The following is a 55961-nucleotide window of genomic DNA, read 5'->3' as shown; positions in this document are numbered from 1 at the left end:
ACCGACCGACCCTGGACCGCATGGCCAATCTCAACGTCGAGCCCGGCACGCAGCGCCTGGAGCAACTGATCGGCGGCATCGAGCGGGGCATCTTGATGAGCAACAACCGCTCCTGGTCGATCGATGACGCGCGCAACAAATTCCAGTTCGGCTGCGAGTGGGGCCGCCTGATCGAAAACGGCGAGCTCAAGGGTGTGGTGAAGAACCCCAACTACCGCGGCATCTCCGCGCAGTTCTGGCGCAACCTCAAGGCGGTGGGCGACGCCAGTACCTTCGAGATGCTGGGCACGCCGTATTGCGGCAAGGGCGAGCCGAACCAGGTGATCCGCGTCGGGCACGCCACGCCGGCGTGCGTGTTCGCCGATGTCGACGTATTTGGAGGGGCAGCCTGATGAACGCACGTCAGCATTTCGAGGCGCTGCTCGCGCACCTGAACGCCGGGCTGCAGGCCGGCGAGGGCTTTACCCTGGAATACCAGGCCGAGGCCTCGGACTTTATCCGTTTCAACCACGCCCGCGTGCGCCAGGCCGGCCAGGTGCAGCAGGTGTACGCCACCCTGGCGCTGTACCAGGGCGAGCGGCATGGCGATTTCGAACTGGCCCTGAGCGGGGTGATCGATGACGACCTGCCGCGTCTTGACCAGGCGCTGCAGCGCCTGCGCGCGGTATTGCCGACGCTCGCCGACGACCCCTATCTGCGCCTGAACCGCGAAGCCTGGCGTAGCGAAACCGCGGCGGGCGAAGCGGCCCAGCACAGTGAGGCCGCCATCGCGCAGATCACTGAGGCGGCTGCCGGGCTGGACCTGGTCGGCTTCTACGCTGCCGGGCCGCAATACCAGGGTTTCGCCAGCTCCTGGGGTGCCTTCGGCTGGCATGCAGCGAGCAGCTTCAATTTCGAATTCAGCCTGTTCCACGAGAATGGCCAGGCGGTGAAAAGCAGCTACGCCGGCAAGCGATGGGACGCTCAGTCCTTTGCCCGCAAGCTGGCCTTCGCCCGCGAGCAACTGGAACACCTGGGCAAACCCGCCCATGCGTTGAAGCCGGGGGCTTATCGCGCCTACCTGACGCCTGCGGCGCTGGAAGAGTTGTTCGGGCTGTTTGCTTGGGGCTTTTCCGCCGAAGCGCTGGCCACCGGTGGCAGCCCGCTGCAACGGCTGTTCGCCGGCGGCGCCAGCCTGAGCGACAAGGTGACGCTGGATGAACGCATCGAAGGCGGCCTGGCGCCGGCCTTTACCCGCGAAGGGCCGCGCCAGCCGCTACGCCTGGTCAGCCAGGGCAAACCGGGCGAGCGCCTGGTCAGTTCGCGCAGCGCCGCCGAACACGGTCTGATCGCCAACGGCGCGGGCAGCGGTGAATACCCATTCTCCCTGCAACTGCACGGCGGTGAGCTGGAGGAGAGCGAGATCCTGCAGCGCCTCGGCACCGGGCTGTATATCGGCAACCTGTGGTACGCCAACTTCTCCGACCTGCCGGCCGGGCGCCTGACCGGCATGACCCGCTTCGCCACCTTCTGGGTCGAGGACGGTCGCATCCAGGCGCCGGTGGACACCATGCGCTTCGACGATTCGCTGTTCGACTTCCTCGGCCCCAATCTGGAAGCCCTGACCCGCGAGCCGGAGCTGCTGCTGCCCAGCGGCACCTACGGCGCCCGACAGACCGGTTCGATGGCGCTGCCGGGCGCGCTGCTTTCGAGGTTCACGCTGACGTTGTAGGGAACAGATTCCTGGGTATCGCTGCGCTCAACCGCAGGCTACGGGTGACACTGGTAGCCCGGTGTTGAGCGCAGCGATACCCGGGCAAAGGCTAGCCGCGTGTGCTGACCAACACCCGTCCATGATTTGCCGTTACCACAATCAGGCTCACTTGAGCATATGAGCGCGTAGCGCCCGTTCTTCTCGCATGACGTGAATGATGAAGACCGTGGTATCCGAAGCGCGGTAGAAAACCCGGCAGGGCGGGACGACGACTTCGCGATACACCGAGTTTGGTAGCTCCTCCGGGACGCGGCCTGACAGAGGGAACTCCGCCAAACGCCAGACCGCTTCAACCACCTTCCTGACCAGCGTGCGAGCCGCATCGGGTTTGTCGAGGGCGATGTATTGTGCCAGATCGTCGAGTTGTTCGAGAGCGGGATTGGTCCAGACTATTTCAGCCATTTGCCCAGCCGTTCCTTGGCCTGTTCATGGCTGACGGTATCGCCCTCGATCACGGCCCGCTCGCCGCGCGCCAGGGCATCTAGAAGCGCGAGGCGCTTCTGCATGAACTGGTAGTCATCGACATCCACCAGATAAGCCGAGGGCATGCCGTGCTCGGTGATCAGCACGGGCTCCTTGGATTCATGAAGATCGGCAAGGATCCTGGTGGCCTGTCGCTTCAGGTTGGTGACCAACTCGACTTTCATGATGGGGCTCTGTGCGTGAATGAAAGTATCACTTTAGTGATACTTCTCTCGCTGGGCAATTGGAAGCGCTCTGAAACCGAACTGTCATCCCCTCGTCGCGCGACTGCCATCTGCGCTCGCTAAGTTGCTCGCCAATGAGATCGATCTCAAGGCGAGCGAGCATGACGGATCTGAAAGAGGTTGCCCTCAGGGCAGGCGTTTCCCGGGCTACCGCCGCGCGGGCTTTTGCCTCGCCGGACATGGTGCGCCCGCATACCCGCGAGCAGGTGTTCGCCGCAGCGCGCCAGCTGGGCTTTCGCCCCAACCGCCTGGGCCGCCAGCTGCGTTTGCAAACCACCCAACTGATCGGCGTGGTGGTGCCCAACCTGCTCAACCCGGTGTTCGCCGAGCAGTTCCAGTCCATGGAGCAGGCGGCGCGTGCGCGGGGCTACAACCTGCTGCTGGCCACCACCGACTACCAGGCCGAGCGCGAAAGCGAGGTGGTCGAGGAGTTGCTGCGCCAGCGCGTCGATGGCCTGGTGCTGACGGTGACCGATGCGCGCAGCAACCGCGTGCTGCAGAGCCTGGCCCAGGAAGACACGCCTTTCGTGCTGGCCTACCACCAGCCTGAAAACCCGGAGTACAGCGCCGTGTCGGTGGATAACCGCGCCGGCATGGCCCTGGCCACCCGGTATCTGCTGCAGGCCGGCCACAGGCGCATCGGCATGGTCGCCGGCTCGGCCTTGCAGTCCGACCGTGCCCGGCTGCGTTACGCCGGCTATCGGGAGGCCATGCACGCCGCCGGGCTGGAGGCCTTGCCGCTGATCGAGATGCCGGCCCATACCCAGGCCGACTTCGCCACCCTCGCACCCTGGCTGCACGACCCGCAGGCGCCCAGCGCGCTGCTCTGTTCCAACGACCTGCTGGCCATCAGCCTGATCAACGAGCTGCGCCGCAATGGCTGGAGCGTGCCGCGCCAGCTGTCGGTGATGGGTTTCGATGGCATCGCTCTTGGCACGCAGATGCACCCGACGCTATGCAGCGTGGTGCAGCCCATCGCCGAGCTGGCGCACACCCTGATCGACCAATTGCTGGCGCAGATCGCCGGTGCCACCCCCGCTTCCCACTGCCTGCCGTGCCAGATCCGGCCAGGCGAAAGTATCCGCCCCCTCGAGGAGACGTCCGATGATCCGCTTGCGTAAAACCCTTGCGGCCCTGCTGCTGTGCAGCACCGCCAGCCTGAGCCACGCCGCCGAAACGGCGATCTGCTACAACTGCCCGCCGGAGTGGGCGGACTGGGGGGCGCAGCTCGCGGCGATTGCTGAGAGCACCGGTGTGAAAGTGCCGCTGGACAACAAGAACTCCGGCCAGGCCCTGGCGCAGCTGGTGGCCGAGCGCGCGGCGCCGATGGCCGACGTGGTGTACTACGGCGTGACCTTCGGCCTGCAGGCACAGAATGCCGGGGTGGTCGGCACCTACAAGCCCAAGGGCTGGGACGAGATTCCGGCAGGGCTGAAAGACCCCGAAGGGCACTGGTTCGCCATTCATTCCGGCACGCTGGGCATCATGGTCAACGTCGATGCCCTTGGCGGCCTGCCGGTACCGCAAAGCTGGGCCGACCTGCTCAAGCCCGAGTACAAGGGCATGGTCGGTTATCTGGACCCGTCCAGCGCCTTCGTCGGCTACGTGTCGGCGGTGGCGATCAACCGCGCCATGGGCGGTGACCTCGACGACTTCACCCCGGCCATCGACTACTTCAGGAAACTGGCCGGCAACTCGCCGATCGTGCCCAAGCAGACCGCCTATGCGCGAGTGCTGTCCGGTGAGCTGCCGATTCTCGTCGACTATGACTTCAACGCCTACCGGGCGCGTTACAAGGACCAGGCCAACGTCGCCTTCGTGATTCCCCGTGAGGGCAGCATCAGCGTGCCCTACGTGATGAGCGTGGTGGACAATGCCCCGCACCGCGCCAATGCCGAGAAGGTGCTGGACTTCGTGCTCTCCGACAAAGGCCAGGCGCTGTGGGCCAATGCCTACCTGCGGCCGGTACGCCCGGTGCAGATGCCTGCCGAGGTGGCGGCGCGCTTCCTGCCGGAAAGCGACTACGCCCGCGCCGGCGTGGTGGATTACCAGAAGATGGCCGCGGTGCAGGAAGCCTTCGCCGCGCGCTACCTGAAAGAGGTGCGCTGAGGTGAGCAGCGCGCTGAGCAACCACGCTGCCGCGAGGGCTGACCGGCCGCTGTGGCGCTGGCGACCCGGGGCGGCCGTGGCGCTGGTGCCGGCAGCCGCGGTGCTGCTGGCTTTCTGGCTGTTGCCGCTGGCCCACCTGGTGCTGCTCGGTGGTGAAAGCCGTGGCGAGGCGGGTAGCGGCTACTGGCAGGTGCTGAGCAGCGGCCAATATCTGAGCAGCCTGGCGCAGACCAGCGTGCTGGCGGCCACGGTGACCCTGGCGGCATTGTTGGTGGGCAGCATCAGCGGGGTATTTCTCGCCCGCCAGCGCTTCTTCGGGCGTTCGGCGCTGGTCGCCTTGCTGACCTTTCCTCTGGCCTTCCCCGGCGTGGTGGTGGGCTTTCTGGTGATTCTGCTGGCCGGGCGCCAGGGCGTGTTCGCGGCGCTGGGCATGGGGCTGGTGGGCGAGCGCTGGGTCTTCGCCTATTCCCTGGCCGGGTTGTTTCTCGGTTACCTGTATTTCTCCATACCGCGGGTGATCCTCACCGTGATGGCCGCCAGTGAAAGCCTCGATGCCAGCCTGGAGGAGGCCGCCCGCTCGCTGGGCGCCAGCCACTGGCGGGTGACCTGGGACGTGATCGTGCCGGGGCTGATGCCGGCGCTGGTGTCCTGCGGGGCGATCTGCTTCGCCACCTCGATGGGCGCGTTCGGCACTGCCTTCACCCTCGGCACCCAGCTCAACGTCACGCCGGTGGCGATCTACAACGTGTTCACCAACTACGCCAACTTCAGTGTGGCTGCGGCGCTGTCGGTGATCCTCGGCGCGCTGACCTGGGCGGTGCTGCTGGTGGTCAGGAAATGGGTGCGAAAAGCCGGAGGGCTGCTATGAAACGCTCGACGCTGTTTGCCGCGCAGCTGATTTTCACCTGCCTGGTCTGCGCCTTCATGCTGGTGCCGGTGCTGCTGTCGCTGCTCGCCGGGCTGACGCGCAATTATTTCCAGGGCCTTTCCAGCGGCCTGACCTTCGACTGGCTCGTGCAGGTCTGGCAGGCCTATTCGCCGACGGTGTGGCTGTCGCTGCAACTGGCCGTGGCCTGCGCCCTGTGCGTCTGCGTGATCGGCGTGCCGGCGGCCTATGCCCTGGTGCGCATGAACAACCGCTTCAGCCGCGCCTTCGAGGAGCTGATGGTGCTGCCGGTGGCGATGCCCGGCCTGGCCAGCGCCTTGGCGCTGCTGCTCACCTATGGCCACCTCGGCGGGTTTCGCGGCAGCTGGCTGTTCATCCTGGTCGGCCATGTGCTGTTCACCCTGCCGTTTCTGGTACGCCCGGTGATGGCGGTGATGCAGCGCCAGAACCTGCCGACCCTGGAAGACGCTGCCGCCAGCCTCGGCGCCGGCCCGCTGCGACGCTTCTTCACCGTGGTGGTGCCCAACTGCCGGGCCGGCATCCTCGCTGGCGTGCTGATGGTCGTCACCCTGTCGCTGGGCGAATTCAACCTGACCTGGATGCTCCACACGCCGATGACCAAGACCCTGCCGGTGGGCCTGGCCGACAGCTACGCCTCGGCGCGGCTGGAGGTCGCCAGCGCCTACACCCTGCTGTTCCTGCTGATGATCGTACCGCTGCTGATCGCCCTGCAGGCCATCAGCGCCCGCCTGTCCCGTGGAGATCAACGATGAGCGCTACCTCCATTCGCCTGCACAACTGCCGCAAGGCGTTCGCCGACGGCACCGTCGCCGTGGATGACCTCAGCCTGGAGATCCAGGCCGGCGAAACCCTGGCCATCCTTGGCCCCTCCGGCTGCGGCAAGACCACCACATTGCGCCTGATCGCCGGGCTCGAACGGCCGGATGCCGGCCAGGTGCTGTTCGCCGGGCGCGACGTCACGTCATTGCCCATCGAGCGCCGCGACGTGGGCATGGTGTTCCAGAACTACGCGCTGTTTCCCAACCTCAACGTGGCCGACAACATCGGCTACGGCTTGAAGGTGCGCAAGATGCCCCGCGCCGAACGGGAACGGCGTTGCGCCGAGTTGCTCGAGCTGGTCGGCCTGCAAGGCTATGGCCACCGCGCCGTCCATGAGCTGTCCGGTGGTCAGCGCCAGCGCGTTGCCCTGGCCCGCGCCGTGGCGCCACGCCCGCGGGTACTGCTGCTCGACGAGCCGCTGGCGGCCCTGGATGCCCAGTTGCGCGAACGCCTGCGCAGCGAGCTGGGCCAGTTGCTGCGCGAACTGGCCATCACCGCCGTGTTCGTCACCCATGACCAGGGCGAAGCCATGGCCTTGGGCGACCGCATTCTGGTCATGGAGCGTGGCCGCATCGCCCAGCTCGCCACGCCGCGGGCGCTCTATCAGCAGCCCGCCAATGCCTTCGTGGCGAATTTCATCGGCACCCTGAACGCCTTCGCGGTGCTTGGCCGTACCGCCAATGGCGTGCAGGTCAATGGCGGCGAGTTGCCGTGGAGCGCCAGCGAATTGCCGGGCACCCTGTATTGCCGCCCCGAGCACCTGCAGGTGACCAGTGCCCCCGGCCACGTGCGCGGGCGGTTGCTCGGGCAATTCTTTCAGGGCGCGCAGAGCCGCCTGCTGGTGGATGTGGGCGGCGCGCAGCCGCTGTCGGTGGACAGCAGCGACGACCGCCTGCATGCCCCCGGCGATTTGATCAACCTGGCCGTCGAGCCCCAGCGAGTGTTCAGCCTCAATGCCTGATGTCATCCCCAACGCTTCGACCTTCCTGATCGCGCAGATCAGCGACCTGCACCTCAAGGCCGGCGGCAAGCCGAGTTACGGGGTGGTCGATACCCTGGCGGCGCTGCGCCGCGCGGTCGAGCACCTGAACGCCAGCCAGCCGCGCCCGGATATCGTGCTAATCAGCGGTGACCTGGTGGACTTCGGCCACCCGGACGAATACGCCGTGCTGCGCCCGGAGCTGCAGCGCCTGGCCATGCCCTATTACCTGGTGCCCGGCAATCATGATGATCGCGGCCATCTGCTGGCCGCCTTTGCCGATCACGCCTACCTGTCGCCATCGCCCGAGGCGCCGTTGGACTGGGTGATCGACAGCCACCCGGTGCGCCTGATCGGCCTCGACACGACGATTCCCGGCAGCCACGGAGGGCAGTTGCAGGACAGCCAGTTGCGCTGGCTGGATGCCCAGCTGGCGCTGCGCCCGCAGGTGCCGACAGTATTGATCCTGCACCACCCGCCATTCATCAGTGGCATCGGCCATATGGACCGCGAGCCGTTTCGCAATGCCGCGGCCCTGGAATGGCTTATCGGCGGTCACCCGCAGGTGGAGCGGCTGCTTTGCGGGCACCTGCATCGCGCGATCCAGCGGCGTTTTGCCGGCAGCCTGAGTTGCGTGTGCCCTGGTGTCTCGCATCAGATCGTGCTGGACCTGCAGCCTGGCGCGCCTGCGCACTTCAACCTGGAGCCGCCTGGTTACCTGCTTCATCACTGGCATGCCGAGCATGGCCTGGTCACCCATACCGGGGTGCTCGGTGAATATCCCGGGCCTTATCCGTTCTATGACGGCAATGGTCTGATCGACTGAGGGAAGGATTGCTGGGTATCGCTGCGCTCAACCTCAGGCTACAAGTGACTCTGGTAGCCCGGCGTTGAGCGCAGCGATACCCGGGGCAGCAGGCGCCGCGATATCAATGTCTACTTGGTCGCCTTGAGCACCACGAACTTCGGCGTGGCCGCCACCTGCTCGACGCCGCGGAACAGCCGCGCCAGCTTGGCGTGGTAACCCAGATGGCGGTTGCCGACGATCCACAGCTCGCCACCGGTGACCAGTGCGCTGCGTGCCTGCTGGAACATGCGCCAGGCGAGGAAATCGCCGACCACCTGCTGCTGGTGGAAGGGCGGGTTGCACAGCACCAGATCCAGCGAGTCTTCGGTCTGTTCGGCCAGGCCGTCACCCGGGCGGATGGTCACCGGGCGCTCGCCCAGGGCGGCTTGCCAGTTTTCGCTAGCGGACTGCACGGCCATATAGGACTCATCCACTAAGGTCAGCTCGGCCTGGGGGCTGCCGAGGGCGTAGACGATGCCCAGCACGCCGTTGCCGCAGCCCAGGTCGGCCACTCGACGGTTATCCAGATGGCGCGGCAGGTGCGGCAGGAAGGCGCGGGTGCCGATGTCCAGGCCTTCGCGGCAGAACAGGTTGGCATGGTTGCTCAGCTCCAGCGCCGGCTTGTCGAGGCGGTAGCGGGTCGGGTAGGGCGACGGCGCCGCTGGTCGGGCTTCGGGCGTGGCGTGCAACAGGCGGGCCTTTTTCACCGCCAGCGAGGCCTGCACCGCGCCGATGTATCGCTCCAGCAGGTCGCCGGCCGCGCGGGGCAGGTGCTTGATCATCGCGCCGGCGATCACCTGAGCGCCTGGCGCCAGCTGACCGTGCAGGCGGATCAGCTGTTCTTCCAGCAGCGCCAGGGTTTTCGGCACACGGATCAGCACCATATCGAACGGGCCGCTTACCGGCTCGCTGGCCGGCACGAAGGTCACTGCATCCTCGGCCAGGCCGTTGCGTGCCAGGTTGAGGCGCAGCGCCAGGTGGCCCAGGTGCGAGTCGCCGCTGCTGGTCACCTGCGCACGGCCGGCCAGGGCACAAGCCAGGGCGCCGAAGCTGTCATTGAGCAGCAGCACACGCGCACAATCCGGCAGGTTCTGCACCTGCTCGAGCAGGTAGGCATCGGCGGCATCGAAGGCCTGCAGCGGCATGCCGGGTTGCTCGGGCTGGCGTTGCAGGTCGAGGGTGGCGAACGGGGTGACGAAGGACGACGACATGCTGATCTCGTGATGGGCGTGGCGGGGCGCATTCTGCCACGGCGCGGGCATTGAATCTTCAGGCTGTGCAGCAGTTGGCGTTATTACCGCTTGTTCTGCCGGGTGCGATCGACAAGAATCGCGCCCCTGCCAGAACGGTCGCGTTTGCCTGACCCCTCTCCGCAGCCCTCCAATAATAGTCGGACACCCGCGCGCTGCGCCGGGCCTAGCCGACAGCGACCTCACCGAGGTCATCCGCAACCCATTTTCTTCAGGTGCTGCCTCGCGCATGCGCCGCTGTCTGCTATTGCCGAGGTTTTGCATGTTCAAGTCCGTTGTCACCACCGCCCTGTCAGCCGTGCTGCTGATCTGCACGCCGGCGTTCGCCGCCGAGCCCATCGTCATCAAGTTCTCCCACGTGGTCGCTGAAGACACCCCGAAAGGCCGTGGCGCGCAGCTGTTCAAGGAACTGGTCGAACAGCGCCTGGGCGACAAGGTGAAGGTCGAGGTGTACCCGAACTCCACGCTGTTCGGTGACGAGGACGAGCTGCAGGCGCTGCGTGACGGCAAGGTGCAGATGTTGGCGCCGTCGCTGTCCAAGTTCGATGCCTACACCAAGCAACTTCAGGTGTTCGACCTGCCGTTCCTGTTCGATGACCTGGAGGCGGTAAAGCGCTTTCAGAAGCGTGAGAAAAGCCGCGAGCTGCTGCGCTCCATGGCGGGCCACGACATCTACGGCCTGGCCTACTGGAACAACGGCATGAAGCAGCTTTCCGCCACCCGCGCGCTGAAGGCGCCGGCCGATGCCAAGGGCCTGAACTTCCGTATTCAGCCATCTCCGGTACTGGAGGCGCAGTTCGCCCAGATCGGCGCCACCGCCAGCAAGATGGCCTTCAGCGAAACCCTGGCGGCGCTGCAGCAGGGTAGCGTGCAAGGCGCGGAAAACCCCTGGTCGAACCTGGCCAGCCAGAAGCTCGACAGCGTGCAGCCGTTCATCACCGAAACCAACCACGGTTCGCTCAACTACATGCTGATCAGCAACTCCAAGTTCTGGATCAGCATTCCCTATCAGGTGCGTACTCAGCTGGAAGCGATCATCGAGGAGGTCAGCTTCAAGGTGAATCAGGACGCCGAGGAGCTGAACCGCAAGAGCCGCGAGCAGCTGGTCGCCGCCGGCCGCGCGCAGATCATCACCCTGACCCACGAGCAGCGCGAAGCCTGGCGCGAAGCGATGCGCCCGGTGTGGCAGCGTTTCGAGGCCGAGATCGGCACTGATGTGCTGCGTGCGGCGCAGACGGTCAATCGGCGTTGATTGGTTAAGTCGGACTGCCGCCGAAGTCCTGTGGAAGCGGGCGGGGACGCCCAGTCCATGCCCGGGATTTTTTTCGCGGGCATGGCCTGCTTCCACATTTAGATCAGCGCAAGACCGTAGGATGGGTGAAACCCATCGGGAATTGATGGGTTTCACCTACGCGGCCCGCCCCATCCCACGAAGCGACGACTAGGAAGTCCGCAGCTCCTCCAGCAGCAAACGCGCCGGCGACGAAAGCGGCGAGCCGCGGCGGCTGATCACCCCATAGGGTTCGCTGCGCAGCACCTGGGCCAGTTCCAGGCATGCCAGTTGGCCCGACCGCGCCGCCGACTGGGCGGTTTCCCGTGGCATCAGCGCTACCAGGTGCGGGTCTTCCTGCAGCAGCATCAGGGTGGCGAAGGTCGAGGCGGTTTCCAGCGGGTAGCGCGGAAACTCCAGCTCGGCGTCGCTGAATGCCCGCTCCAGTACCAGGCGCATCGGCATGTTCGCCGGGAACACCACCCAGCTGTAGGCCGCCAGTTGCGCCAGGCTCAGACCCGGCGTGGTGGCCAGCGGGTGCGCGGGGTTGGCCACCACTTTCAGCTGTTCGTCATGCAGGCTCAGGCAGTCGTAATCATCCGGTCGGCGGCTCACGCTGGTGCGGCAGATCGCCAGGTCCAGGCGGCCCTGGTCGATCAGGCTGAGCAGCCGCGCACTGGTGTCTTCGACGATTTCCACCGACAGTTCCGGCTGGCGCGCGCGCAACCGCGACAGCGCGCGGGTCAGGTGCGGCACCGCACCCATGATCACCCCTACCACCAGGCGCCCGCCCTGGCCCTGCAGGATGCCGAGCATTTCTTCGCGCAGGTGCGCCAGGTCGCTGTGGATCAGCCGCGCGTAGCGAATAGCGCAACGCCCCAGGTCGTTGGCTTCCAGGCCCTGGCTGGTGCGGGCGAACAGCCGCGTGCCGAATGCCGATTCGATCTCGTTGAGCGCCTTGGTCGCCCCCGGCTGGCTGATCGCCACGGCCTCGGCGGCCTTGTGCAGCGAGCCCTGTTCGTCGAGGGCGATAAGCAGGCGCAGCTGTTTCAGGCGTAGTCGGGAAACCAGGGCGGGGAGGGATGCGAGCATGGTGATAACCATCGGTTATTGCTTGATCAGAGCCTGTCATTAGGCAGGCTGGCGTTGAGTTCGTAAAGTCTGCCCTGTACCCGTTCGGGCAAGCGACTGACAAGAGAGATAAGCCATGCGACTGATCCAGTTCGAATCCACCAGCGGCCAGCGTCAGGTTGGCGTTGTCGACGGCGATGCCGTGCGTACCGTGCGCGGCGTTGCCAGCACCCGCGAGTTGGCACTGGCAGCGATCCGCGCCGGGCGCAGCCTGCAGAGCGAAGTCGACGGCCGTGGCAGCGACGCCGGCCCGGCTTACGCCGAACTGCAGCAGGGCGGGCGCATCCTGCCACCGCTGGATCATCAAGACCCGGCTCATTGCCTGATCAGCGGCACCGGCCTTACCCATCTGGGCAGCGCCTCGACCCGCGACAAGATGCACCAGCAGAAGGGCCAGGACGAAGCTACCCTGACCGACACCATGCGCATCTTCCGTTGGGGCCTGGAGGGCGGCAAGCCAGGTGCCGGCAAGATCGGCGCGCAGCCGGAGTGGTTCTACAAGGGGGACGGCAGCATCGTCGTGCGCCCTGGCGCCGACCTGCCGCTACCGGCCTTCGCCGAAGATGGTGGCGAGGAGCCGGAGCTGGTCGGCCTGTACGTGATCGGCGACGATGGCAAGCCCTACCGCCTCGGTTATGCCCTGGGCAACGAGTTCTCCGACCATGTGCTGGAGCGCCGCAATTACCTGTACCTGGCGCACTCCAAGCTGCGTTTCTGCGCCTACGGGCCGGAACTGCGCGTTGGCGCGCTGCCCGCTCACCTGGCCGGTACCAGCCGTATTCATCGCAGCGGCGAGGTGATCTGGGAGAAGGAATTCCTCAGTGGCGAGCAGAACATGTGCCACAGCCTGGAGAACCTGGAGTTCCACCACTTCAAATACCAGCAGTTCCTGCGCCCGGGCGATGTGCACGTGCATTACTTCGGTACCGCTACGCTGTCCTATGCCGACGGCATTCAGGCGCAGCCTGGCGACACCTTCGAGATCGAAATGAGCGAATTCGGCGCGCCCCTGCGCAACGGCCTGGTGGCGGCTGATGAACCGCTGCAGCCGGGCAGCGTCACAGCACTTTAACCATCCACCGTTACCCATGTCGCGGCCAGTTTTGGCCCCGCAGGGTTCTGACCAGGAGGAAGTATTCATGTCCGTCAATGGCCACAACATCATCGGCGGCGCCTACAGCGCCCGCGGCAGCGTGAAGCTGCAGAGCGTCGATGCCACCACCGGCGAAACACTGCCGTACGAATTCGTCGAGGCCACCGAGCAGGAAGTCGATGCCGCCGCCAAGGCCGCCGCCGCTGCCTACCCGGCCTATCGCAGCCTGCCGGCGAGCCGACGCGCCGAGTTTCTCGACGCCATCGCTGATGAACTGGACGGCCTGGGCGAGGATTTCATCGCCATCGTCTGCCGCGAAACCGCGTTGCCGAGCGGCCGCATTCAGGGTGAGCGCGGGCGTACCAGCGGGCAGATGCGCCTGTTTGCCCAGGTGCTGCGCCGTGGCGATTTCCTCGGTGCGCGCATCGACCGTGCCCTGCCGGATCGCCAGCCGCTGCCGCGCCCGGACATTCGCCAGTACCGCATCGGCCTCGGCCCGGTCGCCGTATTCGGTGCCAGCAACTTTCCGCTGGCGTTCTCCACGGCCGGCGGCGACACCGCCTCGGCCCTGGCTGCCGGTTGCCCGGTGGTGTTCAAGGCCCACCCTGGCCATATGACCACCACTGCCCTGGTGGGCGCGGCGCTGTTGCGCGCGGCCGAGAAAACCGGCATGCCCAAGGGCGTGTTCAACATGATCTATGGTGGCATCGTCGGTGCCGCGCTGGTCAAGCACCCGGCCATCCAGGCGGTCGGCTTCACCGGCTCGCTACGCGGCGGCCGTGCCCTGTGCGACATGGCTGCGGCGCGCCCGCAACCGATCCCGGTGTTCGCCGAGATGAGCAGCATCAACCCGGTCATCCTCCTGCCCGAAGCCCTCAAGGCCCGTGGCGAGAAAGTCGCCGGTGAACTGGCCGCATCGGTGGTGCTGGGCGCTGGCCAGTTCTGCACCAACCCCGGCCTGGTGCTCGGTATTCGCTCGCCGGAATTCAGCGCCTTTCTGCACAGCCTGACCGCCAAGATGGCCGAGCAGCCGCCGCAGACCCTGCTCAATGCCGGCGGCCTGGAAGGCTATGGCAAAGGCATCGCTGCGCTCGCCGCACACCCGGGCATCACCCACCTGGCTGGCACCGCGCAGGAAGGCAAACAGGCGCGCCCACAGCTGTTCAAGGCCGATGTCAGCCTGTTGCTCGAGGGGGACGAGCGTCTGCAGGAAGAAGTCTTCGGGCCGACCACCATCGTCGTCGAGGTAGCCGACCAGGCCGAGCTGATCAAGGCCATCGAGGGATTGCACGGCCAGCTGACCGCCACGCTGATCACCGAGCCGGGTGATCTGGCCGGCAGCGAGGCGCTGTTCGCGCTGCTCGAGCAGAAGGTCGGTCGCGTGCTGTTCAATGGCTACCCGACCGGTGTCGAAGTCTGCGATGCCATGGTGCATGGCGGCCCGTACCCGGCGACCTCCGATGCTCGCGGTACATCCGTCGGCACCCTGGCCATCGACCGCTTCCTGCGCCCGGTTTGTTACCAGAACTGCCCGGACGCCCTGCTGCCCGACGCCCTGAAGAACGCCAACCCGCTGGGTATCGCCCGTCTGGTAGACGGCGCCAGCAGTCGCGACGCGCTGTAAGCACCAGCTGCGCTGCGACGAGATAGCCGACCTTCGGGTCGGCTTTTTTGTGGGCGGTGGATCCCTGGCTGTCGCTGCGCTCGACTCGGGCTAAGGTGCTCTTGTGGGAGCGGGCCATGCCCGCGATTCGCGCGCATGGCCCGCTCCCACAAAGGTGTGATGCCACTTGCTACCTGCACTATCCCTTCAACCCGATGCCTCTCTAATCCCCGCTCCAGCGTTCTCCCTGATCTTTACCGGTGTTTCCTGCGGCGGCTTTGCGCGACACTAGGCCCATGAGCCCTGATGGAGCCGCCGATGAGTAGCGAAGACAAATTCACCCGCCAGACCCTTCTCGACGTTCAGACCCTGACGCCCAGCCTATTCACCCTGCGGACCACCCGCGACGCCGGGTTTCGTTTCCGCGCCGGGCAGTTCGTACGCCTGGGCGTGGAGAAGGCCGATGGCTCGGTGGTCTGGCGCGCCTATTCACTGGTTTCGGCGCCCCATGACGAGCACCTGGAGTTCTTCTCCATCGTGGTGCCCGGCGGTGAATTCACCAGTGAACTGAGCCGGCTGCGTATCGGCGATACCTTGCTGGTGGAAAAAATGGCCACCGGCTACCTGACCCTGGATCGCTTCATCGACGGCCGTGACCTGTGGCTGCTGGGCAGCGGCACCGGCATCGCGCCATTCCTGTCGATGCTGCAGGATTTTGAAATATGGGAGCGCTTCGAGCGCATCGTGCTGGTGTACAGCGCGCGCACGTTGGCCGAGCTGGCCTATCAGGACATGATCCACGGCTTCTCCGAACTGGAGCACCTGGCCGAATTCACCCACAAGCTCACCTACCTGCCAGTGGTGACCCGCGAGCAGGCGCCGGGCTGCCTGAATGCGCGCATCACTCAGTTGATCGAAAACGGCGAGCTGGAGCGCGCCGCTGGTCTGGAACTGACCCCCGAACATTCGCGGGTGATGATCTGCGGCAACCCGCAGATGATCGACGACATTCGCCAATGCCTGAAGGCGCGCAACATGAACCTCAGCCTGACCCGTCGGCCCGGCCAGGTTGCCGTGGAGAACTACTGGTAAAGCTGCAACCCGACACGCTCACACGGCATGTAAAGCATGGTTACAAACTTGCCGCTTTCAGTGTGACTCGCGCTCCAGTAGATTGCCGGGTCTGTTTCCCATTTTCCGGTCTTCATGGACAGCGACAGTAGACGATCGCCCTCGCCACTATGGACGAGGGCGTTACTTCCCAAAGGCAGCACCGCCCGGTGCCTGCCTCGCGTGCAGCAGCGTGCTGCGCATACTTCCCGTCAGTCGAGCCTTCACGAGCCTGCTTCACGCATGCACGTCGCGATCGGCTGCCTTCGTTTTCCCCTTGAGAGAGCTACACACTAAATGGAATGGATGGCTGATCCGACGGCCTGGTTAGGCCTGTTGACCCTGATCGTCTTGGAAATCGTCCTGGGCATCGACAACCTGGTGTTTATCGCCATCCTCGCCGACAAGCTGCCGCCCGAGCAGCGAGATCGTGCGCGGGTCATCGGCTTGAGCCTGGCGCTGATCATGCGCCTGGGCCTGCTGGCCAGCATGGCCTGGCTGGTGACCCTCACCGATCCGTTGATCGAGGTATTCGGCAAGTCCTTCTCGGGGCGTGACCTGATCATGCTGTTCGGTGGTGTGTTCCTGCTGTTCAAGGCCACCATGGAGCTGCACGAACGCCTGGAGGGTCGCGTGCATCAGTCAGGTGGTGCGCGTACCTACGCCAAGTTCTGGCCGGTGGTGGCGCAGATCATCGTGCTCGACGCGGTGTTCTCGCTGGATGCAGTGATCACCGCAGTGGGCATGGTCGAGCACCTGGAAGTGATGATGATCGCGGTGATCATCTCCATCGGCCTGATGATCGTCGCCAGCAAGCCGCTGACCGCCTTCGTCAACGCGCGCCCGACGGTGATCATGCTGTGCCTGGGCTTCCTGATGATGATCGGCTTCAGCCTGACCGCCGAAGGCCTGGGCTTCCACATTCCGAAAGGTTACCTGTACGCGGCCATCGGTTTCTCGATCCTCATCGAGCTGTTCAATCAGGTCGCCCGTTCGCGCCGCAAGCGCAGCCTGCAGGGCCAGCGTGGCCTGCGTGACCGTACCGCCCATGCGGTGATGCGCATGCTTGGCGGCAAGGTACAGGCCGACGAAGTGGGTGAGGACATCGCCGATATGCTCGAGGGCGAGCAGGGTGAAACCGCGCTGTTCGACCGCCGCGAGCGGGTGATGATCAGCGGCGTGCTGAACATGGCCGAGATGTCCATCCAGAAGGTCATGACCGACCGTATGGAAGTCGACAGCATCAACCTCGACGACGACCCGGAGAGGATCCAGCAGGCGCTGCTCGACTCGCCGCATTCTCGCCTGGTGGTGACCCGCAACGACTCCCCTGAGGAGCCCCTGGGTTACATCCACAAGAAGGAGCTATTCAAGGAATTGCTCAAGGGCCAGCAACCGGACATCGAGAGTCTGGTGCGGGCGCCGATCAACCTGCCGGACAGCTCCAGCGTGCTCAGCGCGCTGGAGCAGATGCGCCAGGGGTCCACCCACGTGGCCTTCGTGGTCAACGAGTTCGGGGGGTTCGAGGGCCTGCTGACCCTCACCGACATTCTCGAAGCCATCGCCGGCGAACTGCCGGATGCCAGCGAAGTGGATGGCCCTGATGTCGAGGAAGTGGACGACGGTTACCGCGTCAATGGTGCGGTCAACCTGGCGGTGTTGCGCGAGCGGATGAACTTCGCCGCCAAGCCGACCGACGACTACCAAACCCTGGCCGGCCTGGCCATGAGCCTGCTCGACCGCCTGCCGCTGATCGGCGACAAGGTCGAGTACCTGGGCTGGGAGCTGACAGTGATCGAAGTCAAGGAGCGCCGCATCACCCGGGTGCTGCTCAAGCCGGGCAGCAGCGAATCCGTTGCCTGACCTGAACCTGATATGAAAACGGCGCCCTGAAGGCGCCGTTTTCTTTCCTGAGCCGCTACTCGGTCAATCCTTGTGCTGCTGGTTCTTGAGCAGGTCACGGATTTCCGTCAGCAGCACTTCCTGGGTGCTGGGCGCTGGCGGCACCGACGGCGCCACGGCTTCTTCACGCTTGAGACGGTTGATCGCCTTGACGCCCATGAAGATGGCGAAGGCGATGATGATGAAGTCGATCACCGTCTGGATGAAGCGCCCGTAAGCCAGTACCACGGCCGGCAGGTCACCTTCGGCAGCCTTGAGGGTGATGGCCAGGTCGGAAAAGTCCACCCCACCGATCAGCAGCCCGAGGGGAGGCATGATCACATCGCCGACGAAGGACGAGACGATCTTGCCGAAGGCCGCGCCGATGATGATGCCGACCGCCATGTCGACGACGTTGCCCTTGACCGCGAAGGCCTTGAATTCGTTGATGATGCTCATGTGCAACCCCCTGGATTTGATTCGTGCGCTGAAGTGTAAAGCACCGCCGCTGGTCTGCCATGCGCTGGCGCCTGACCGATGCTAGGTGTGTGACTGCGCAGTGCCAGGATCGTCCGAATTTATTACCGCGGGTTACCTTGGATGGCGTGCCGAGGGGGCTCTGCCGCGCGGCTTGCGGGCCGCTCGACAGGTGGCAGTATGGCGGGCCGGAGGCGTTGACTAGGGTCAACGGCCACTGCCTTGCGCCCGACTACAGTGCGCCTATCCCCCTACGGAGCACCGCCATGCATATCGACTACAGCGCCCAGACCGACACCGCCCCGCTGCTGGGCGGCAACCTTGCCTACAGCGCACTGGTGGAGCAGCACGATGACGTCGACCGGCGCATCGCGCGCATCGAAAGCGGCCTTGAGCGGCCCGATGGATTGAGCCTGGCTGCTCTCAAACTGCGCCGTTCCGCCCTGCGTGAGGATCTCGCCAGGCAGCAGCGCAAGGCCCAGGGCGGTTGCTGCAACTGCGGCAACAACTGCGGCGGCTGATGCAGTTCGTCGGGCGGCCGTGCTGGCGGCGGTGGACTGCGGTCAATGCATCATCACCCCAACAGAGAGGAGCGCCCCATGACCGCCGAGCACAATCTGCGTGAAGAGTTTCGTGAGTACGGCGACGCGCTGACCGAGCGTCGCAAGAGCAACCCTGGATTCGACGGGCTGGTGGGCCGCTATCAGGATCTGGACAAACGCATCGTCGATCTCGAATCCGGTAACCAGTCCTTCGATGACGAAACCCTGGGCCGTCTGCGCCGCGAGCGCGTGTTGCTCAAGGACAAGATCGTCCAGGAACTCACTGACCGCTGAATACCCAGCCGTCATGCAGCGCTGCGCTACTTAGGATCTTCGTCACCGGTTTCCTGGGTAGCGCCTCGCTCGGCTGCTAGATCCAGCCTTCTGTAGCCCGGGTGTCGCGCCCGAGCTTTTTCGGGGTTACCGGCCAATTCTCAGGCCTGCACCACAAAGCGTTGCAACCCTGGCTCGTCGCCATCGCCATCCAGCTCGCGCACCTTGCACGGCAGCTCGCCGAGCACCTGCCGACAGAACCTGCTTGCCAATTCGTCCTGTCGATAACAGCACACCAGCCAGCGGCGCCCGTTGCTGACCGTCTGTTGCAGTACGGCGCGGCCGATACCCTGGCGCCGGTATTTCTTGAGCAGGAACAGATCGGCGAACTCCATGGTAGCGATGCCCTGATCCTCGCAGGTTTCCAGCAGCAGAAAGCCCGCGATGAAGCCGTCGACCAGGATCAGCTGCGCGCTCCAGCCTGGATCCTGCCAGTAACGCTGCAGGTGCGCCTCGTGCACGTAGAAGCGCCCATCGACCTCGATATCCTCCTGCTCCCAGTCCGACGACTCGTAGGCATAGAACTGGTAGAGATTGGCAAGCAGCGGCTGCTGCTCGGCGCAGGTGGGAGTGAGCTCGATGGACATCGCAGGTCTCGGGTCTGGGAAACGGCGCATTATCGGCTTCGCGTGCCCGGCGGCGATAGCCTGTGCCCGAAGGTCTGTAAATTTATCCAGTTGTTCGGTATCGTTTCGACCTTCATCGATCAGGCAGGACGACCCCCATGGCCAGGGCCAAACGCTTGTACGGCTGCACCGAGTGCGGCGCGACCTTTCCCAAGTGGGCCGGCCAGTGCGGCGAGTGCGGCGCCTGGAACACCCTGACCGAAACCATGATCGAAGCCGGCGGCGCCGCTGCGCCCAGCGGTCGAACGGGGTGGGCCGGGCAGCAGGCACAGTTGAAGACTCTGGCCGAAGTCAGCGTCGAAGAGATGCCGCGCTTTTCCACCGCTTCGGCGGAACTCGACCGGGTGCTCGGCGGCGGCCTGGTCGACGGCTCGGTTGTGCTGATCGGCGGCGACCCGGGTATCGGCAAGTCGACCATCCTGCTGCAGACCCTGTGCAACGTCGCCCAGCGCTTTCCGGCGCTGTATGTCACCGGTGAGGAATCCCAGCAGCAGGTGGCGATGCGCGCCCGGCGCCTGGGCCTGCCGGAAGACAAGCTCAAGGTGATGACCGAAACCTGCATCGAAAGCATCATCGCCACCGCCCGCCATGAAAAGCCCAAGGTGATGGTGATCGACTCGATCCAGACCATCTTCACCGAACAATTGCAATCGGCGCCCGGCGGCGTCGCCCAGGTGCGCGAGAGTGCCGCGCTGCTGGTGCGTTTCGCCAAGCAGAGCGGCACGGCGATCTTCCTGGTCGGCCACGTGACGAAGGAGGGCGCGCTGGCCGGCCCGCGGGTGCTCGAACACATGGTCGATACCGTGCTGTATTTCGAGGGCGACCCAGACGGCCGCCTGCGCCTGTTACGTGCGGTGAAGAACCGCTTCGGGGCGATCAACGAACTGGGGGTGTTCGGCATGACCGACAAGGGCCTCAAGGAGGTCAGCAACCCCTCGGCGATCTTCCTCACCCGCGCCCAGGAGGAGGTGCCGGGCAGCATCGTCATGGCCACCTGGGAAGGTACCCGGCCGATGCTGGTGGAGGTGCAGGCGCTAGTCGACACCAGCCACATGGCCAACCCGCGCCGGGTGACCCTCGGCCTGGATCAGAACCGCCTGGCCATGCTGCTCGCCGTGCTGCACCGCCACGGCGGCATTCCCACCTATGACCAGGACGTGTTTCTCAACGTGGTCGGCGGTGTGAAGGTGCTGGAAACCGCCTCGGACCTGGCGCTGATGGCCGCGGTGATTTCCAGCCTGCGCAACCGTCCACTGCCCCACGATCTGCTGGTGTTCGGCGAAGTGGGCCTGTCCGGCGAGATCCGCCCGGTGCCCAGCGGCCAGGAGCGTTTGAAGGAGGCGGCCAAGCACGGCTTCAAGCGCGCCATCGTGCCCAAGGGCAATGCGCCGAAGGAGCCGCCAGCCGGGCTGCAGGTGGTCGCTGTGACCCGCCTGGAGCAGGCACTCGACGCCCTGTTCGAGTAGCTGCGGCGTTCTGCCGCTGCGGCCGGCGGGTGGCTATTGACCCACGTCAACCGTGGGGCAGGGTGCTAGTCGCAGGATAAAGGCGTACCCACAGAGGAGACGCCACCATGCTGCTGTTCTACGACATCATCGCCAAAGCCAGTTTCTCGCCGGTCGACCGCCTGGGTATCGAGCGCAGACGTCAGCCGCTTCTCGATAGGCTGCCGCGCCTGGTGAAGGCCCGCCGGGCCCGTCGTCGCGAAGCCGATGCGGCCTGCTGTGAATTCACCATTCAGTGACTGGCCAGGTGGCGGGCAGCTCTGACCACCGTCGTCAGCTGGCGGCGGCAGAGGCGCCCTTGCGATCAATAGGATAACGGCCGCATCCGTTTGCCTGGGCGGCCGTTTCTGCCGTGCTCAGCTGTCGTCTTCGCAGAGCGCCGCCAGCTCGCGCTCCAGCAGTTCCTCGTCGCCCAGGTTGAGTTCCACCAGGCGGCGCAGGTGGCTCATGGAGTCAAGGTCGATGTGGTGGCAGAGAAAGCCCAGCACCCGCTCTTCGCGGTGCACCAGTTCGACCTGCATGCTTACCTGCAGGTTATCGTCGAGGGCGATGCGCAGCAGGTAGTCCTGGCCGGTCTCGCCTTCCCAGTTCCAAGGCCGACGCACCAGCACGCCGCGAAACGAGATGTCGTGCAGCTCCACTTGCCAGCTCTGTTCGCCCTGAATGATCTCGGCGGGCGCGTCGAAGGCGATACGCTGGAAGCGCCGACGTTCGTGGTTGTCACTCATGGAAGCTGTCCTCAGTTGGTTTAGGGTCTGTTGCCGTTTCAACGCGAGCCGCGTTGTCGCGAGAAATCTCGCCAGGCTAGGCGGAGGACGCAGGGAATGGTTGTTCCCTTGCCAAGTCCTCCAACGACGCATGGCGAGATTTCTCGCACAACCCGCAGGGCCGGGTCCGTTTTGTCGCGATGCGGCGTTTCTCGCCGGCTCATTTAGCTAGCTAAACTTCGCGGCTCGTGCCTTACCTCGCGACAAAACGGACTCCGGCGCGGCCGTGCGTGAAACGGCAGCAGACCCTAGCCCACTATAGCCAAGCCGCGCGTCGCCGTCGCCGAATGCGCGCGGCCTGGCTTCAGGTTTGCGGCGCCCAGCCGTACTCCATGGCGTGTTTGACCAGGTCGGCAGGCTTTTCGATGTCCAGTTTGCGGCGAATGTTCAGCCGGTAAGTCTCCACGGTGCGTACGCTGATCGCCAGCTCGCGGGCCATGGCCTTGTTGTTCAGGCCTTGGGCCATCATCAGCAGCACCTGGCGCTCGCGTGGGGTGAGTTCGCCTTCCTCGGTGTCTTCCTGGGCCAGCTTGTGGGCCACGTCGCCGCTGTAGAACCGCCCGCCCACCGCCAGCACGTCGATGGCGGATATGATGTCCTGGGACGGCGCCTCCTTGAGCACGTAGCCCGAGGCGCCCATGCGCAGCGAGCTGCTCACGTATTCCTGATTGTCGTACATGCTCAGGATCAGCACCTTGGTGGCCGGGTGGCGCTTCTTGATGATGCCGGTCAGCTCCAGACCGTTGATGTCCTTCAGGCCGATGTCCATCAGCAGGATGTCCGGCTGTTCGCGGGCCACCAGTTCCAGCGCCTCGCTGCCACTGCCGGCCTCGCCAGCGATCTCGAAGTGCTCGACCATCGACAGCAGGGTGCGGATGCCTTCGCGCACCAGGATATGGTCGTCGACGAGGGCGATGCGAATGGTCTTCATGATTGCTCGGTCCGGAGTTGTTGCGCGTCGGCGGAGGGTAGCAGGGCGATGCTCAGAACGGTGCCGGAAGCATTGGAGGCGATGCTGAAGTCGCCGCCGAAGTGCTCGACCCGCTCGCGGATGTTGCGCAGGCCGATGCCGCCGCTCTGCTCGGCCTGGCGCGGGCTGAAGCCTGTGCCGTCATCGCTGATGCGCAGCTTGACCCGCCGATTGTTGCCGGTCAGTTGGATGGTCACCTGGCTGGCCCCGGCGTGGCGTTCGATGTTGGTCAGCGCTTCCTGAAGGATGCGAAACAGCGCCACGTTCATGTCATCGCTCAAGCGGGTATCGCCCAGGCTGTTGTCGTAGGTCACCCGTAGCCCACTGCGCTGCTCGAACTCGCTGGCCAGTTGGCCGATGGCCGAGGCCAGGCCCAGGGTGTCGAGGAGCGAGGGGTGCAGGTCGTGGGAGATGCGCCGCACCTCGCCGATCGCCCCGGCCAGGCGTTCGATGCCCTGGCGCAGGGTGCCGGCGGCGCTGGCCTTGCCGGCTTCCAGTTCGTGGGCGGCCAGCTCGAATTTGAACTTGATCGACACCAGCAACTGGCTGATGCCGTCGTGCAGCTCCCGCGACAGACGCGAACGCTCCTCTTCCTGGGAGGTGATGATGCGCTGGGTCAGCTGCTGCAGCTTGCGGTCGGCCAGGCGATGTTCGCTGACGTTGAGGGTCAGGCCGCTGGCGAATACCAGCAGCACGGCGATCAGCGCGACGACGGCGATTGCCAGCATGGTGGTGCGGATACCGCTGCCCACGTCATGGCGAACCTGGGCGATGGCGTTGTCGACGTCTTCCAGGTAGATGCCGGTGCCGAGCATCCAGCCCCAGCGCTCGAGCATGCTCACGTAGGCGAGTTTTTCGGCGACCTGGCCGGTGGAAGGCTTCTGCCAGCCGTAGCGCTGGAAGCCATCACCCTGGGTGGCGCTGCGGATCAGCGCCTGGATCACCAGCAGGCCGTGGGGGTCGGTCATGTTCCACAGGTCCTTGCCCACCAGCGTGGCCTGGCGCGGGTGCATCAGGCTCTTGCCGTTGCGGTCGTAGACGAAGAAGTACCCGTCGCTGCCGAAGTTGATGCGCTCGAGCAGGGCCAGCACCTGGCGCTTGGTCTCGTCATCGTCGCGGCCGCTTTCGTAAAGCGGCGCGATAGTGCTCAGGGCCATTTCCACATAGTGCTTGAGCTCGGCCTGCTTGCTGGCGAGGATACTGTGCTCGATGAGCTGGGCCTGCTGGTTGCCCAGGCGCTGGTTTTGGATAAGCACCAGCAGGCACACCACGGCGACGGCCAGGAGCATGGGCAGCAGGCTCAGGGCGACGATCTTGTGCTTGAGTTGCATGGGGCTCTCCGGGCTGCTGCGCCTGGCTGGGGTAGCGTGGTGGCTACGGCAGGCGGGCAGAGCATACACAAAGCTGCAGCGCCCGGCTGGCGCGATTTGGGCGTTTCTACGTAGTTCTACGTAGAAGTCCGTGGGTAGTTTTGCGAATTACTGCAAAGCATACTTATATGGATAGTTGCGGGGGCTCAACTGAGCACAACAATAACAATGAGCGTCGCAGGCCAAGGTTTGCGACCGGAGATGTCCAAATGACCAGAATGGCCAGCCATATCGCCTGGTTTGCGGTCGCGTTGCTGGGCGCCTTCGCGCTGGGCACCGTGGCGCTGAACCGCGGCGAGTCGATCAACGCCCTGTGGATCGTCGTAGCTGCCGTGGCGATCTACCTCGTCGCGTACCGCTACTACAGCCTGTTCATCGCCACCAAGGTGATGCAGCTCGACCCCACCCGCGCCACCCCCGCCGTGCTCAACAACGATGGCCTGGACTACGTCCCGACCAACAAGCACATCCTCTTCGGTCACCACTTCGCCGCTATCGCTGGCGCCGGCCCGCTGGTCGGCCCGGTACTCGCCGCACAGATGGGTTACCTGCCGGGCACCCTCTGGCTGATCGCCGGGGTGGTACTGGCCGGTGCGGTGCAGGACTTCATGGTGCTGTTCATTTCCACCCGCCGCAACGGCCGCTCCCTGGGCGAGCTGGTGCGCGAGGAAATGGGCCAGATCCCCGGCACCATCGCGCTGTTCGGCGCCTTCCTGATCATGATCATCATCCTCGCGGTGCTCTCGCTGATCGTGGTCAAGGCGCTGGCGGAAAGCCCCTGGGGCATGTTCACGGTGATGGCGACCATTCCCATCGCGATGTTCATGGGCATCTACATGCGCTATATCCGCCCGGGGCGCATCGGCGAGATTTCCCTGATCGGTGTGGTCCTGCTGCTCGGCTCGATCTGGCTCGGTGGCGTGATTGCCGCTGACCCGGTGTGGGGGCCGGCCTTCACCTTCACCGGCGTGCAGATCACCTGGATGCTGATCGGTTACGGCTTTGTCGCCGCGGTGCTGCCGGTGTGGCTGATCCTGGCGCCGCGTGACTACCTGTCGACCTTCCTGAAGATCGGCACCATCATCGCTCTGGCCATCGGCATCCTGGTAGTGATGCCCGAGCTGAAGATGCCGGCGCTGACCCAGTTTACCGACGGCACCGGCCCGGTGTGGAAGGGCACCCTGTTCCCGTTCCTGTTCATCACCATCGCCTGTGGCGCGGTGTCCGGCTTCCACGCGCTGATCAGCTCGGGCACCACGCCCAAGCTCCTGGCCAACGAAACCCATGCCCGCTACATCGGTTACGGCGGCATGCTGATGGAGTCCTTCGTGGCCATCATGGCCATGGTCGCTGCCTCGGTGATCGAGCCAGGCATCTACTTCGCCATGAACAGCCCAGCGGCGCTGGTCGGCTCCGATGTCCAGTCGGTCGCCGCCACGGTCAGCAGCTGGGGCTTCATGATCACCCCCGAGCAGCTCGAGGCGGTCGCCCGGGATATCGGCGAGAACACCATCCTGGCTCGCGCCGGTGGTGCACCGACCCTTGCCGTAGGTATCGCGCAGATCCTCCACAGCGTGCTGCCGGGCGAGAACACCATGGCGTTCTGGTACCACTTCGCGATCCTCTTCGAGGCGCTGTTCATCCTCACCGCGGTGGACGCCGGTACCCGTGCCGGGCGCTTCATGCTGCAGGACCTGCTCGGCAACTTCGTGCCGTCGCTGAAGAAGACCGAATCCTGGACTGCCAACGTGATCGCCACCGCCGGCTGCGTGGCGCTGTGGGGCTGGCTGCTGTACCAGGGCGTGGTCGATCCGCTGGGCGGCATCAACACCCTGTGGCCGCTGTTCGGCATCTCCAACCAGATGCTCGCCGGTATCGCGCTGATGCTCGGCACCGTGGTGCTGATCAAGATGAAGCGCGAGCGCTACGTGTGGGTGACCCTGGTGCCGGCCGTCTGGCTGCTGATCTGCACCACCACCGCGGGCCTGATCAAGCTGCTCGACCCCAACCCGGCAGTGGGCTTCCTGGCCCTGGCCAAGAAGTACCAGGCTGCGCTGGACGCCGGTCAGATCATCGCCCCGGCCAAGGACATCGGCCAGATGCAGCACGTGATCTTCAACGCCTACACCAACGCCACGCTTACCGTGCTGTTCCTGTTCGTGGTGCTGAGCGTGCTGTTCTACGCCATAAAGGTCGGTCGTGCCGCCTGGCGCAAGGAGCTGCGCACCGACCAAGAGGCCACCTATGAAGCGCTGCCTGCAGACGCGCCGGAGGTTGCCCGTGTTCAATGATCTCAGCCGAATGGGCAAGTACCTCGGCCAGGCTGCACGAATGCTGGTGGGCATGCCCGACTACGACACCTATGTCGAGCACATGACCAAGAAGCATCCGGACAAGCCGGTGATGAGTTACGAAGCCTTCTTCCGCGAGCGTCAGGAAGCACGTTATGGTGGTGGCAAGGGGCGGCCGATCCGCTGCTGCTGATATCACCTGGCGGGCCTGACGGCTCGCTTCAAGTACCACACGCCACGCCTCGTCGTGGCGTGTGTCTTTCAGAGGAATGCATTCATGTCCTTTTCCCCGATTCCGGTCACCGTGCTCAGCGGCTTTCTCGGTGCCGGCAAGACCACGCTGCTGCGTCATATCCTCAAGGCCGAACATGGCCTGAAGATCGCAGTGATCGAGAACGAATACAGCGAGATGCCCATCGACAGCCAGCTGCTCGGCAGCGAGCCGGTGCAGGTGATGACCCTGGCCAATGGCTGCGTGTGCTGCTCCATCCATGTCGAGCTGGAGAAGGCGCTGTTCGTGCTGCTGGAAAAGCGCGACAGCGGTGAGCTGGACTTCGACCGCCTGGTGATCGAGTGCACCGGGCTCGCCGACCCCGCGCCGGTGGCACAGACCTTCTTCGCCACCGAGGAGTTGTGCGAGCGCTACGTGCTCGACGGCATCATCACCCTGGTGGATGCCGCCAATGCCGAGCGCCACCTGCAGGAAACCATCGCCCAGGCCCAGGTCGGTTTCGCCGACCGCATCCTGCTCAGCAAGACCGATCTGGTCGACCAGGCTGCCCGCGAGGCGCTCACCGCGCGGTTGCAGCGCATCAACCGGCGGGCACCGATTCGCGTGGTGGAGCATGGGCGTATCGACCTGGCCGAGCTGCTCGACGTGCGCGGCTTCAACCTCAACGCCGACGTGGCGCCGAGCCTGCGGCCGGTACTGCCGGGCAAGAGCAGTGACCGAATCTCCACGCTGGTGCTGACCAGCGACAAGCCGCTGGATCTGGATCGGCTCAGTGGCTTCATGGAGACGTTGCTCGAGGAGCACGGCAATTCGCTGCTGCGCTACAAGGGCGTGCTGAGCATCGCTGGCGAAGACCGCCGTATGGTGTTTCAGGGCGTGCTGCGACTCTACGGCTTCGACTGGGACAGCGAGTGGGGCGCCGACGAGAAGCGCGAGAGCGTGATCGTCTTTATCGGCGACAACCTGCCGGAGGAGGCGATTCGCCAGGGTTTTGTCGAGGTGAATGGCTGAGATTTCCAGCATTGCTTGCGACGCTCGGTAGGCTAGCCGGCAAAAAGGGCAGGGCATGAAAAGGTTCTTCGCATTTTTAGGGGAATGTTTGGTTGATACCGGACTGGCAAACAAGTGTTAGCTGTCGACGACTTGGCACTTTCCATTGGCCCGCCGCCTGGACTATGGGTTTCGCCCCTTACGGGCGACTGACTTGATTCGCTGCGCTCACCCTTCAGGCCAGCCTGCGGCTGTTACTTCGCTGCGCTGCGTAGCTCTTGCTTGTGCAAAGAAAGTAAGCAAAGAAACACACCCCTGCATCCGGCCCCGGCTGCGCCGGGGTTCCCTCCTTTCATCACCGCTCCAGGGGCACGCCACGAAGGGCCATCCATGGCCCATCGTGGTTCTCGCGGCATCCATGCCGCTCAACCCCTTACACGGCGATTCCACTCAGCCTCCTGAAGGGGACTTGGGCGTCGTCCTGTGAGATCGCAGCTCGAGGGCAAAAGCAAAAACAGACGCCGCCGAGCTGGAGTCTGTGGAAATCTCGCAAGCTGGCGCTCCGGTCCCGTCAGGAGGCCGAAACGTAGCGAAGCGGAGTAACAGCCGAAGGCTGGCCCGTAGGGCGAGCTCAGCGAGTAGTGGAGGTGTCGTGTAGGGGGACGAGCCGCATGGATGCGGCGAGAGGCTTAATGGGCCAGGGATGGCCCATGTAAGCCGGCCCCCGGAGCGGCGCCGGAGCGAGGAAACGCAGCGAGGCGGAGTAACAGCCGAAAGGCTGGCCCGTAGGGTGAGCAGAGCGAATCAAGTTGAGCGTAGCGAAACCCGGATGTCGGGGTGCCCTTCTTTGGCACACCTTTCTTGGGCAAGCAAAGAGACGAAGCGAAGCGCAGTAACAGCCGCAGGCTGGCCCGAAGGGTGAGCGAAGCGAATCAAGGTGTGGCGCCCGTAACCCAAAGATTCAGTAGACGCGGTAATGGATGGGTGCGAAACCAGTAAGTAATACGCACACAAACTTGCCAGTCCGGTGTAATGCGAAAATGCGATGAACCATAAAAAATGCCGGTCAGCGCAAACTGACCGGCATTTTTTGTACCCGTAAACCTTACTCGTCGAGGAACGAGCGCAGGTGTTCGCTACGGGTCGGGTGGCGCAGCTTGCGCAGTGCCTTGGCTTCGATCTGACGGATACGCTCACGGGTGACGTCGAACTGCTTGCCCACTTCCTCGAGGGTGTGGTCGGTGTTCATGTCGATGCCGAAGCGCATGCGCAGTACCTTGGCTTCACGGGCAGTGAGGCCGGCCAGTACTTCGCGGGTAGCTTCCTTGAGGCTTTCCACGGTGGCCACGTCGATCGGGGACTGCATGGTGCTGTCCTCGATGAAGTCGCCCAGGTGCGAATCCTCGTCGTCGCCGATCGGGGTTTCCATGGAGATCGGCTCTTTGGCGATCTTCAGCACCTTGCGGATCTTGTCCTCGGGCATTTCCATACGCTCGCCCAGCTCTTCCGGGGTAGGCTCGCGACCCATTTCCTGGAGCATCTGACGGGAGATGCGGTTGAGCTTGTTGATCGTCTCGATCATGTGCACCGGAATACGGATGGTGCGGGCCTGGTCGGCGATCGAGCGAGTGATCGCCTGACGAATCCACCAGGTGGCATAGGTCGAGAACTTGTAGCCGCGACGGTATTCGAACTTGTCCACCGCCTTCATCAGGCCGATGTTGCCTTCCTGGATCAGGTCGAGGAACTGCAGGCCGCGGTTGGTGTACTTCTTGGCAATGGAGATGACCAGGCGCAGGTTGGCCTCAACCATTTCCTTCTTGGCGCGACGAGCCTTGGCTTCACCGATCGACATGCGACGGTTGATGTCCTTGATCTCGGCCAGGGTCAGGTCGCTTTCTTCCTGCAGGGCGATCAGCTTCTGCTGGCAGCGCTGGATATCGGCTTCCAGGTTGCCGATGGCTTCGGCGTACTTGGCTTTGCCCTTGGCCAGGCTGGCAGCCCAGCCCAGATCCACTTCGTTGCCCGGGAACAGGCGCAGGAAGTCGGCACGCGGCATACGGGCATCACGTACGCACAGCTGCATGATGGCGCGTTCCTGGCCGCGCAGGCGGTCAAGGGCGTCACGCACCCGTACCACCAGCGCGTCGTACTGCTTGGGCACCAGCTTGATCGGCATGAACAGCTCGGCCAACTGGCGCAGCTCTTCGATCGCCTGCTTGCTGTCGCGGCCGTGCTTCTTCAGTGCCTTCTTGGCGGCTTCCAACTGGTCGGCGACCGCCGTGAAGCGGCGCAGGGCCTCTTCAGGATCCGGGCCGCCATCGCCTTCTTCTTCCTCGTCGTCGCTGTCGCCGTCTTCCTCTTCATCGTCCTTGTCTTCGGCCTTGTCGTCGCTGGACGCAGGAACCGGAGCCGCGGCTTCGGCAGGCACGCTGCCGTCGTCCGGATCGATGTAGCCACTGAGCACTTCGACCAGACGGCCGCCCTCGGTGGTGACGCGGGTGTATTCGGCGAGGATGCTGTCGACGGTGCCCGGGAAGTGAGCGACCGCGCCCATGACTTCACGGATGCCTTCTTCGATCCGCTTGGCGATTTCGATCTCGCCTTCGCGGGTCAGCAGCTCCACGGTTCCCATTTCACGCATATACATGCGCACCGGGTCGGTGGTGCGGCCGATATCGGTCTCAACGGCGGCGAGAGCAGCGGCTGCTTCTTCAGCAGCGGCTTCGTCGGTGTCGGCCTCGGCCAACAACAGGGCGTCCGCATCCGGAGCACTCTCGAATACGTTGATCCCCATGTCATTGATCATGCGGATGATGTCTTCCACCTGTTCCGGATCGGATATATCCTCCGGCAGGTGGTCATTGACCTCCGCGTAAGTCAGGTAACCCTGCTCACGACCACGGCTGATCAATTCTTTCAAACGAGATTGCTGTTGCGCTTTTCCGGACATAACACCCTATCCACTTAAGGTCTTGGCGGGCTGAAAACAAGCCGAGGATTATACCTCAGCTCGGCGCTCAGGCGCCAGTTGGGGTCTTGCTGGGCGAGTTGAGGCTGCTGTAATGCTCGCGTAACAGGGCCTTTTCCTCGTCGGTGAGGTCGCTCGGGCTTTTCTGCATGATGCTGCGCAGAGCGGTTTCGCGTCGCCTGAGCGACTGACTACGGGCAAGTGTAGTTATGGTGTCGAAAAACTGCCGTTCAAGGTTGTCCCTGTCGATCAGCCATTCTTTTTCTGCCAATACCTTAAGCAGGCGACCCTGTTCGGTGCCGTGCCAGCGGGCGATCAACTGCAGCGAGCGCAGGTTCGGTTGCTTCTGCAGGGTACCTACCAGGGCCACCAGTAACTGGGCATAAGTGTCGTCTTCTGCGGCGAAGTTGCTGACATCCTCGACCTTCTGTGCCAGCTCGGGGTGGTGCAGCAGGCTGCGTAGGGCGCTCAGGTGCGGCGACTCCACGCTGACCGCGGTACGTGGCGGATGGTACTCGTCACGGCCTTTCTTCCATTTGCCGCCGTCTTTCTTCCATTCGCCTTTGCCCGGCTTTCTGGCGGGGCGCTCGAAGGCTTGGGCAGGTATCGCCTGTTCTTCATAGCCTTGTGGCGCGTCGTAGTAGGCGCTGTCCGGGAGGGCTTCGAAGGGCGGCAGGTGATTGTCGTGGCCTTGCTGGGCTGCGGGCGGTTGGCGTGTCGGGGCGGCCTGTGTCTGGCCCATGGTGCTGGCGTCCAGGCCGGTGATCTGGGTCAGGCGCTGGCGCATCAGGGCGCGCAGCGTGTTGCCGGGAATCTTGTCGATCAACGGTGCGGCCAGGGTGACCAGGTGCGCCTTGCCTTCCAGCGAGCGTGGGTCGGCTTCTTCGCTCAGTTGCTGGAAGAAGTAATCGGCCAGCGGCTGGGCGTGCTGGTGAATGCGCGCCTGGAAGGCGTCGGTGCCTTCGCTGCGTACCAGGGTGTCCGGGTCCTCGCCTTCGGGCAGGAACAGAAAGCGTGCGCGGCGGCCGTCCTGCAGATTCGGCAGGGCGGCTTCCAGGGCGCGCCAGGCCGCGTTGCGCCCGGCCTGGTCGCCGTCGAAGCAGAACAGCACGCTGGGTACCAGGCGAAACAGGCGCTTGAGGTGTTCTTCGCTGGTGGCAGTGCCCAGGGTTGCGACGGCGTTGCGCAGGCCCTGCTGGGCAAGGGCGATGACGTCCATGTAGCCCTCGACCACCATGATCTCGTCGAGGTTGCGGTTGTGCTTGCGGGCCTCGTACAGGCCGTAGAGTTCCTGGCCCTTGTGGAACACCGGGGTCTCCGGCGAGTTCAGGTACTTGGGTTTGTCGTCGCCCAGTACCCGGCCGCCGAAGGCGATCACCCGGCCGCGGCTGTCGTGGATGGGGAAGATGACCCGGTCGCGAAAGCGGTCGTAACGCTTGCCGCTGTCGGCATTCTCCACCAGCAGACCGGCATCGATCATCGCCTTGTGCTGCAGGCTGTCGCCGGCCAGGTGCTTGAGCAGGTTGTCCCAGCCCGGTGGGGCGAAACCGAGGCCGAAATCCCGGGCAATCTCGCCGGACAGACCGCGGCCCTTCAGGTACTCGACCGCGGCGCGGCGCTGCGGGTGGCTTTTCAGGGCCTGGCGGTAGAAGTCGGCAGCCGCCTTGAGCAGGGCGTACAGTGGTGAATCGGTAGCCTGGCGAGGCTTGCCGCCACGGCCGTTGTCCTCGCGCGGCACTTCCATGCCGGCGCGCTTGGCCAGTTCCTCGACGGCTTGCGGGAAATCCGTCTGGTCGTGGTCCATGACGAAGCCCAGGGCATTGCCGCCGGCGCCGCAGCCGAAGCAGTAATAGAACTGCTTGTCCGGGCTGACCGTGAAGGAGGGGGTCTTTTCCTTGTGGAACGGGCAGCAGGCGCTGTAGTTCTTGCCGGTCTTCTTCAGCTGGATGCGCGAACTCACCACGTCGACGATGTCGGTGCGGTTGAGCAGGTCATCGATGAAGGATTGCGGGATCAGGCCGGCCATAGACGCTCAGGGGTGTCCAGAAGAGTAACGGCACAAATGCAAAAACTCCGCCAGTTCGCCAGCAGGCGATGCGGAGTTCTTGACGATGATGCCCGGGCGAGCCGGGCATTCGGGCGCTGCGTGTACGCTATTAGTACAGGCGAACGCTGCGGCGCTGCTCGCGCTGCACTTTCTTGGCGTGACGCTTAACAGCGGCAGCGGCTTTACGCTTACGCTCGGCGGTCGGCTTTTCGTAGAATTCGCGGCTACGAACTTCGGCCAGAACACCGGCTTTTTCGCAGGAGCGCTTGAAACGACGCAGAGCTACGTCGAAGGGTTCGTTCTCTTTAACTTTGACGGCTGGCATCCAGGGCTACCTTCTTTATTACCGGAGGTTTGTGTCTTCCTGGCATCGGCACGGAAAGATCACAGGTTTTTAAGGGTTGCGGATGTTACCGCCTCGTCAAGCGGAATGCAAAGCCTCTGATCGAAAACCACTGGTCTGTGCCGCCGAGCGGCGATTATCATGCCGGCCTTTTACGCCCTGTGGGCTGTTTAATTCAAGGCGAAACCATGCTGGTGCTGGGATTGGAAACTTCGTGCGACGAAACCGGCGTCGCGCTTTACGACAGCGAGCGTGGCCTGCTCGCCGATGCGCTGTTCAGTCAGATCGACCTGCACCGTGCCTACGGCGGCGTAGTGCCTGAGCTGGCCTCGCGTGACCACGTCAAGCGCATGCTGCCGCTGATTCGCCAGGTGCTGGACGACGCCGGTTGCGTGGCCACCGATATCGACGCCATCGCATACACCGCCGGCCCCGGCCTGGTCGGCGCGCTGCTGGTCGGTGCCTCCTGCGCCCAGGCGCTTGCGTTCGCCTGGGACATTCCGGCCATTGGCGTGCACCACATGGAAGGCCACCTGCTGGCGCCCATGCTGGAGGATGCACCGCCGGCTTTTCCCTTCGTTGCGCTGCTGGTTTCCGGCGGCCATACCCAACTGGTGCGGGTCGATGGCATCGGCCAGTACCAATTGCTCGGCGAGTCGCTGGACGACGCCGCCGGCGAGGCCTTCGACAAGACCGCCAAGCTGATGGGCCTGCGCTATCCGGGTGGCCCGGAAATCGCTCGGCTTGCCGAACGCGGCACACCCGGGCGCTTCGTGTTTCCGCGGCCGATGACCGATCGCCCAGGCCTGGATTTCAGCTTCAGCGGTCTGAAGACCTTCACCCTCAATACCTGGCAGCAGTGCCAGAACAGCGGTGATGACAGCGAGCAGTCCCGCTGTGATGTGGCCTTGGCCTTCCAGCAGGCCGTGGTCGAGACGCTGACCATCAAGTGCCGCCGCGCGCTCAAGCAGACCGGCCTGAACAGCCTGGTGATCGCCGGTGGGGTGAGTGCCAATCGGGCGCTGCGCACGTCGCTCGAAGACATGACGGCAGCGCTGAAGGGCAAGGTGTTTTACGCACGTCCGGCATTCTGTACCGACAATGGCGCGATGATCGCCTACGCCGGTTGCCAGCGTCTGCTGGCTGGGCAGCATGAAGACCTGGCAATCACCGTGCAGGCCCGCTGGCCGATGGAGCAGTTGCCGGCGTTGTGAGGATTGGTGTGCTGGTGATGTGCGGGTGACGGGGCGGCTGAAAGCAGAAGCGGACATCGGCGCATTATCTGTGGAAGCGGCAACCGGCCGCTTTCGCCGCCATGCACCACTGTTTTTAATCGAAAGGTAAGCCTGCGCTGTCACGAGCAGACCAGATCAAAACTGCCGTTCGCGGCCCGCCCACAGATCACGTAGATTGCGCCGGTGCCGCCAGACGATCAGTCCGCTGAGCACGCACATCGGTAGCAGGGCAGCCGGGCGTTGCCAGGCCAGTAGCGGTAAGGTCATCGGTGCGGCGGTCAGCGCCGCCAGGGAGCTGGTGCGGGTCAGGCTGAAGGTCAGCAGCCAGGTGCACAGCGCCAGCAGCGCCGCCGGCGGGTAAAGCCCCAGCAGCATGCCGGCCGCGGTGGCGACGCCCTTGCCGCCACGAAAGCGAAAGTAGATCGGATAGAGGTGGCCGACTACCGCCGCAAGACCCAGCCAGGCTTGCTGGCGCAGGGTGAAATCAAGGTGGGCGGCGATCAGCACCGGCAGCAAACCTTTGAACAGATCGCCAATCAGCGTGAGAATGGCCAGGCGTTTGCCCGCCACCCTGAGCATATTGGTGGCGCCGGGGTTGCCCGAGCCGCTGGCGCGCGGGTCTGCCAGACCGGTCATGCGGCTGAGCAGGATAGCGAAGGACAGCGAGCCGAGCAGGTAGGCGAGGATCGCCAGCAGCCAAAACATGGTATCCATTCCGCGCCGGGGGATGGCCGATTCTAACGAGGTACGGCGAGCTTGTCGTGCCGTGGAGAGCATGCTTGGACACAGTGTTTATCGCAGGGCTGGAAGTCGACACCGTCATCGGTGCCTACGATTGGGAACGCACCATTCGCCAGTGCCTGCAGCTGGATCTATGGCTGGGCTGGGACAACCGGCCCGCTGCCCAGGATGACGACCTGAACAAGGCCTTGGACTATGCCACGCTGTCGACGCGCATCCAGGCCTTTGCCAGCGAGTCGCAGTTCATCCTGGTGGAGACCTTTGCCGAGCGCCTGGTGGCGCTGTTGATGAGCGAATTCGCCATACCCTGGGTGCGCTTGCGCGTTACCAAGCCGGGTGCCGTACCGGCAGCCCGTGGCGGTGTCGGTGTGGAGATCGAGCGCGGATGTCGCTAACGCCAATCCTGCTGGGCCTGGGCAGCAATATCGAGCGCGAAGCCCATCTGCGTGCCGGCCTCGATGCCCTGGCCGAGATCGTCACCGAGATGCGCTGCTCGCCTGTGTTCGAAAGCCTGGCGGTGGGCATCAAGAGCGGCCCGTTCTTCAACCTGGTGATCGCCGGCTACACGGCGTTGCCACTGACCGAGCTGGATCGGCGGCTGAAATTCATCGAGGCAGACAATGGCCGCTATGCGCCGGATCGCAAGGGTCTGCCCCTGGATATCGACGTATTGACCTACGGCGAGCTGGTCGGCAACTTCGACGGGCTGATACTGCCCCGCGTGGAGATCCTCAAGAACGCCTTCGTGCTCCGGCCGCTCGCCCTGTTGGTGCCCGAGGTCGAGCACCCGGGCGTGGGGCGCCGCTTCGCGGAGCTCTGGCAGGCGGCGCGGATCGAGCAGCAATTATGGCCGGTGCCTTTCCAGTGGCGTGGGGTGGAACTGACGCCACCTGACCTTTTGCCCTCACCCTAACCGGTTTTTTCGCGAGCCTGCTTGAAGCCCTTCAATACCGTCAGGCGCTCACGATTGAGCGCCTCGCCCAGCTCGGCGCCCTTGTAGCCGCGTTCCAGCAGCGGCTGCACCGCCACCTGACGTACCGCCGCCATGGCATCCAGCAGATAGGCCGCTTGAGGATACTCACGATCCTCCAGGCCATGACGACCGCGGGCATCCATTTCACACGCGGCGACAAAGGTTTCGAAGCGTTGCGGGCGACGGAATACGTCGAAGCGCTGCATCAGCTCCAGCAGCGTCGAGGCGCGCAGCTCAAGCGCCCGATGGGCGTGGGTATGAAATTCGCCCACCAGTTCGGCCAGCTCCTGACACTCTTTGGGCACCTTGCAACGGCTGTTGATGGCCTGAATCAGGGGGATGCCCCGATGTTCATGGGCGATGTGTCGCGGCCAGTCCGCAGGGTTGGTCCTGCCCTTGCCCACGTCATGCAGCAGGCAGGCCCAGCGCACGGGCAGTGGTTGCTGGTGCCTGGCGCACTGGCGCAGCACCGCCAGCACATGCTCACCGGTATCGATTTCCGGGTGATGGGCCGCGGGCTGCGGCACGCCAAACAGCGCGTCGACTTCCGGAAGCATGGCCGCGAGAGCGCCGCAGTCGCGTAGCACGCCGATGAACACGTCCGGGCGTGGCTCCATCAATGCCCGGGAGATTTCCTTCCAGCTGCGTTCCGGGGTCAGCGCATCCAGCTCGCCGGATTCGGCCAGCTGGCGCATCAGTTCGAGGGTTTCCGGCGCTACGCCAAAGCCCAGCGGCGCGTAACGCGCCGCGAAGCGCGCCACGCGCAGCACACGAAGAGGGTCTTCGGCGAAGGCCGGCGAGACATGGCGCAGTTGCCTGGCCGCCAGATCACGCTGGCCACCATAGGGGTCGATCAGATTGCCGTGTTGATCTTCGGCGATGGCGTTGATGGTCAGGTCGCGGCGGATCAGGTCTTCTTCCAGCGTCACCTCGGGGCTGGCGTGAAAGGTGAAGCCGCCGTAACCGCGACCGCTCTTGCGTTCGGTGCGGGCCAGGGCATATTCCTCGCCCGATTGCGGGTGCAGGAACACCGGGAAATCCGCGCCCACCGGGCGGTACCCCTGTTCCAGCATGGTTTCGGTGGTAGCGCCTACCACTACCCAGTCGACCTCGGTCACCGGGCGGCCGAGCAGGCGGTCGCGCACGGCGCCGCCGACTTTGTAGATCTGCATATAGAGTCTCCGTCATGCGCAGAGGATAACCGCTGCGCCGGAGCCTGTCGTTGCGCGGTGTCTCTGCGCAGCTAGAGCGGAGGGATATGCAGATCCAGGCGCGGATGATCGCCGTCCGGCGCGCCATCGCTCCTGGGTGGTACGTGCTGGGTATTGACGATACGGTCGCCTTGCAGCGTCTGCAGGTGAATGTCGAAACCCCACAGGCGGTGTAGGTGCTTGAGCACTTCTTCGGTGGAACTGCCCAGCGGCTTGCGGTCGTGCTGGAAGTGGCGCAGGGTCAGTGAGCGGTCGCCGCGCCGGTCGATGCTCCAGATCTGCACGTTGGGCTCGCGATTGCCGAGGTTGTATTGGGCTGCCAGGGTTTCGCGGATGGTGCGGTAGCCAGGTTCGTCATGGATGGCCGGCACGCTGAGTTCGTCTTTCTGGTCGTCGTCGAGAATGCTGAACAGCTTGAGGTCGCGGATTACCTTGGGCGACAGGTACTGGAGGATGAAGCTCTCGTCCTTGAAGCTGGTCATGGCGAATTTCAGGGTGCTCAGCCAGTCACTGCCGGCGATCTCCGGAAACCAGTGCCGATCCTCCTCGGTGGGCTCTTCGCAGATGCGGCGGATGTCCCGGTACATGGCAAAACCCAGGGCATAGGGGTTGATGCCGCTGTAATAGGGGCTGTCGAACGATGGCTGGAACACCACGCTGGTGTGCGACTGCAGGAATTCCATCATGAAACCGTCGGTGACCAGGCCTTCATCGTAAAGGTCGTTCATCAGGGTGTAGTGCCAGAAGGTCGCCCAGCCTTCGTTCATCACCTGGGTCTGGCGCTGTGGGTAGAAGTACTGGGCGATCTTGCGCACGATGCGGATCACTTCGCGCTGCCAGGACTCGAGCAGCGGTGCATGCTTCTCGAGGAAATACAGGATGTTTTCCTGGGGCTCGGCGGGAAAGCGTTGGTGGTCACTTTCATCGGCCCTGCTGGCGCTCTTGGGAATGGTGCGCCATAGGTCGTTTATCTGCCGCTGCAGGTGCTCCTCGCGATCCTTCTGGCGACGCCGCTCTTCCTCGGCGGAAATCGGGTAGGGGCGCTTGTAGCGATCCACGCCGTAGTTCATCAGCGCGTGGCAGGAATCGATCAGGTCCTCGACCGCATCGATACCATGGCGCTCCTCGCACTGGGTGATGTACTGCTTGGCGAACACCAGGTAGTCGATGATCGAACTGGCATCCGTCCAGGTGCGGAACAGGTAGTTGCCCTTGAAGAAGCTGTTGTGCCCGTAGCAGGCGTGGGCGATCACCAGGGCCTGCATGGTGATGGTGTTCTCTTCCATCAGGTAGGCGATACAGGGATCGGAGTTGATCACGATCTCGTAGGCCAGGCCCATCTGCCCGCGGCTGTAGGACTTCTCGGTACTGAGAAACTGCTTGCCGTAGGACCAGTGGTGGTAACCCAGGGGCATGCCGACCGAGGCATAGGCATCCATCATCTGCTCGGCGGTGATCACTTCGATCTGGTTGGGATAGGTATCGAGGGCGTAGCGCTCGGCCAGGCGGCTGATTTCCCGGTCGTAGTCGCGAATCAACTCGAAGGTCCATTCCGAGCCGGTGGACAGGGGCTGGCGTTTCTTGCTGCTGGGGCTCATGTCGATAGCCTCCGCTGGAACAGTTCGCGGAACACCGGGTAGATATCGCCGGCCGACACCAGTTGCTGCTGGGCGAAGGTTTCACCAAAGGCCTCGGCCACTCGCTCGTACTCGAACCACAGCGCCTGGTGCTCGCGCGGGGTGATCTCCACGTAGGTGAAGTACTGCACGAAGGGCATGATCTGCTTGATCAGGATATCCCGGCACAGCGGCGAGTCGTCGTTCCAGTTGTCGCCATCCGAAGCCTGGGCGCCGTAGATGTTCCATTCGTTGGCCGGGTAACGCTCGGCCATGATCTCCTGCATCATTTTCAGCGCACTGGAGACGATGGTGCCGCCAGTTTCCCGTGAATAGAAGAATTCCTCCTCGTCGACTTCCTTGGCGCTGGTGTGGTGGCGGATGAACACCACGTCGATCTTGTCGTAGTTACGCTTGAGAAACAGATACAGGAGGATGAAAAAGCGCTTGGCGACGTCCTTGGTCGCCTGGGTCATCGAGCCGGACACGTCCATCAGGCAGAACATCACCGCCTTGGAACTGGGGTTGGGGTGCTTGACCAGCAGGTTGTACTTGAGGTCGAAGGTGTCGAGAAACGGGATGCGGTGAATGCGTGCACTGAGGCGCTCGATCTCGGCCTCGAGCAACTGGATGTCGCTGAAGTTGTCCGGCTCCTCGCGGCGCAGGCGCTCCAGCTCGGCCTTCACCTCGCGCAGCTTGGCCCGGCTGCTGCCGGATAGCGCGATGCGCCGGGCATGGGCCGAGCGCAGGGTGCGCACGATATTGATGCGTGACGGGTTGCCTTCGCTGCTGATCCCGGCGCGCACGGTCTTGAAGGTTTCCGCACCGGTCAGGTGGCGCTTGACCAGATTGGGCAGCTCCAGATCCTCGAACATGAAGTCCAGGAATTCTTCCTGGGTGATCTGGAACACGAACTCATCCATGCCCTCGCCGGAATTGCTGGCCTTGCCGGCGCCCTGACCACCTCCGCCACCTTGCGGGCGGGGAATCCGTTCCCCGGCGACGAACTCCTTGTTGCCAGGGTGAACGACGGTCTGCTTGCCGCCGCGGCCATGGTGCAACACCGGCTCGTCGATATCCCGGCCGGGGATGCTGATCTGCTCGCCGTGCTCCATGTCGGTGATGGAGCGGCGGCTGACGGCGTCCTCCACGGCCTTCTTGATGTGGTCGCGGTAGCGACGAATGAACCGCTGACGGTTCACCGTGCTCTTGTTCTTGCCATTGAGGCGACGGTCGATCACGTAGCTCATACAAGCCCTCCGGGCACTGCTGATGCAGGCCACGGCGAATTGACCGTGGCCTGCATCAGAGGCCGCTTACTGCGATTTACGTACGCGCAGATACCACTCGGACAGCAGGCGTACCTGCTTCTCGGTGTAACCGCGCTCGACCATGCGTTTGACGAAGTCGTTGTGCTTCTGTTGATCCTCCTTGCTGGCCTTGGCGTTGAAGCTGATGACCGGCAACAGGTCTTCGGTGTTGGAAAACATCTTCTTCTCGATCACCACCCGCAGCTTTTCGTAGCTGAGCCAGGTCGGGTTCTTGCCGTTGTTGTTGGCCCGGGCGCGCAGCACGAAGTTGACGATCTCGTTGCGGAAATCCTTTGGGTTGCTGATACCGGCCGGTTTCTCGATCTTCTCCAGCTCCTCGTTGAGCGCCACGCGATTGAGGATCTCGCCGGTTTCCGGGTCGCGGTATTCCTGGTCCTGGATCCAGAAATCGGCGTACAGCACGTAGCGGTCGAAGATGTTCTGGCCGTACTCGCTGTAGGACTCCAGGTAGGCGGTCTGGATCTCCTTGCCGATGAACTCGATATAGCGCGGTGCCAAGTACTCCTTAATGAACCGCAGATAGCGCTCGCGGGTTTCGCCCGGGAACTGTTCCTGCTCGATCTGCTGTTCCAGTACGTAGAGCAGGTGCACCGGGTTGGCAGCTACCTCGTGAGGATCGAAGTTGAACACCTTGGAGAGGATCTTGAAGGCAAAGCGGGTCGACAGGCCGTTCATGCCTTCGTCGACACCGGCGGCGTCGCGATACTCCTGAATCGACTTGGCCTTGGGGTCGGTGTCCTTGAGGTTTTCGCCGTCATAGACGCGCATCTTCGAGTAGATGTTGGAGTTTTCCGGCTCCTTGAGACGCGACAGGGTGGAAAACTGCGCGAGCATCTTCAGGGTATCGGGCGCGCAATGGGCGTTGGCCAGAGAGCTGCTGACCAGCAACTTGTCGTAGATCTTGATCTCGTCGCTGACGCGCAAGCAGTAAGGCACCTTGACGATATAGATGCGGTCGATGAAGGCTTCGTTGTTCTTGTTGTTACGGAAGGTGTGCCACTCCGACTCGTTGGAGTGGGCCAGCAGGATGCCATTGTAGGGAATCGCGCCCAGGCCCTCGGTGCTGTTGTAGTTGCCTTCCTGGGTGGCGGTGAGCAGCGGGTGCAGCACCTTGATCGGCGCCTTGAACATCTCTACGAATTCCATCAGGCCCTGGTTGGCCCGGCACAGCGCGCCCGAGTAGCTGTAGGCGTCGGCGTCGTTCTGCGGGAATTCCTCAAGCTTGCGAATATCCACCTTGCCGACCAGGGCCGAGATGTCCTGGTTGTTCTCGTCGCCCGGCTCGGTCTTGGCGATGGCGATCTGGTTGAGGATCGAGGGGTAGAGCTTGACCACCCGGAACTGGCTGATATCGCCACCGAACTCGGCCAGGCGCTTGCTCGCCCAAGGCGACATGATGCTGCCGAGATAGCGGCGCGAAATACCGTAATCCTCTTCGAGAATGGCGGCATCTTCTGCGGCATTGAACAAGCCCAAGGGTGATTCGAAGACCGGCGAGCCTTTGATGGCGTAGAAGGGCACTTTCTCCATCAGTTGCTTGAGCTTTTCGGCCAGCGAGGACTTGCCGCCGCCGACCGGGCCGAGCAGATAGAGGATCTGTTTCTTCTCTTCCAGGCCCTGGGCTGCATGGCGGAAGTAGGAGACGATCTGCTCGATGCATTCCTCCATGCCATGGAAGTCGGCAAAGGCAGGGTAGCGGCGGATCACCTTGTTGGAAAAGATCCGCGACAGCCTGGGGTTGTGGGAGGTGTCGAGCAGCTCCGGTTCGCCGATCGCCATCAGCAGGCGCTCGGAGGCGCTGGCATAGGCGCTGCGATCCTGTTTGCACAGTTCGAGGTACTCCTGCAGCGAGTACTCCTCCTGGCGCGTCGCCTCGAATCGTTGCTGGAAGTGACTGAAAATGCTCATGACTTCACCTCGCTCGATGCTGGGAGCCGGCCGGGATCGGTCGAGCGGGTGCATGCAGACTCGGCGCTCGCGTTGCCGAGATGAATCCCCCAAACACCCCGTAGTCAGTCAGAACCTCATGGTCGGCCGTCCATGGCATGGCAGGTCGAGGACAGCCACCCTGCGCTTCGCGCAAGGCGTATCGGCTGCCTTCTCCCGCCTGACCCTGTGCTGCTTGGCCCTGGCTGGCTGCTGAAGGTGATTACCGATGGCCCGTTCGGCCGGTTGGCCGGCTACCTGATTGGAATGGCCTAGGACAAGGATAGTTGGTAATCGGCAAGGTCAAGGCGCAATTGCCGTACGAAGCGCCATTGCGGCGCTGCGCGAGGAGCCAAACCCAGTATCGGCGGGGGCTTGGCTGGGCAAAATATTTATCACCGGCGTGGGCACTGGCGGGGCTAACTGGGCTGGCGGCACTTCACTCCGGCTGGCTGGTTTCGGTGTCCTGCGGGTAGGTGGTGCGCCACAGCTCGAAGCCGCCGTCGAGGCTGTAGACGTCGGAGAAGCCCTGACCGACCAGATAGGCCGCGGCGCCCTGGCTGGAGTTGCCGTGATAGCAGGTGACGATCAGCGGCTCGTCCAGGTCGGCCTTGGCGATGAAGTCGGCCAGCGAATAGTTGTCCAGGTGCAGGGCGTCGCTGATATGCCCGGCGGCGAAACTCTGCGGATCGCGAATGTCGACGACCACAGCGCCTTTCTCACGCAGGGCCTGGGCCTGTTCGGGGGCGATGCGTTTGAACTCGCTCATGCTGTTTCCTCGCTACAGTCGCAGCGATGGTATTCGCCGCTATCGATATTCATCAGGGTCATGCTGCCGCCCCACACGCAGCCCGTATCCAGTGCGAACACGCCGGGCTCGTCGCAGTGACCCTCCAGGGCTGCCCAGTGGCCGAAGATGATCTTCTGGGTACGGGTCTTGCGCTGCCTGTGGCTGAACCACGGCAGGTAGCCGGGCGGTGCGGTGTCCAGGCCTTCCTTGCTTTTCAGGTCCAGGGTGCCATCGGCCTTGCAGAAGCGCATGCGGGTGAAATAGTTGGTTATCACCCGCAGCCGGGCGATGCCGTGCAGTTCCTTGTCCCAGCGTGCCGGCTCGTTGCCGTACATGCCGTCCAGGAACATCGGGTACAGGGCATCGTCGCGTAGCGCGTTCTCGACTTCGGCGGCGCGGCGCAGCGCCTTGGCGATATTCCACTGCGGCGGTATGCCTGCATGCACCAGGGCGGTATCGCGCTGCTCGTCGTAATGCAGCAGCTTCTGCTGGCGCAGCCAATCCAGCAGCTCGTCACGATCCGGCGCCTCGAGGATCTCGCGCAGGGTGTCGCCGCGCTTGAGGCGCTCGATATTGCGCGCGGCGGCGAGCAGGTGAAGGTCATGATTGCCCAGCACGCAAACCAGGGCTTCGCGCATGGCATAGAGAAAGCGCAGGGTCTCCAGCGACGCCGGGCCGCGATTGACCAGATCGCCGACCAGCCACAGCCGGTCATGGGCCGGATCGAAGGCCACGCGCTCGAGGAGGCACTGCAGCGGTTTCAGGCAACCCTGCAAGTCGCCGACGGCATAGGTGGCCATCAGTGCAGGGCGCCGGGCACGGCGAGGCGGAAGGGCGCGATCGGCGCCTCGAAACGCCGACCGTCTTCGGCCAGCATCTGGTAGCTGCCCTGCATGGTGCCCACCTGGGTGGCCATTAGTGTGCCGCTGCTGTAGCGGTGGCTGTCGCCGGGGGCGATCAGCGGTTGTTCACCGATCACCCCGGTGCCGCGCACTTCTTGAACCTGGCCGTTACCGTCGGTGATCACCCAGTGGCGTGACAACAGCTGCGCGGGCAGGCTGCCATTGTTGCTGATGGTCACGTCGTAGGCGAAGGCGAAACGGTTCTGCTGCGGCTGCGACTGCTCAGGCAGGTAGCGGGTGACGATGTTGACGTCGATCTGGTAGCGAGAGTCGGACATGGGCACTCGATCAGTCAGGTGGGCGAAGGCGCGGGTTGCAGGGCCAACTGGTCGGCCAGGCGCACGAAGGCGGCCAGGTCCAGCTGCTCCGGGCGCAGGCTGCCGTCGACGCCGGCGGCTTCGATTTCGCTGGCCGGCAATAGCGCCTTGAGGGTGTTGCGCAGCGTCTTGCGGCGCTGATTGAAGGCTTCACGCACCACGCGCTCGAGCAGGCGATGATCCTTGGCCGGATGCGGCAGCACCTGATGGGGCACCAGGCGCACGATGGCCGAGTCAACCTTGGGCGGCGGGTTGAACGCGCCCGGGCCGACATTGAACAGGTGCTCTACCTGGCAATGGTATTGCACCATGATCGACAAGCGTCCCCAGTCGCCGCCACCGGGGCCGGCAGCCAGGCGTTCGACCACTTCCTTCTGCAGCATGAAGTGCATGTCGCGGATCAGGTGGGCATTGTCGAGCAGGTGAAAAATCAGCGGCGTCGAGATGTTGTAAGGCAGGTTACCGACCACCCGCAGGCTGCCAGGCGTTGGCTGCAGGCTGTTGAAGTCGAACTTCAGGGCATCGCCCTGGTTCAGGCGAAAGCGCGGCTGATCCGCAAACTTGGCTTGCAGGATCGGGATCAGGTCCAGATCCAGTTCGATCACGTCGAGCTGTGCGCCGCTGTTGAGCAGCCCTTCGGTAAGTGCGCCCTGGCCGGGACCGATTTCCAGCAGGTGCTCGCCTTCGCGGGCGTGTATGGCGCGCAGGATACGGTGGATCACCCCGGCGTCATGAAGAAAGTTCTGGCCAAAGCGCTTGCGCGCACGGTGTTGGTAAGGCTCGGACATCTGAAAAGCAGCTCCAGGCTTCAAGCTGCAAGCGTCAGGCAAGAGCGTAAAGCGGTCAGGCGAAAACGCGCAGTTTAGCAGGGATCGCTGGCCGCGCGGCGCCGCTCGCCGTCTGCTGCGCCACGCTCAGCCGGCGACCGGGCGGCGCACCATCTGGTACGCGGTCTCCAGGGCGACCTGCAGGCTGCCGCTGTCGATCCGCCCGGTGCCGGCAAGATCCAGCGCGGTGCCGTGGTCGACCGAGGTCCGCACGATCGGCAGGCCCAGGGTCACGTTCACGGCGGCGCCAAAGCCCTTGTACTTGAGTACGGGCAAACCCTGGTCGTGGTACATGGCAAGCACCGCATCACAGTGTTCCAGGTGCTTGGGGGTGAACAGCGTATCGGCGGGCAAGGGGCCGATCAGATCCATACCTTCCTCACGCAGCTGCTGCAGCGCAGGCTCGATGACCTCGATCTCCTCGCGCCCGAGGTGGCCGCCTTCGCCGGCGTGGGGATTGAGGCCGCAGACCAGAATACGCGGCTTGGCAATGCCGAACTTGTCGCGCAGGTCGGCATGCAGGATACGGGTGACCTTGAGCAGGCGCTCGGCGGTGATGGCGCCTGCCACGTCCTTGAGCGGCAGGTGGGTCGTCACCAGGGCCACGCGCAGGCCATGGGTCGCCAGCATCATCACCACCTGCGGCGTGCCGGTGAGGTCGGCGAGAAACTCGGTATGCCCGGAAAAGGCTATCCCCGCTTCGTTGATGATGCCCTTGTGCACGGGGCAGGTGACCAGCCCGGCAAAGTGGCCATCCAGGCAGCCTTGGGCCGCGCGCGTCAGGGTCTGCAGGACATAGACGGCATTGGCGCCGTTCAGCTGTCCGGTTTCTACCGGCGCGCCCAGCGGGGTATCCCACACATACAGACTGCCGGCCGCGGCGGGCTGTTGCGGCCAGGCGGCGGGGCCGACTTCGATCAGGTTGATAGCCAGGCCCAGCTGCAGGGCACGGGTTTGCATCAGCGCGCGACTGGCAATGCAGATCAGCGGATGGCGATGCTGCTGCCGGGCAAGCAGCAGGCACAGGTCGGGGCCGATGCCGGCAGGTTCTCCAGGGGTGAGGGCGAAGCGCGGGTTATGGGGCATGATCCGGTCTCGAGGGCAGGCGCTGGTGATGGTAGCTTACGCGCAAATGAAAAAGCCCGGCACAGGGCCGGGCTTGGTGGTTTCAGGCTGGGTTACAGCTTGATTTCCACATAGGCCTCGTCGCGGATCTGACGCAGCCAGGTTTGCAGCTCTTCCTCGTACTTGCGGTTGCGCAGCAGGTTGAGTGCCTGTTGCTCGCGCATCTGCTCGCTGCTGTCGGTGGCGCGACGGCCCATGACCTGCAGCACGTGCCAGCCGAACTGGCTCTTGAATGGCTTGGAAACCTCACCGCTGGCGGTGTTGTTCATCACCTCGCGGAACTCCGGTACCAAAGCATTCGGGTCGATCCAGCTCAGGCTGCCGCCGTTGAGGGCCGAGCCCGGGTCTTCGGAGAAATTCTTCGCCAGCTCGGCGAAGTCTTCCCCGGACTCGATGCGCTGATACAGGCGCTCGGCCAGTACCTTGGCTTCGGCGTCGGTGCGGATCTCACTCGGCTTGATCAGGATGTGGCGTACGTTCACTTCCTCACGCACGGCCGCGGCCTCACCGCCACGCTTCTCCAGCACCTTGAGGAGGATGAAACCGCCCGGGGTGCGAATCGGCTCGGTGACGTCGCCAACGCCCATGGCGCTGATCATGCTGTCGAACGGCGGCGGCAATTGCGCGGCCTTGCGCCAGCCCATGTCGCCACCGTCCAGCGCGGTTTCGCTGGCCGAGTTGGCAATCGCCAGTTGGCCGAAATCGGCGCCCTGGCGCGCTTGCTGGTAGAGGTCCTGGGCGCGGCGCTCGGCAGCTTGCAGGGCGTCGGATGAGGCATCTTCCTGCACCGGGATGACGATGTTGGCCAGCCGGAACTCCTCGGACAGCTGCATCTTGCCCAGGTCCGAGGCAAGGAAGTTCTTCACTTCCTGCTCGGTGACCTGAATGCGCTCGGCCACCCGGCGCTGGCGCACACGGCTGATGATCATCTCGCGGGACACCTGATCGCGAGCGTCGTTGAACGACAGACCGTCCTTGGCCAGGGCGTCGCGGAACTGCTCGAGGGTCATGCCGTTGCGCTGGGCAATGGTGGCCATGGCCTGGTTGAGCTCTTCGTCGCTGATGCGAATGCCGGAGCGCTCGCCCATCTGCAGCTGGATGTTCTCGAGGATCAGGCGATCGAGTACCTGCTGGGTCAGCACGTTGGCCGGCGGCACCTCGGCGCCGCGCTTGGCGATGGTCTGTTGCACCTCGCGTACCCGGGCGTCGAGTTGGGTTTGCATGATCACGTCGTTATCGACGATCGCCACCACGCGGTTGAGAGGCTGTACATCGGCGTGCGCCGCAGTACCCAGAAACAACGCGCCCAACAGCAGGGGGCGCATGCACTCAGCGAGCTTGCTCTTCACGTTCACGGTAACCTTGAATGCCTTGGTCGAGGAATGTCTCAACGTTATTGCCAGTCACGCCACCCAGGCCTTTGAGGACGATCTGCAGGAAGATACCGCTGTCGGCCTGGTCGTTACGCGAGGGGTTGAGGCTGACCTCGTCGTAGTCGATCCAGTAGCGGTTGATGACGCGCAGTTTCCAGCAGCAGCTGTCGTACTCGAAACCACCGAAGGCTTCGAGTGTGCGGTTGCGGCCATAGTCGTACTGCCAGCGCGAGATCAGGCTCCACTGCGGGCCGATTGGCCAGATGACCGAGAAGTCATGCTGGCTGATCTTGTAGTAGTCCTTGATGTAGGTGCTACTGCCCGGCGTGCCATAGTCGCTGCCGAAGCCCCAACGACCGGTACTTTCGTCGTAGTTGAGGGTGTCGTTGCGATAGCGGTAGCCGGCGTTGACGATCTTGCGCGGGTTGTCGGCTGGCTGATAGTGGAACATCGCGCTGCCAGAGCGGGTGCGGTGTGCATCCGGATCCCAGTTGAAGTCCGAGGTGAAGCGCCAGTCCTGGTTGTAGCGGTACATGTATTCCAGGGCGTAGGGTGATACTGACGACTGTGCCTCATCGCGGGTGCGGTAGTCGATACCGGGCATCTGCACCTTGCGGTCTTCGAAATAGAAGGCCTGGCCGATGCTGAAGCGCTGACGCTCGAAGCCGTTCGGCTCGATCCAGCGGCTGGTCACGCCGAGGGAAATCTTGTTCTCGTCGCCGATGCGATCCTTGCCCGTGAAGCGGTTTTCACGCCACAGCGAAGAATAGTTGAAGGTGCTTTCGCTGGTATCGAACACCGGGATATCGGTCTGGTCTTCCTCTGGAACATAGAGGTAGAACAGGCGCGGCTCGAGGGTCTGCCGGGTCTCGCGACCGAACAGCGAAGTCTGACGGTCGAAATACAGGCCGCTGTCGACGCTGAACATGCCGACGCCACGGTTCTGGCTGCTGCTGTACTTCTCCTGTGCGAGAGGGTTTAAAGGATCGTTCGCAGCGATTTCTGCAATGTTACGTTTGCCCTGAGCATCAAGGCTTAGATCGTAGTTGGTTTGCAGGTACTTGATCTGCGGCTTGATAAAACCCCAGCTCCAATCGAGCGGCAGGCTCACACCAGGCTCCACATGCATTCGGGTGCCGTTTGCACGAGCCAAGCCGAAAACATTGGCGTCGTTCCAGGGCCCTTCCGATATTCCGTCCTGATTTATGTAATTGCCACTACGCAGATCACGATCGAAACGAACCAGTTCGGTGCCGTAGGTGAAGTTCAGGCCGCCCGGCTCGAACGGCAGCTTGCCGTCCAGGGTGATCTGCGGCAGCCGATCGTAGGGCGTCACGTCGGTGATGGTGGCCAGTTCGTACGCATGGGCGTTCAGGCGAGCGGTGTAACTGTCACCGCGCCAGGTCAGCGTGCCGCGCTGGTCGACGTAGCTGGAGGTTTCGATGCCCAGATCGGTCTTCAGATCCTGGAAGTAGTAGGGGTCGCTGATATCGGTGTAGTCGACCTCGGCCAGCAGGCGGTCATTGAGGCCTTGCTTGTGCTGCCAGCTGTACATCCAGCGCTGGTCCTTGTAGCCCGACTGCAGCTTGCGTTCGTCTTCCTGGTCGTCCAGGTAGGCGGCGCCGACCTGGCCTTCGCTGTTGCGGGTCAGGTAGCGGTATTCGCCTTCGAGCAGCAGGCCACGCTTGGCCATGTAGGTCGGGTACAGGGTGGCGTCGAAGTTCGGCGCCAGGTTGAAGTAGTACGGGGTCTGCAGAGTCAGGCCATTGCTGCCCGAACTGCCGAAGCTCGGCGGCAGGAAGCCGGACTGGCGACGGTCGTCGATCGGGAAATAGATGTACGGCGTATAGAACACCGGGAAATCCTTGACCCGCAGCGTGACGTTGGTCGCGGTGCCGAAGCCGGTGGCCGGATTCAGGGTGATGTTGTTGCCGGTCAGGTGCCAGGCGTTGCTGCCCGGTTCGCAGCTGGTGTAGGTGCCATCCTTGAGGCGGATGATCGCGGTTTCTTCACGCTTGGCGTAAGCCGCGCTGCCGCGCACATGGGCGGCATGCATCACGTACTCGGCGTTGTCGATGCGCGCTTCGCCATTGTCCAGTTGCAGTTCGCCACGATCACCGACCACCAGGGCGCCCTTGTCGCGCAGGCGGACATTACCGACCAGCTCGCCACGGTTTTCGGCCTGGTGCAGGTTGGCCTCGTCGGCTTCGACCTGCATGCCGGCCTGGCGTACGACCACGTCACCGGCGAGGGTCGCGACCTGCTCTTCCTGCTGATAGCGCGAAGCCTTGGCCGACACGAACATCGGCGCTTCGCTCATCGGCGTGGTGTCATTCATGCCCGGGCGGCTAGGCTCGATGTAGGCACCGGAACAGGCCGGGCCGATCTCCGCCAGTTGCGCGCTGGTCAGCTTTTCACGCGGTACCCAGTCCAGGTGGCTATAGTCGGCGCTGCGTGATGCCAGGGCTCGGCCACCGGCTTCGGTCACTTGCGTCGGCGCAGCCTTGGTATCAGGCTTGGCGGCCGCCGTCGCGCCCGTGCCGGCACTCACCGAGTTGGCACTGTGGGTCGGCCGGCTCGGCAGGTTGGCGGTGCTGGATTTCGGTGCACAGGCCCAACCGCCGGTTGGCGATGCCTGGCAGTCGAATTGTTCGGCAGCGGTGGCGAATGGGCTGGCGAAGGGCTGCAGGGCCAACAGGCCACCCGTTACCAGAAGCGGGAATTTCTTGCGAAAAGCGGGGTATTTTACTGCCATCTTGTTTTCCGGGCTTCCTGTGCGCTTTTGGCCCAGGGGCCGCACGCCTCTCGATGGGCTGAAAAAGATGCTGGATAATAAAGCATGACCCGCGCAACGGCTAGCGCCGTCGGAGACCCTTGCAATGCCTGATCAAGATGTACGTCTGCAACGCCTTCAGCAATGGCTCGAGCCGCAGCTGCAGGCCCTGTTCGCTACCAAGGGCTGGGGGACGGTGCCGGATGCCGCGCTGCAGCCGGCCAGTAGCGATGCCAGTTTTCGTCGTTATTTCCGCTGGGAGGCGGCCGGGCGCAGCCTGATCGTGATGGACGCACCACCGCCCCAGGAGAATTGCCAGCCCTTCGTCGAGGTGGCCAATCTGCTGGCACGGGCCAACCTGAACGTGCCGCATATCCATGCTGCGAATCTCGAAGAGGGCTTCCTGCTGCTCAGCGATCTAGGCCGCCAGACTTACCTGGAAGTGATCGACAGCGACAATGCCGACAGCCTGTTCGACCCAGCCATCGACGCCTTGCTGGCCTATCAGCAGTTGCCGATGGATGCCGGGTTGCCGCACTACGATGACGCATTGTTGCGCCGTGAGCTGCAATTGTTTCCGGATTGGTATGTCGCCCGGGAACTGGGCCTAGCCCTCGATGCCAAGCAGCAGGAAGCCTGGCAGCGTATCTGCACGCTGTTGATCGACAGCGCCCTGGCCCAGCCCAAGGTGCTGGTGCATCGCGACTACATGCCGCGCAACCTGATGCTCAGCGCACCCAACCCCGGGGTGCTGGATTTCCAGGATGCCGTCTACGGCCCGGTCACCTATGACATCACCAGCCTGTTCAAGGACGCCTTTCTCAGCTGGCCAGAGGCCCGTGTGCAGGGCTGGCTGGAAGCCTATTGGCACAAGGCGCGCGCCGCCGGCATTGCGGTACCGGATGAGCTGCAGGAGTTCCTGCGCGCCAGCGACCTGATGGGTGTACAGCGCCACCTCAAGGTAATCGGCATCTTCGCGCGCATCTGCCACCGCGACGGCAAGCCCCGTTACCTGGCCGACGTGCCACGTTTCTTCGCCTATATCGACGCGGTGCTCGAGCGGCGACCGGAACTGGCCGAGCTCGGCGAGCTGATCGCCCAGCTCAAGGGCGCTGCGGAGGCTGCTCGATGAAGGCGATGATTCTTGCCGCCGGCAAGGGCGAGCGCCTGCGGCCCCTGACCTTGCACACGCCCAAGCCGCTGGTGCGGGCGGCCGGGGTGCCGTTGATCGAGTATCACGTGCGGGCTTTGGCGCGCGCAGGCTTCAGCGAACTGGTGATCAATCATGCCTGGCTCGGTCAGCAGATCGAGGACTATCTGGGCGACGGCGAGCGCTACGGCGTGCACATTCGCTACTCGGCCGAAGGCGAGCCGCTGGAAACCGGCGGCGGTATTTTCAAGGCGCTGCCACTGCTTGGCGAGGAGCCCTTCGTGGTGGTCAATGGCGACATTTTCACCGACTACGATTTCTCGGCTTTGCGCAGACCATTTTCCGAAAAGGCTCATCTGGTTCTGGTGAACAATCCGGCCCACCATCCGGCAGGCGACTTTAGCCTCGCCGACGGCCGGGTGGCGGATGCCACAGTCGATGACGCCAGCCTGACCTACAGCGGTATCGCCGTGCTCAGCCCAGCGCTGTTCGCCGGCAGCCAGCCCGGCGCGTTTAAGCTCGCGCCATTATTGAGGGCGGCGATGGCAGGCAGCCAGGTGACGGGTGAACACTTTACCGGCCGCTGGGTGGATGTCGGCACCCATGAACGGCTGGCCGAAGTGGAATCTCTGCTGCAGGGCGAGCGCTGATATGTACTGGCCGCTGACGTTAGTGGGGGCGCTGGCCGGCTTCGCCCTGGCGAGCATTCCCGGTCTGCTGCTCGGTGGCCTGCTCGGTCAGGTGCTGGATCGGCGCCTGGGGCTGCGTGGCTGGAAGACCCTGGGTGAGCGGCTGGTTGGCAAATCTGCGGTGAATGACGACGCCTTGCTGTTCGTCATGCTCGGTCGCCTGGCCAAGAGCGATGGCGTGGTGCAGCAGGCGCACATCCGCCAGGCCCGTGCAGAGATGCAGCGCCAGGCCTTGGGCGAGGCGGGCAGGGCGGCAGCCATCGAAGCTTTCTCGCGCGGCAAGACCGGCCAGGACAACCTGCGCGGCCCCTTGCAACGTCGCCGCGGCGAGGCCCAGGAGCTGTTGCGTGCCTGCTGGCGGATGGCCTGGGCCGACGGCAAGGTGGGCCAGGCCGAGCGCGAGTTGATCCTGTTATGGGGCAAATGGCTGGGCGTTTCCGCCGAGGCCCAGGAGGCGCTGAGCGCCGGCTACGCGCCGCGTCGTGGGCCGCCGACCGCGGCTGCCGACCCCTATCAGCAGGCCCTGCGCCTGCTCGGGGTGACGGCAGACAGTGATGTACAGCAGATCAAGAAGGCCTACCGCCGCCTGCTCAGCCGCCATCACCCGGACAAGATGGCCGGCAGCGGTGCGGCACCCGAGAAAGTGCGTGAGGCCACCGAAGCGACCCGCGAACTGCACAATGCCTACGCGCTGATTCGCCAGCGCCGCGGCTTCCGGTAGGGTCTGTTGACGTTTCAACGCGAGCCGCGTTGCCGCGAGAAATTTCGCCAGGCCGGGCGGCGATCCGCTAGGCGGAGGACGCAGGGAATGGACTAGCCGTCCGCGTTTTCCCTTGCCAAGTCCTCCAACGACGCATGGCGAGATTTCCCGCGCAACCTAGGCGGCCCCACCCGTAGGGCCGGGCCCGTAGGGCCGGGCCCGTTTTGCCGCGATGCTGCGTTTCTCGCCGGCTCATTTGGCCCGCCAAACTTCGCGGCTCGTGCCTTGCCTCGCGGCAAAACGGGCTCCGGCGCGGCCGTGTGTGAAACGTCAGCAGACCCTAGGCAGCCTGGCGGCTACTTGGCGCCACCGGCGTGCTTGTCCAGCCAGCCGCGCAGGCGGCGAAAAAGCTGTTCCTGGGCCACATCAGGATTGCCCGGCAAGGCATCCAGGCTGACCTGCACCAGGACGGGCTGTTTCTGCCGCTGACTGAGTTGCTTGCGAGCCAGCGCCGCCTGTCGTGCGCCGGCGCTGTCGCGGTAATAGAAATCGCCGACCTTGCCGGTCAGTTGCCCGAGTAGGTCGTTGAACGGCGCATCGAAGCCTTCCGGCTGGCGGGTATCGACCAGTACCAGATGGGTCAGGTTGGCCGGCTTGCGTTCGACGACGTAGCGTGCCGCCCAGTACGCGCCACTGCCGTGGCCGAGCAGCACCACGACCTTGGCCTGCTGTTGGCCGGCGAAGGCAACGCCGGCATCGATACGCGCGAACACCCGCTCGACATGGGCGGCGCGGGCCGCTTCGGCGTCAGTTGGTGGTGCCTCGCTCGATGGTGCCGGCGTGACAGGCTCCGGGGCCTTTTCAGCTGGGGCCTCGGCAGGTTTGCCGTCGCCGCTCGCGGGCGGCGCGGCGGGGCGCACGGGCAGATTGGCGCCCTGCGGATCCGGCAGGCTCAGGCTCAGGCTGTGCCAGCCGGCGTCGGGCAACCTGCGTCGTAGCGGGCCCACGGTTGGGGGGGCGTCGGCACTTTCTTCGTCCCCTGGAATCAGGATCACCGCACCCATGGGTGCGGTGTCGTTGGCCGGTCGCCAGAGGGCCAGAAAGGTCGTGCCGGCAGCGTTGAGCTGCTGCTGTTCGCTGGCGGCCAGCTGGCGTTCCAGGGCCGCGGCTTCGAGGTCGCTGCGTTCGGTCAGGGGTGCCCGCTGCGCGGGCTTGGCCTCATCCTTGTCGGCAGCCTCGGTGGGGGGCGGGCTCTGCGTGGCGTGCCCGACCAGGGGGCAGGCCAGCAAGGTCAGGTACAGAGCGTAGCGGGTTAGATGTGGAAGGCGCGTCATGGCAAAGCCCGAAAGGTGCTGGATAAGGCCAGCCTAATTCAGTTGTCGTGGATTTGTCAGATCCGGATGTAGCTTAATGCGGTGTCTGCCGCACAGGCTTGCCGTGCGGCCTCACCATCGTTCTCGGTGCCTGTGCATGATCCACCGCTGGTTGTTCCTCCTGATACTGAGCCTGCCCACGACACTGTGGGCGGACCAGCCGCCAGCGGCGCCGGCGGCCATCTTCGATGCCGCGCAGCAGCAGTGGCTGGCGGCCAACCCGGTGCTACGCGCCGGCGTGGTGCTGCAGCCGCCCTATGCCCAGCTCGACCGGCGCTTGCACCGCTTGACCGGTGCCAACGTGGAAATCGTCAATACCCTGGCCGCACTGATGGGCGTACAGGTGCGCTGGCGCACCTTCCAGACGCCGGAGGAGCTCGAGCAGGCGCTTCTGAACGATCAAATCGATCTGGCCGCAGGGCTCAGCCAGACCCCGGCCGGATTGCGCCGCTGGGTGTTTTCCGATCCCTTTCTGCGTGTCTCGCATCTGTTGGTCGGGGAGCGTGACGGCAGTGGCACGGTCGACCTCGAGCAACTTGACGAGCGCTTACCGGTCGCTTTGAAAGGCACCGATGCCGTGCTCGACTACCTGCGCAGCAGTTACCCGAAGCTCAAGCTGGAGGTCACCCTTTCACCGCGCCAGGCGCTGCAGCGAGTCGTCAATCAGCAGGCCAGCTATGCGGTACTCGATGAGGCGCAGTTGGGGCGCCTGTCCCGGGAGCCGGAGTTCCTGGGCCTGGCCATCGTCGGTGATATCGGTTTCCCGCAGCTGCTGCGCGTGGCCACGCGGCGCGACCTGCCAGAGTTGTCGACAATCATCGACGTCGCCCTGCGCAGCGTGTCGGCGCGCGATCTTGATGATCTGCACAACCGCTGGTTGCCGCCGAGCTACCTGGAACAGGAAAGCTCGGCAAGCTTCTGGCGCGGGATCAGCCTGCTGCTCGGCCTGTTGCTGATGTTCGCAGTGGTGCTGGCACTGTGGCTGCGGCGCCAGCGCGACACCCTCGAATTTCGCCTGCTTGCCGCGCGCCACGAAGTCGAGCTGCGCGAGATCGCCCGTGATGCCTTGCGGCTGTCGCAATTCTCCATCGACAACAGCACGGTCGGCATTCTCTGGGTCAACTGGGACAGCCACGTGCGCTACGCCAACCATGCCGCCGAGGCCATGCTGGGCTGCCACAGCGGCGGTCTGGTGGATCGGCCGCTGCGCGATTTCGAACCGGACATGAGCATGGATCGCTGGCTCAACCTGTGGCGCCTGGCACGCAAGGGCGACGAAGGGCCGCCGAGCTTCGAGACCGAGTGCCTGCGCGCCGATGGCAGCCGCTTGCCGGTCGACGTGTCGCTGAGCTTTCTGCAGTACCGCGATACCGAATACCTGGTGGTCTTCATCACCGATGTGACCGAGCGCCGTCGCGCCCTGGCCGCCTTGCAGGAAAGCGAGGCGCGGCTGCAGGGCATCGCCTCCAACGTGCCGGGCGTGGTGTTTCGCCTGGAGCGCGCGCGGCCGGGCGATCCGGCGCTGTTCGCGTTTATCGGCGAGGGCAGTGAAAGCCTGGTCGGTTATCGGGCATCGACACTGCTGGCGCCCGATCACGGCTTGCGCAGCCTGGTGCACCCGGACGACAAGGCCGATTACCACCGCGTGCAGGATCAGGCCTTCGACAGCGACAGCGACTGGCACTGGCAAGGCCGCATGCTCACCCAGTCCGGCGAGTCGCGCTGGGTTGATATCAAGGCCATGGCGCGTCGCCTGGCCGATGGCCGGGTGATCTGGGACGGCGTGGTCTGGGACATCAGCGACAACAAGCGCAACGAGCTGGCGCTGGCCGAATCCCAGGTGCGCTTGCGTGATCTGTCCGCGCACCTGGAAAGCGTGCGTGAAGAGGAAAAGGCCCGCATCGCCCGCGAGGTACACGACGAGTTGGGCCAGGTGCTCACGGTGCTCAAGCTGGAAACCTCGATGTGCGAGCTGGGCTTTGCCAA

General features: G+C 64.2%; 52 protein-coding genes (2 of these 52 only partly in view). 27 read left to right on the top strand and 25 right to left on the bottom strand.

All coding sequences use genetic code 11. The features are described 5' to 3' along the window. Nucleotides 1-392 carry the 3' end of a TldD/PmbA family protein gene (locus BM154_RS21090; protein ID WP_074889046.1) on the top strand. The gene continues 1051 nt to the left of window position 1, outside the view, so the window shows 392 of its 1443 coding nt (coding positions 1052-1443); the start codon falls outside the window, past its left edge; its stop codon occupies nucleotides 390-392. Continuing rightward, nucleotides 392-1711: a TldD/PmbA family protein gene (locus BM154_RS21085; protein ID WP_074889043.1), complete on the top strand. Its 1320-nt coding sequence runs from the start codon at nucleotides 392-394 to the stop codon at nucleotides 1709-1711. The genes BM154_RS21090 and BM154_RS21085 overlap by 1 nt, the downstream gene beginning before the upstream one ends. A 147-nt stretch (nucleotides 1712-1858) precedes the next feature. Here BM154_RS21085 and BM154_RS21080 read toward each other — a convergent pair whose 3' ends face one another. After that, nucleotides 1859-2155: a type II toxin-antitoxin system RelE/ParE family toxin gene (locus BM154_RS21080; protein WP_074889040.1), complete on the bottom strand. Its 297-nt coding sequence runs from the start codon at nucleotides 2153-2155 to the stop codon at nucleotides 1859-1861. Next, on the bottom strand, nucleotides 2143-2400 hold the full coding sequence (locus BM154_RS21075; RefSeq protein ID WP_074889037.1) for a type II toxin-antitoxin system Phd/YefM family antitoxin: 258 nt from the start codon (nucleotides 2398-2400) through the stop codon (nucleotides 2143-2145). Before BM154_RS21075 ends, BM154_RS21080 begins: the two co-directional genes overlap by 13 nt. Nucleotides 2401-2561: 161 nt before the next feature. Between BM154_RS21075 and BM154_RS21070 the strand changes: the two genes are divergently transcribed. The 6 genes from BM154_RS21070 to BM154_RS21045 are packed head-to-tail and all read left to right on the top strand — an operon-like array spanning nucleotide 2562 to nucleotide 8100. Next, nucleotides 2562-3581 (top strand): substrate-binding domain-containing protein, encoded by a 1020-nt coding sequence (locus tag BM154_RS21070; RefSeq protein WP_074889035.1) that lies wholly within the window; start codon nucleotides 2562-2564, stop codon nucleotides 3579-3581. Further along, nucleotides 3565-4569: an ABC transporter substrate-binding protein gene (locus BM154_RS21065; RefSeq protein WP_074889032.1), complete on the top strand. Its 1005-nt coding sequence runs from the start codon at nucleotides 3565-3567 to the stop codon at nucleotides 4567-4569. The genes BM154_RS21070 and BM154_RS21065 overlap by 17 nt, the downstream gene beginning before the upstream one ends. A 49-nt stretch (nucleotides 4570-4618) precedes the next feature. Continuing rightward, on the top strand, nucleotides 4619-5437 hold the full coding sequence (locus tag BM154_RS21060; protein WP_074889264.1) for an ABC transporter permease: 819 nt from the start codon (nucleotides 4619-4621) through the stop codon (nucleotides 5435-5437). After that, nucleotides 5434-6228 (top strand): ABC transporter permease, encoded by a 795-nt coding sequence (locus BM154_RS21055; RefSeq protein ID WP_074889029.1) that lies wholly within the window; start codon nucleotides 5434-5436, stop codon nucleotides 6226-6228. Before BM154_RS21060 ends, BM154_RS21055 begins: the two co-directional genes overlap by 4 nt. Then, entirely contained in the window at nucleotides 6225-7256 is a 1032-nt protein-coding gene (locus BM154_RS21050) for an ABC transporter ATP-binding protein (RefSeq protein WP_074889026.1), read from the top strand. Before BM154_RS21055 ends, BM154_RS21050 begins: the two co-directional genes overlap by 4 nt. Next, nucleotides 7249-8100: a phosphodiesterase gene (locus tag BM154_RS21045; RefSeq protein ID WP_074889023.1), complete on the top strand. Its 852-nt coding sequence runs from the start codon at nucleotides 7249-7251 to the stop codon at nucleotides 8098-8100. The genes BM154_RS21050 and BM154_RS21045 overlap by 8 nt, the downstream gene beginning before the upstream one ends. 110 nt (nucleotides 8101-8210) lie before the next feature. Here BM154_RS21045 and BM154_RS21040 read toward each other — a convergent pair whose 3' ends face one another. After that, entirely contained in the window at nucleotides 8211-9332 is a 1122-nt protein-coding gene (locus tag BM154_RS21040; RefSeq protein ID WP_074889021.1) for a methyltransferase, read from the bottom strand. A gap of 301 nt (nucleotides 9333-9633) precedes the next feature. On the opposite strand from BM154_RS21040, the gene BM154_RS21035 reads away from it, so the two are divergent. After that, on the top strand, nucleotides 9634-10623 hold the full coding sequence (locus tag BM154_RS21035; RefSeq protein ID WP_074889017.1) for a TRAP transporter substrate-binding protein: 990 nt from the start codon (nucleotides 9634-9636) through the stop codon (nucleotides 10621-10623). 189 nt (nucleotides 10624-10812) lie between these two features. On the opposite strand, the gene BM154_RS21030 is transcribed toward BM154_RS21035, so the two are convergent. Continuing rightward, nucleotides 10813-11733: a LysR family transcriptional regulator gene (locus BM154_RS21030; protein ID WP_074889261.1), complete on the bottom strand. Its 921-nt coding sequence runs from the start codon at nucleotides 11731-11733 to the stop codon at nucleotides 10813-10815. Nucleotides 11734-11848: 115 nt separating this feature from the next. Here BM154_RS21030 and araD1 point away from each other — a divergent pair, with 115 nt between their 5' ends. The 4 genes from araD1 to BM154_RS21010 all read left to right on the top strand — a co-directional run bounded on the left by araD1 (nucleotide 11849) and on the right by BM154_RS21010 (nucleotide 17441). After that, nucleotides 11849-12844: an AraD1 family protein gene (araD1, locus tag BM154_RS21025; RefSeq protein WP_074889013.1), complete on the top strand. Its 996-nt coding sequence runs from the start codon at nucleotides 11849-11851 to the stop codon at nucleotides 12842-12844. A gap of 67 nt (nucleotides 12845-12911) precedes the next feature. Beyond that, a complete protein-coding gene (locus BM154_RS21020) occupies nucleotides 12912-14489 on the top strand; it encodes an aldehyde dehydrogenase (NADP(+)) (protein ID WP_074889010.1) in 1578 nt (525 codons plus the stop codon). 297 nt (nucleotides 14490-14786) lie between these two features. Continuing rightward, nucleotides 14787-15560 (top strand): ferredoxin--NADP reductase, encoded by a 774-nt coding sequence (locus tag BM154_RS21015; protein WP_074889007.1) that lies wholly within the window; start codon nucleotides 14787-14789, stop codon nucleotides 15558-15560. 315 nt (nucleotides 15561-15875) lie between these two features. Beyond that, entirely contained in the window at nucleotides 15876-17441 is a 1566-nt protein-coding gene (locus tag BM154_RS21010) for a TerC family protein (RefSeq protein ID WP_074889004.1), read from the top strand. Nucleotides 17442-17504: 63 nt separating this feature from the next. Here the strand turns inward: BM154_RS21010 and mscL are convergent, their stop codons facing one another. Continuing rightward, nucleotides 17505-17918: a large-conductance mechanosensitive channel protein MscL gene (mscL, locus tag BM154_RS21005; RefSeq protein ID WP_070886103.1), complete on the bottom strand. Its 414-nt coding sequence runs from the start codon at nucleotides 17916-17918 to the stop codon at nucleotides 17505-17507. Between the two features lie 284 nt (nucleotides 17919-18202). Between mscL and BM154_RS24240 the strand changes: the two genes are divergently transcribed. Both BM154_RS24240 and BM154_RS20995 read left to right on the top strand, forming a co-directional pair. Further along, on the top strand, nucleotides 18203-18457 hold the full coding sequence (locus tag BM154_RS24240; RefSeq protein ID WP_074889002.1) for a DUF465 domain-containing protein: 255 nt from the start codon (nucleotides 18203-18205) through the stop codon (nucleotides 18455-18457). Nucleotides 18458-18535: 78 nt separating this feature from the next. Further along, entirely contained in the window at nucleotides 18536-18772 is a 237-nt protein-coding gene (locus BM154_RS20995; protein ID WP_074888999.1) for an HP1242/YdcH family protein, read from the top strand. Nucleotides 18773-18912: 140 nt separating this feature from the next. Here the strand turns inward: BM154_RS20995 and BM154_RS20990 are convergent, their stop codons facing one another. Continuing rightward, nucleotides 18913-19398 carry a GNAT family N-acetyltransferase gene (locus tag BM154_RS20990; protein WP_074888997.1) on the bottom strand — a complete coding sequence of 162 codons (486 nt, stop codon included), beginning with the start codon at nucleotides 19396-19398 and terminating at the stop codon, nucleotides 18913-18915. Between the two features lie 137 nt (nucleotides 19399-19535). Between BM154_RS20990 and radA the strand changes: the two genes are divergently transcribed. Continuing rightward, the gene (radA, locus tag BM154_RS20985; protein ID WP_074888995.1) at nucleotides 19536-20903 is read left to right on the top strand and encodes a DNA repair protein RadA; all 1368 of its coding nucleotides are present in this window, start codon (nucleotides 19536-19538) and stop codon (nucleotides 20901-20903) included. Nucleotides 20904-21010: 107 nt separating this feature from the next. After that, nucleotides 21011-21181, top strand: coding sequence for a hypothetical protein (locus tag BM154_RS24235; protein WP_167364716.1), 171 nt, complete (start codon nucleotides 21011-21013; stop codon nucleotides 21179-21181). A 117-nt stretch (nucleotides 21182-21298) separates the two neighbouring features. Here BM154_RS24235 and BM154_RS20980 read toward each other — a convergent pair whose 3' ends face one another. The 3 genes from BM154_RS20980 to BM154_RS20970 form a co-directional block, all read right to left on the bottom strand. Then, entirely contained in the window at nucleotides 21299-21670 is a 372-nt protein-coding gene (locus tag BM154_RS20980) for a PilZ domain-containing protein (protein ID WP_074888992.1), read from the bottom strand. Nucleotides 21671-22013: 343 nt separating this feature from the next. Continuing rightward, a complete protein-coding gene (locus BM154_RS20975; RefSeq protein ID WP_074888989.1) occupies nucleotides 22014-22640 on the bottom strand; it encodes a response regulator in 627 nt (208 codons plus the stop codon). Beyond that, entirely contained in the window at nucleotides 22637-24010 is a 1374-nt protein-coding gene (locus tag BM154_RS20970) for a cache domain-containing protein (RefSeq protein WP_074888985.1), read from the bottom strand. The genes BM154_RS20975 and BM154_RS20970 overlap by 4 nt, the downstream gene beginning before the upstream one ends. A gap of 248 nt (nucleotides 24011-24258) precedes the next feature. Here BM154_RS20970 and BM154_RS20965 point away from each other — a divergent pair, with 248 nt between their 5' ends. The 3 genes from BM154_RS20965 (at nucleotide 24259) to yjiA (ending at nucleotide 27583) form a co-directional block, all read left to right on the top strand. Further along, nucleotides 24259-26340 (top strand): carbon starvation CstA family protein, encoded by a 2082-nt coding sequence (locus BM154_RS20965; protein WP_074888983.1) that lies wholly within the window; start codon nucleotides 24259-24261, stop codon nucleotides 26338-26340. Next, a complete protein-coding gene (locus BM154_RS20960; protein WP_073267317.1) occupies nucleotides 26330-26533 on the top strand; it encodes a YbdD/YjiX family protein in 204 nt (67 codons plus the stop codon). The genes BM154_RS20965 and BM154_RS20960 overlap by 11 nt, the downstream gene beginning before the upstream one ends. A gap of 84 nt (nucleotides 26534-26617) precedes the next feature. Further along, nucleotides 26618-27583: a GTPase gene (gene yjiA, locus BM154_RS20955; RefSeq protein WP_074888980.1), complete on the top strand. Its 966-nt coding sequence runs from the start codon at nucleotides 26618-26620 to the stop codon at nucleotides 27581-27583. A gap of 1084 nt (nucleotides 27584-28667) precedes the next feature. On the opposite strand, the gene rpoD is transcribed toward yjiA, so the two are convergent. From rpoD to rpsU, 3 genes are all read right to left on the bottom strand, one after another. Then, nucleotides 28668-30515 (bottom strand): RNA polymerase sigma factor RpoD, encoded by a 1848-nt coding sequence (gene rpoD / locus BM154_RS20950; RefSeq protein ID WP_074888977.1) that lies wholly within the window; start codon nucleotides 30513-30515, stop codon nucleotides 28668-28670. 67 nt (nucleotides 30516-30582) lie between these two features. Then, nucleotides 30583-32559 carry a DNA primase gene (gene dnaG / locus BM154_RS20945; RefSeq protein ID WP_074888975.1) on the bottom strand — a complete coding sequence of 659 codons (1977 nt, stop codon included), beginning with the start codon at nucleotides 32557-32559 and terminating at the stop codon, nucleotides 30583-30585. Nucleotides 32560-32689: 130 nt separating this feature from the next. Beyond that, nucleotides 32690-32905 (bottom strand): 30S ribosomal protein S21, encoded by a 216-nt coding sequence (rpsU, locus tag BM154_RS20940; protein ID WP_003290642.1) that lies wholly within the window; start codon nucleotides 32903-32905, stop codon nucleotides 32690-32692. Between the two features lie 206 nt (nucleotides 32906-33111). Here rpsU and tsaD point away from each other — a divergent pair, with 206 nt between their 5' ends. Further along, a complete protein-coding gene (tsaD, locus tag BM154_RS20935; RefSeq protein WP_074888971.1) occupies nucleotides 33112-34137 on the top strand; it encodes a tRNA (adenosine(37)-N6)-threonylcarbamoyltransferase complex transferase subunit TsaD in 1026 nt (341 codons plus the stop codon). A 156-nt stretch (nucleotides 34138-34293) separates the two neighbouring features. On the opposite strand, the gene plsY is transcribed toward tsaD, so the two are convergent. Beyond that, nucleotides 34294-34863 carry a glycerol-3-phosphate 1-O-acyltransferase PlsY gene (gene plsY / locus BM154_RS20930; RefSeq protein WP_074889259.1) on the bottom strand — a complete coding sequence of 190 codons (570 nt, stop codon included), beginning with the start codon at nucleotides 34861-34863 and terminating at the stop codon, nucleotides 34294-34296. A gap of 74 nt (nucleotides 34864-34937) precedes the next feature. Here plsY and folB point away from each other — a divergent pair, with 74 nt between their 5' ends. Continuing rightward, entirely contained in the window at nucleotides 34938-35294 is a 357-nt protein-coding gene (gene folB, locus BM154_RS20925) for a dihydroneopterin aldolase (protein WP_074888968.1), read from the top strand. Further along, nucleotides 35285-35812, top strand: coding sequence for a 2-amino-4-hydroxy-6-hydroxymethyldihydropteridine diphosphokinase (folK, locus tag BM154_RS20920; RefSeq protein WP_074888965.1), 528 nt, complete (start codon nucleotides 35285-35287; stop codon nucleotides 35810-35812). Before folB ends, folK begins: the two co-directional genes overlap by 10 nt. Here the strand turns inward: folK and BM154_RS20915 are convergent. From BM154_RS20915 to BM154_RS20865, 11 genes are all read right to left on the bottom strand, one after another. Further along, on the bottom strand, nucleotides 35809-37044 hold the full coding sequence (locus tag BM154_RS20915) for a multifunctional CCA addition/repair protein (protein ID WP_074888962.1): 1236 nt from the start codon (nucleotides 37042-37044) through the stop codon (nucleotides 35809-35811). The two genes, folK and BM154_RS20915, sit on opposite strands and share 4 nt — an antisense overlap. Nucleotides 37045-37115: 71 nt before the next feature. Beyond that, complete coding sequence (locus BM154_RS20910) at nucleotides 37116-38681, bottom strand: SpoVR family protein (RefSeq protein WP_074888959.1); 1566 nt, start codon at nucleotides 38679-38681, stop codon at nucleotides 37116-37118. Further along, nucleotides 38678-39949, bottom strand: a complete 1272-nt coding sequence (locus tag BM154_RS20905; RefSeq protein WP_074888956.1) for a YeaH/YhbH family protein — start codon at nucleotides 39947-39949, stop codon at nucleotides 38678-38680. The genes BM154_RS20910 and BM154_RS20905 overlap by 4 nt, the downstream gene beginning before the upstream one ends. A gap of 66 nt (nucleotides 39950-40015) precedes the next feature. Further along, nucleotides 40016-41938 carry a PrkA family serine protein kinase gene (locus BM154_RS20900; protein ID WP_070886122.1) on the bottom strand — a complete coding sequence of 641 codons (1923 nt, stop codon included), beginning with the start codon at nucleotides 41936-41938 and terminating at the stop codon, nucleotides 40016-40018. 457 nt (nucleotides 41939-42395) lie between these two features. After that, the gene (gene glpE / locus BM154_RS20895; protein WP_074888953.1) at nucleotides 42396-42725 is read right to left on the bottom strand and encodes a thiosulfate sulfurtransferase GlpE; all 330 of its coding nucleotides are present in this window, start codon (nucleotides 42723-42725) and stop codon (nucleotides 42396-42398) included. Then, nucleotides 42722-43546: a symmetrical bis(5'-nucleosyl)-tetraphosphatase gene (locus tag BM154_RS20890; protein ID WP_074888951.1), complete on the bottom strand. Its 825-nt coding sequence runs from the start codon at nucleotides 43544-43546 to the stop codon at nucleotides 42722-42724. The genes glpE and BM154_RS20890 overlap by 4 nt, the downstream gene beginning before the upstream one ends. Next, on the bottom strand, nucleotides 43546-43926 hold the full coding sequence (apaG, locus tag BM154_RS20885) for a Co2+/Mg2+ efflux protein ApaG (protein ID WP_074888948.1): 381 nt from the start codon (nucleotides 43924-43926) through the stop codon (nucleotides 43546-43548). The genes BM154_RS20890 and apaG overlap by 1 nt, the downstream gene beginning before the upstream one ends. 14 nt (nucleotides 43927-43940) lie before the next feature. Continuing rightward, complete coding sequence (gene rsmA, locus BM154_RS20880) at nucleotides 43941-44753, bottom strand: 16S rRNA (adenine(1518)-N(6)/adenine(1519)-N(6))-dimethyltransferase RsmA (protein WP_074888947.1); 813 nt, start codon at nucleotides 44751-44753, stop codon at nucleotides 43941-43943. A gap of 126 nt (nucleotides 44754-44879) precedes the next feature. Next, nucleotides 44880-45878, bottom strand: coding sequence for a 4-hydroxythreonine-4-phosphate dehydrogenase PdxA (gene pdxA, locus BM154_RS20875; RefSeq protein WP_074888944.1), 999 nt, complete (start codon nucleotides 45876-45878; stop codon nucleotides 44880-44882). Nucleotides 45879-45970: 92 nt separating this feature from the next. Further along, nucleotides 45971-47272, bottom strand: a complete 1302-nt coding sequence (locus BM154_RS20870) for a peptidylprolyl isomerase (RefSeq protein WP_074888942.1) — start codon at nucleotides 47270-47272, stop codon at nucleotides 45971-45973. Beyond that, nucleotides 47247-50045: an LPS-assembly protein LptD gene (locus BM154_RS20865; protein WP_074888940.1), complete on the bottom strand. Its 2799-nt coding sequence runs from the start codon at nucleotides 50043-50045 to the stop codon at nucleotides 47247-47249. The genes BM154_RS20870 and BM154_RS20865 overlap by 26 nt, the downstream gene beginning before the upstream one ends. A 124-nt stretch (nucleotides 50046-50169) precedes the next feature. Between BM154_RS20865 and BM154_RS20860 the strand changes: the two genes are divergently transcribed. Genes BM154_RS20860 through BM154_RS20850 form a run of 3 tightly spaced genes read left to right on the top strand, consistent with a single transcriptional unit; the run spans nucleotide 50170 to nucleotide 52623 of the window. Further along, nucleotides 50170-51195 carry an aminoglycoside phosphotransferase family protein gene (locus BM154_RS20860; RefSeq protein ID WP_074888937.1) on the top strand — a complete coding sequence of 342 codons (1026 nt, stop codon included), beginning with the start codon at nucleotides 50170-50172 and terminating at the stop codon, nucleotides 51193-51195. Continuing rightward, nucleotides 51192-51863, top strand: a complete 672-nt coding sequence (gene murU, locus BM154_RS20855) for an N-acetylmuramate alpha-1-phosphate uridylyltransferase MurU (RefSeq protein ID WP_074888932.1) — start codon at nucleotides 51192-51194, stop codon at nucleotides 51861-51863. Before BM154_RS20860 ends, murU begins: the two co-directional genes overlap by 4 nt. Nucleotide 51864: 1 nt before the next feature. Continuing rightward, the gene (locus BM154_RS20850; protein WP_074888929.1) at nucleotides 51865-52623 is read left to right on the top strand and encodes a DnaJ domain-containing protein; all 759 of its coding nucleotides are present in this window, start codon (nucleotides 51865-51867) and stop codon (nucleotides 52621-52623) included. Between the two features lie 335 nt (nucleotides 52624-52958). On the opposite strand, the gene BM154_RS20845 is transcribed toward BM154_RS20850, so the two are convergent. Then, nucleotides 52959-53936 carry an alpha/beta hydrolase family protein gene (locus BM154_RS20845; RefSeq protein WP_083414623.1) on the bottom strand — a complete coding sequence of 326 codons (978 nt, stop codon included), beginning with the start codon at nucleotides 53934-53936 and terminating at the stop codon, nucleotides 52959-52961. Nucleotides 53937-54072: 136 nt separating this feature from the next. Between BM154_RS20845 and BM154_RS20840 the strand changes: the two genes are divergently transcribed. Beyond that, nucleotides 54073-55961, top strand: partial view of a PAS domain-containing sensor histidine kinase gene (locus BM154_RS20840; protein WP_074888927.1) — the 5' portion only. Its footprint extends 514 nt past the window's final position; only the first 1889 of its 2403 coding nucleotides appear in the window; the start codon lies at nucleotides 54073-54075; the stop codon falls past the right edge of the window.

The organism is Phytopseudomonas argentinensis, assembly GCF_900113905.1.
Classification (GTDB): domain Bacteria; phylum Pseudomonadota; class Gammaproteobacteria; order Pseudomonadales; family Pseudomonadaceae; genus Aquipseudomonas; species Aquipseudomonas argentinensis.
The sequence above is the reverse complement of the archived record's forward strand: the minus strand, read 5'-3'. Positions and strand labels throughout refer to the sequence as shown.

Bases quoted from the DNA above. Each gene is read 5' to 3' on its own strand.
- BM154_RS21020 (WP_074889010.1), top strand. From the start codon at position 12,912: ATGTCCGTCAATGGCCACAACATCATCGGCGGCGCCTACAGCGCCCGC.
- rsmA (WP_074888947.1), bottom strand. From the start codon at position 44,753: ATGTCCGAGCCTTACCAACACCGTGCGCGCAAGCGCTTTGGCCAGAAC.
- BM154_RS20965 (WP_074888983.1), top strand. From the start codon at position 24,259: ATGACCAGAATGGCCAGCCATATCGCCTGGTTTGCGGTCGCGTTGCTG.
- BM154_RS21055 (WP_074889029.1), top strand. From the start codon at position 5,434: ATGAAACGCTCGACGCTGTTTGCCGCGCAGCTGATTTTCACCTGCCTG.
- BM154_RS21035 (WP_074889017.1), top strand. From the start codon at position 9,634: ATGTTCAAGTCCGTTGTCACCACCGCCCTGTCAGCCGTGCTGCTGATC.
- BM154_RS21085 (WP_074889043.1), top strand. From the start codon at position 392: ATGAACGCACGTCAGCATTTCGAGGCGCTGCTCGCGCACCTGAACGCC.
- apaG (WP_074888948.1), bottom strand. From the start codon at position 43,926: ATGTCCGACTCTCGCTACCAGATCGACGTCAACATCGTCACCCGCTAC.
- BM154_RS21070 (WP_074889035.1), top strand. From the start codon at position 2,562: ATGACGGATCTGAAAGAGGTTGCCCTCAGGGCAGGCGTTTCCCGGGCT.
- BM154_RS24240 (WP_074889002.1), top strand. From the start codon at position 18,203: ATGCATATCGACTACAGCGCCCAGACCGACACCGCCCCGCTGCTGGGC.
- BM154_RS20995 (WP_074888999.1), top strand. From the start codon at position 18,536: ATGACCGCCGAGCACAATCTGCGTGAAGAGTTTCGTGAGTACGGCGAC.
- folK (WP_074888965.1), top strand. From the start codon at position 35,285: ATGTCGCTAACGCCAATCCTGCTGGGCCTGGGCAGCAATATCGAGCGC.
- BM154_RS21075 (WP_074889037.1), bottom strand. From the start codon at position 2,400: ATGAAAGTCGAGTTGGTCACCAACCTGAAGCGACAGGCCACCAGGATC.
- dnaG (WP_074888975.1), bottom strand. From the start codon at position 32,559: ATGGCCGGCCTGATCCCGCAATCCTTCATCGATGACCTGCTCAACCGC.
- BM154_RS20975 (WP_074888989.1), bottom strand. From the start codon at position 22,640: ATGAAGACCATTCGCATCGCCCTCGTCGACGACCATATCCTGGTGCGC.
- radA (WP_074888995.1), top strand. From the start codon at position 19,536: ATGGCCAGGGCCAAACGCTTGTACGGCTGCACCGAGTGCGGCGCGACC.
- BM154_RS21010 (WP_074889004.1), top strand. From the start codon at position 15,876: ATGGAATGGATGGCTGATCCGACGGCCTGGTTAGGCCTGTTGACCCTG.
- tsaD (WP_074888971.1), top strand. From the start codon at position 33,112: ATGCTGGTGCTGGGATTGGAAACTTCGTGCGACGAAACCGGCGTCGCG.
- BM154_RS20980 (WP_074888992.1), bottom strand. From the start codon at position 21,670: ATGAGTGACAACCACGAACGTCGGCGCTTCCAGCGTATCGCCTTCGAC.
- rpsU (WP_003290642.1), bottom strand. From the start codon at position 32,905: ATGCCAGCCGTCAAAGTTAAAGAGAACGAACCCTTCGACGTAGCTCTG.
- pdxA (WP_074888944.1), bottom strand. From the start codon at position 45,878: ATGCCCCATAACCCGCGCTTCGCCCTCACCCCTGGAGAACCTGCCGGC.
- BM154_RS20845 (WP_083414623.1), bottom strand. From the start codon at position 53,936: ATGACGCGCCTTCCACATCTAACCCGCTACGCTCTGTACCTGACCTTG.
- BM154_RS20890 (WP_074888951.1), bottom strand. From the start codon at position 43,546: ATGGCCACCTATGCCGTCGGCGACTTGCAGGGTTGCCTGAAACCGCTG.
- BM154_RS20900 (WP_070886122.1), bottom strand. From the start codon at position 41,938: ATGAGCATTTTCAGTCACTTCCAGCAACGATTCGAGGCGACGCGCCAG.
- BM154_RS20860 (WP_074888937.1), top strand. From the start codon at position 50,170: ATGCCTGATCAAGATGTACGTCTGCAACGCCTTCAGCAATGGCTCGAG.
- glpE (WP_074888953.1), bottom strand. From the start codon at position 42,725: ATGAGCGAGTTCAAACGCATCGCCCCCGAACAGGCCCAGGCCCTGCGT.
- BM154_RS21065 (WP_074889032.1), top strand. From the start codon at position 3,565: ATGATCCGCTTGCGTAAAACCCTTGCGGCCCTGCTGCTGTGCAGCACC.
- BM154_RS20905 (WP_074888956.1), bottom strand. From the start codon at position 39,949: ATGAGCTACGTGATCGACCGTCGCCTCAATGGCAAGAACAAGAGCACG.
- murU (WP_074888932.1), top strand. From the start codon at position 51,192: ATGAAGGCGATGATTCTTGCCGCCGGCAAGGGCGAGCGCCTGCGGCCC.
- BM154_RS20990 (WP_074888997.1), bottom strand. From the start codon at position 19,398: ATGTCCATCGAGCTCACTCCCACCTGCGCCGAGCAGCAGCCGCTGCTT.
- BM154_RS20915 (WP_074888962.1), bottom strand. From the start codon at position 37,044: ATGCAGATCTACAAAGTCGGCGGCGCCGTGCGCGACCGCCTGCTCGGC.
- BM154_RS21050 (WP_074889026.1), top strand. From the start codon at position 6,225: ATGAGCGCTACCTCCATTCGCCTGCACAACTGCCGCAAGGCGTTCGCC.
- mscL (WP_070886103.1), bottom strand. From the start codon at position 17,918: ATGAGCATCATCAACGAATTCAAGGCCTTCGCGGTCAAGGGCAACGTC.
- BM154_RS20865 (WP_074888940.1), bottom strand. From the start codon at position 50,045: ATGGCAGTAAAATACCCCGCTTTTCGCAAGAAATTCCCGCTTCTGGTA.
- BM154_RS21030 (WP_074889261.1), bottom strand. From the start codon at position 11,733: ATGCTCGCATCCCTCCCCGCCCTGGTTTCCCGACTACGCCTGAAACAG.
- araD1 (WP_074889013.1), top strand. From the start codon at position 11,849: ATGCGACTGATCCAGTTCGAATCCACCAGCGGCCAGCGTCAGGTTGGC.
- BM154_RS20910 (WP_074888959.1), bottom strand. From the start codon at position 38,681: ATGAGCCCCAGCAGCAAGAAACGCCAGCCCCTGTCCACCGGCTCGGAA.
- plsY (WP_074889259.1), bottom strand. From the start codon at position 34,863: ATGTTTTGGCTGCTGGCGATCCTCGCCTACCTGCTCGGCTCGCTGTCC.
- BM154_RS20850 (WP_074888929.1), top strand. From the start codon at position 51,865: ATGTACTGGCCGCTGACGTTAGTGGGGGCGCTGGCCGGCTTCGCCCTG.
- BM154_RS21015 (WP_074889007.1), top strand. From the start codon at position 14,787: ATGAGTAGCGAAGACAAATTCACCCGCCAGACCCTTCTCGACGTTCAG.
- BM154_RS21080 (WP_074889040.1), bottom strand. From the start codon at position 2,155: ATGGCTGAAATAGTCTGGACCAATCCCGCTCTCGAACAACTCGACGAT.
- BM154_RS21045 (WP_074889023.1), top strand. From the start codon at position 7,249: ATGCCTGATGTCATCCCCAACGCTTCGACCTTCCTGATCGCGCAGATC.
- rpoD (WP_074888977.1), bottom strand. From the start codon at position 30,515: ATGTCCGGAAAAGCGCAACAGCAATCTCGTTTGAAAGAATTGATCAGC.
- yjiA (WP_074888980.1), top strand. From the start codon at position 26,618: ATGTCCTTTTCCCCGATTCCGGTCACCGTGCTCAGCGGCTTTCTCGGT.
- BM154_RS21040 (WP_074889021.1), bottom strand. From the start codon at position 9,332: ATGTCGTCGTCCTTCGTCACCCCGTTCGCCACCCTCGACCTGCAACGC.
- BM154_RS20970 (WP_074888985.1), bottom strand. From the start codon at position 24,010: ATGCAACTCAAGCACAAGATCGTCGCCCTGAGCCTGCTGCCCATGCTC.
- BM154_RS24235 (WP_167364716.1), top strand. From the start codon at position 21,011: ATGCTGCTGTTCTACGACATCATCGCCAAAGCCAGTTTCTCGCCGGTC.